Here is a 44,478-nt window from a genome sequence, read left to right as displayed (position 1 = left end):
GAAGCCCAAAAAATACAAAATAAACAAAAATTCAACTTGTATAGCTCAGACAGAAATAACAAATTTGTGTGTATAGTCAATTCAAAATTAAATCAATAACATGTATAGCTATATACGGATAAGACATTAAATGACTACAGGTCATATAGAGTCATACCATACTCATAGGAGAGTCATACAAGACTCATACAAGTCATAACCCTAGACCGCATTAAAAACTAACTATCAGACAATTACAACCTACTTACTGATTAATGCACGGAAAGGAGCAGCAGGTAAACCTGCATTATTGTATAAATTCCCAATTTTATAATTGTTAAAACAATAGCGTACTTCTACCGGCTCTTTAACCTGCTCGCACCACACTTTAACACGGTCTGAACCATTGAGTATTAATGCTTCAGCATTCTTAAAAACACCATCTTTACCGGCGATTTCAAATCCAGTAATTTTTTCATTTTCGGGGTTTAGCCCATCCTTCCCGAAATCAAATGCCAGTTCTACAACAGTATCTTTCAAACTGGCAGATTTAAATATGGGTCCGGAATACTGAAAGCCTTCCTTGCCGTATGTTTTCGCCAATGCCCAGTAAGCCAACCGCTGTCCTACTTCAATTTTATGAGGTGGATGAATAAAAATCTCACTTCCCAGATCAGCGGTTATTGCCATTCCCACATTTGGAATTTCATTCATCAGCTCAAGTTGTGCCTGTCTGAAATATGCCCAATCCATCAAATCTTTTCCGCCCGATTGCCAGGGTGCTAGCTGAACGTAGTAAAATGGCATTTCAGGAGCCTCAAAAAATGTCCTCCATTGCTTTGTCATTGCAGTGAACAATTCTTTATACAAGCCCGGATTACCAGTATTGGCTTCCCCCTGGTACCAGATCACCCCTTTAACCGGAAATCCTTTCCATGGATTTACCATAGCATTCCATAAAAGCGTAGGTGTTCCTGCGGGCCATTCAAATTCCTTTTGATTGATATCCGGAAATTTTATCCCTCCTGTGTTTACCAGGCTTTCCTTATCCATCCAGGTTTCAATTTTCGACATACTCCAGGAGCAGTTGACCAGACCAATCGGGCTACCGAGCGATTGCTCCAACATATCTCCGAAAAAATAGGCAGTTGCAGAAAACTCAGCTACGTCTTTTGAGGATAGCTCTTTCCATTCTCCCACAATCCCTTCCGCCTGTGGCATGGTGTTCCAGGCATGTTTTACCGTATATAGCCTTATCTTTCTGTTAGGATTTGCTGTTACAATATGTTTTAAAGTACCAAAAACCGGCTGACCGCGAAAACCTTTTACCGGCATTTCCATATTCGATTGTCCGGAACAAAACCATACTTCCCCGATAAGTACATTTTTTAACAGTAATTCCTCCCCATCATTAAAACTAATCTCATATGGTTTTGCAACAGATTCAGGGGTCTGCACCGTAATCTCAAAATATCCAGATGCATTGGCTACCACCGTATACTTTTTTGTATTCCAGCCAACCCTAACTTTTACACGTTTATTTGCATTGGTATATCCCTTAAAAGTCACGTTTGCCTGTTGTTGCAAAACCATATGATTTCCAAATACAGTACTCAGCTTAATTTTTGCTTTCAGCGGCGTAACAACACTGCATAACAGTACTATAATGAAAAGATTAGTTATTTTATTCATTGATTAAATTAGCTTATTTTTTTATACTATTCAGATAATTGTCAATCCCTGTTTTTAAGGCTGCAAAGTAATTATACCTTTTAACATGGACCATGTCAAAAATGAAATAACCGTCGCCTGCATTTATTGCTGCATCAACAGTTTTGGTCACCGCAGCATCCATACCACCATTTCCCCAACCATCCCCATTTCCAACATCAGGTCCACCCGAAACTTTTGTATCTCCTTGCATTAAGGTTTTGGCATTTTTGCAGAAACCTTCTACAGTCCACTCACCCGAACCATAAATACGATCGCTAGGGGCATAAGCACCAATTAATACAAAGTCCATATGATCGGCATAGCCGAAATCTTTATAACCAGGACTTGCCCAGGCCGGATAAAACTGCGCGGTATTGTATTTAGGACTGGCCCAATTTACCCCTACATCATAATAGGTAGAATACCATCCCCCTACGTATACGCCAAATTGTATTTTATCATTTGTCAACTTTACACGCTCCCTTGCCTTTACCATAAAATCATGGATCGTCTTTACCCTGAACTCCATCCATTTCTTAAAATGCTTGGGCATAGTAGCTGGCAAAGGGTAAGAGGGTGTCCCCGGAACAATGATATCATTTGGAAAATTTGTAACTGTTTCACCAATGTATTGTTCAAACTTTTGTTTTGTTACGGCAGAAAAATCACAGACAAAATCATTGTATCTGCAACGATCTAATATCAGCCCATCAATATTATACTTGGCAAGGTCGCCGATAATGTTGAGCATATACTGTTGTACATCATCGTTCGCAGGGTTGATAAACTTGGTTCCATAACTGTTATTAGGATCCTGGGCAGTGGTAATATCCATTACATTTACCAATCCTCCCGGCAGGTTTAAAGTTGTTGCCCATTCTTTTTTAGTCCCTTCTCTGAACAGCATCCCCTGCTGCCCCAATCCATATGCATAATTGTTTCCAGCAACAAACGTATTTATTGCTGCATGGATTTTAAGCCCTAAAGCATGTCCTTCATCAATAAACGCCTGCAGATAATCCCATGTTGCTGTACGTTCCACAAATCCGTATGAGCCCGACGACCACACATCTAATTTTTTCACTTGTTGTACCTGCGAAGAGTTGAAAAGCACATCCCCCATACTTGGGCGTACATCAACCACAACATCAGTAATCCCTGCATCGGCCAGTTTCCCCAGATCTCTTTTAATATTTTCCTTACTGTTCGCATAATCTGGAAAATTTGCCGCAGCATCAATCCAGATATATCTCGGTTTTACAGATTGATCCGGGTCGTTTTTTTTATCCCAGATCCATTCTATAGCCTTACTATCTTCTTTACAGGACGAGGTAACCCCAAAAAGGCCCAGACCAGCTGCAGCCATCAAGAAATTCTTCCTATTCATATTCGGTTAGTTTTATACTTTGAATAATTTCACAAAAGCAGTGGCATGGAAAGGATTATAGATTGTTTTTTACACAATTAGTCCCTTTCCATATCCACCATTATTTATTTTACGTCAACACAATTAAATTCATAACAAGCCAGATTGCCTGCATTAAAATCAATGGTAAAGACCTGCATTTTATAGCCATCGGTACTTGGGGCAATTAGCACATCGCCACTAGCCGAGACTGCATTTCCTACAACACCATATTTAGCTGAAAACACCAAAGCACTGGTTTTATCTACATTGCCTTTAAAGTTGCCCATTGAAGAAACATCATAAATGTATAACTCCGAAGAAATGCCCCATCCAGGGAAATGACTTGGACAGTAGAAAGCCAGATATTTAGCATTATTGAATTCTTTGGCATCGGCTAAACTGTTGTTAATGCCCCATCCGTTACCGGAAGCCTGATCGGTAAGGTTCAATGCTTTTGTGTTATTTCCATCCAGATAGTAAAGGTTATTTACACCACCATCGTAAAAACCAACAAAAGATCCATCGGCAACATTAGCACTTCTTGAAGTTACTTTAGTACCGTTTACGCCTGCTCCCCAGAAAGGAATACCACCAGCAGTAACGACTTCAGCACTTCCTACCACTCCATTTGTAATTATCCACCTCACAAATCTGTTCGACCCAGAAGCGGAAGTACCGTCGCAGGTAGCAATAAGAATTGCCTTTTCGTTCAGATTTCCATAAACAGACATTTTACTTCCTACAGGGAAACCGGAGGTGTTTGTCCAGCTGATTAAGGCTTGAGGCGCAGTTGTTACCGCATTGGTTTTGTATATTTTTAAGGTTTCACCAGCATTGGTATAATCTGCCACAATGATATTTCCGGCACCATCACTGGCAACAGAACCATTGCCCTTTGCAGCGCCTAAATTCATCAGCCCAACATACTTACCCGTACTTCTGTTATAATATTTAGGAGCCTGTCCATTGGCCGTAGAAACTACCAGGAAGTTACCCGATGCGGCTAAACTTGGCTTACTTCCATCAGTATATCCTAAAGTACCCAGGTTAAGGTTGAAGCTTAAATTTTCAGAACCACTTCTAAAACCATAGGTAATTTTAGCCGGAGCCGTTTTCATAATGGAATAAGTCGTTTTAGTTACCCCATCATGCGCAATTACGGTAAGTTGAGTCGGGGCATTCAGATTCATACCTTCCAGAGAACGGTCTAAAGTTGCATGTGCCGACATAGAAACCTCTACATTCACAGCTGATAAATCTTCAACTGTAATTAAGGAAATTGTTTTCTTATCCTGATCAATCAAGCCAGTTACCCCTACCGATTCAATGTTGAAGAAAGTAATACTTGATTTTTTAGATTTGGTACGCTCTCCCCTGATGGAAATCCGTTTCTGATTTCCAAGCTGATCTGTAAAAGTAAAGAAGTTCTCCTTAGTCAGGTCTAATATGCCCAGTTTTGGCTCAATTTTGCAATTGTTGGCAAGATTAGCTTCAATCTTCATTGCCTTCATGTACGGAGTGGTTTCATGATCGCTATCTTCCGGGAAAAACCAGGGTACAGGGATCACAAACTCAGTTTCAGTTCCTATTATATCAAACTTAACGGCTTCCATTTCTTTCAGGTCACCACTAGCAAACTTAGCTACCAGGCTATTAATTCCCCTGGCATCGTTTGTTGGCTGTACATGCACCGCTTTTTTACAGCTTGTGAGGATAACTACAGCCACTATAATTATATTGAATATGTGCTTTCTCATATTTATATTTCTTAATCATGCATTAATTCCACTCAGGAAATTGTTTCACTGCAGTGTTGTTCGTGATTTCAGCTGTTGGCAACGGAATACGGTACATCTTGGCCGGAAAATTACGGTCCTGTTTATCACAATCTACATAAGTATACTTAAATCCGGCTCCTACTTTTTCTATCTTCAATCCATGTACACGCTTTCCTGTAAATGCACTTTCGGCCAGCTTCCAGCGTTTCATATCCCAGTAATAGAATCCTTCAAACGCCAGCTCAACTTTTCTTTCCTGCATAATGGCAGCCATCAGATCTGAACCACTTTTATCCTGATAAGGAAGTCCTACTCTGGCCCTAACCTTACGCACTGCCGCATTCGCATCTGTAGTAGCATTAGAACGGTAACAGGCTTCTGCATAATTCAGCAATACTTCAGCTAAACGAAATGATGTCCAGGGCTGTGTAGATCCATCTTTACTCAGGTCAATATTTTCATCCAGCATCTTTCTTAAAAAATAACCGGTCACAGTACGTCCAGCCGGTACAGCATCATCCTTCCAGCTTGCCCAGCCATCTGTTCCATCAATAAAAGGTTCTATTTTACGTCCTTTCCAACTTGCGCCATTGTATAAGATACTGGCCTGGAAACGAGGTTCTAAATCGGCATAAGGTGGTTCATCATTAGTACCAGAGGTATTGTGCCAGGCAGTCCAGTCGGGGAAGCCACCAATTGTTTTCAGCTCATAAGACTCCACCATTTCCTGTGTAGGCGTTCCCATAGCCCCTGCTCCCTTACGATCGCCACCCGGTGCATAATTGGCATCAAAACTATGTGTAAATGATGCCTTATTATAACTGTACTGCATAATAGCTTCTGTACTTCCAGCTTTAAATGCATCAGCATAATTGCCAGTTAGCTCATAGCCAATTTCCAATACTTTAGCACCTGCAATCTTTGCTGCTTCCCAGCGTTCGGCATATAACATTGCTCTTGATAACAAGGCATAAGCTGCTCCAACGGTTACCCTGCCATTCGGATTTTTACTGTTCAGCAAATGTTGTGTAGCAAAATTTAAATCAGCCTGTACAAAATCCCAGCCCTGGGCTTCAGTACTTAATGCTGTATTTTTAGTGATTTTTGAAAGGTCCTCATCGTAAATGATTACTTCTTTATAACGTTTGACCAAATCAAAGTAAAGCTGAGCACGGAAAAATCTGATTTCAGCCTCCAGACGATTGCGATCTGCATCTGTAAAAGTCCCGTACTTTTTAAGATTTGACAAAGCCTCGTTAACACGTCTCACCTGCTCATAAACTGTTGCCCAGTTGCCCAGGTAAACAGACACATAGTTTGGTGTGAGCACACTACCCCCGTATGCAATTTCATTAGGAATATACATAAAGGCATTATAGGTCATCGATGAGTATTTAAATGCATCTGTAAAACCATCTGTCATACCTGCAATAGATTGCCCTGTGCTGAAATTACCAAAGTAATTCAGGTCGTGATAAAAGCTGTTGATGGCCAACTCGGCATATTCTACCTTGCTCCATACCAGTTTATCAGAAGCGGCAGAAGTAGGTGTCATGTCCAGATACTTTTTACAGGAAGAAAAACTTAAAGCGGCCAGAACAATCAGAGCTGCTTTGTATATAAATTTTTTCATTTTAATCAAGATTTAAGGTTTAAAAAGAGAGTGTTGCACCGCCCATGAATATTCGCTGCTGCGGATAATAACCATTATTTACACCAGGCGACTCAGGATCAACACCTTTTGGCAATCCCGATATAGTAAAAATGTTAGATCCCTCAACAAAAAAGCGCAGTGTACCAAGCCCCATTTTATCCATAATTTTCTTAGGTATAGAATAGCCGATCTGCGCCGACTTTAAGCGGATATATTTTCCATCCCTGAACCAGAAAGTTGAAGCCAGGCCATTATCACCACCATGTGTGGTAGAGCTTAAAGTCATTCTTGGAAACGTTCCGTTAGGATTATCTATACTATAGGCATTCTCCACCAAAAATAGAGGAGAGTTTGCTCCCTCTTTAAAAGTTTGTGTCCAGATCGTGTTGTCATCGTAATAATTGTAATAAGTACCCGTTAATGACACATCAAAAAACATCCCTCCTGTTAGCTGAGCATTGATGTCGAACCCGTTCCACTCGGCAGCCAAGTTCAAGCCATAAGTAAGTTCCGGTCTGTTTGGCCTTCCGATCAGACCTCTGTCCTGATAATCAATTTTACCATCGCCATTCTGGTCCACATATTTAACATCACCCAAATTTGGACGACTACCATACCAAGCTGCATTATCAATTTCCTCTTCCGAGCGGAACAGTCCATCAGCAATCCACCCGGAAACTATTCCTGTTCTTTTCCCGGTAACTTTTTGAATTTCAGGAGCATTTTCACTATCCGGATATTTTATCCAGCGATTTCTGGCAAAAGTAACATTAGGAGATATGCGATATTTAAATGCTTTTCCTCCAAGGTTGAAACTATTGCTGTGTTTCAACAACAATTCAAAACCTTTGGCATCCGTTGCGCTAAAGTTTTCATAAGAAAAATAATAACCGCCCATTGATGGAGGATATCCGGCCGACATCCCCGTCAGGATATCATAGGTATAAGTATAAAAAGCATCAAACTCTAGCCCCAGCAGCCCTTTCCACATCGTCATATCAACCCCCACATTATAGGAAAGTGTTTTTTCCCAGGAAAGGTTCGGATTGGCAATCACGCTGGTATACAATGAGTTTTGTAAAGCACCATTCATTGGCAATTTACTACCAAAGGAATAAGTACTCAGGAAAGCAAAATCGGGCACACCGTCATTTCCCAGCAACCCTGCGGAAGCACGGATTTTTAAATCATCAATACTGGTCTGGTTGCTCATAAAATCCTCTTTTGACACCCTCCAGGCCAATGATGCTGAAGGGAAGAAGCCCCATCTTTTACCTTGAACGTTGCCTGCAAATTTATAAGAGCCATCATACCTGCCTGTAAACTCAGCAAGGTACTTTTCGTTGTAGTCGTATTTTAAACGGAACACATACCCCAGGCTTCTCGATCCTGCACTAAATCCCCCGATCGGATTATCAGCAGGAGTATTCAAGCCCAATTCCGGCAATTCAGGAAAGGCAACATCTTTGGCGTAAGCTGATAAAGAGTTTGATTTATTGTCGCGAATTTCCACCAATGCCAGCACATCAAAATTATGTTCAGCAAAAGTGTTTTTGTAGCTCACACTACCCTGCCCTACCAATTGTTTACTTTGAGATTGGCCTTCGCCAAGGAAATTGAACGACCTTCCTCTTGGGTCCAGCATTTTATTAAAACCCAGTTTACTAGTCGCATCTGTTAACCTCACTGCATTTACCGAATAATAAGTATCCAGGTTTTTATTGTGTGAAGTGCTATAATCATAAGATCCTGTAGCCTTAAAGCTTAATCCTTTTAACCAGGGAGATTTGTACTCAAGAGATAAATTGGTTTGCAGGTCTACAGCATTAGTTTTTTTATAACCCGATTCATTTATTGCAGCAAGCGGGCTATTCGGAGCCCCCGAATTGTTTCTTGGCGTAATACCTGTATAAAGGCCGTTGTATTTGATAGGCAGATAAGGATGCATACCAATAGTTTGTTTCGCAATTGAAAACCAACCCTGTTCACCTAAACTTGGGCTACTGTCTGTGCCGCCCGACAGAAAACCAGGTGTTTGTCTATACCCTGTGTTACCCGCTATGCCAAACTCCAGATTCAGATTTTGTGCCACCCGCGTGTTTATATTACTGCGCAGGTTATAACGGTCATATTCAAAGTTTTTGATATTTCCCTTATTGCCCAGATAGCCCAGCGATACGAAATAATTGGTATTGTCTTTTCCACCCTGTACAGAAAGATTGTGTTTAGTTGTATGTCCGGTTCCAAATACCTCATCAATATAGTTTACATTGTCCCAGCCGTCGTTAGGGTCACCGTTCAACATTGCATCCACATCCGCTTTCAGGAAAATCGGTGTATATTCATTTCTATTCTTGATGGTACCATTTGCCAGCTTATCCATCATATCGGCCATATTGTAATAATGGGCAAACTGTGGCCCATCCATAAATTTTGGGAAATTGGCATTTAGCGAAACACCTGTCGCACCACTATAATTTAAAGTTGGTTTTCCCGAAAGTCCTTTTTTTGTTGTGATGATCACTACTCCGCCGGCAGCTTTCAAACCATAAACTGAAGCCGCAGCACCATCTTTCAATACCGATACACTCTCCACATCATTTGGATCCAGATCATTAATAGACCTTGGCATTCCGTCAACAATATAAGTAACCGCATAATTAGAACCACGTATTCTCAATGACGCCTGGTCAACGCCCGGCTCGCCCGATTCCTGTACCGATGATATACCCGGAAGTCGGCCGCCCAATAAACTAGATATGTTTGTAGATGGTCCTTTCAGCAATTCCTCACCCTTAATAGATGATATAGCACCAGATAGGGAAGATTTCTTCTGTGTTCCATACCCAACTACAACCACCTCACTCAAAGCAGTCATATCAACTTTTAATACAAGGCTGATTGTTTTTTCGGCCTTTATTTCTCTGGTTTCATAGCCCATATAAGTAACCACAAGTATGGCATTTTCATCTACCCCTGCGATAAAGAATTCCCCCTTTTCATTTGTCCTGACCACCCTACCGGTTCCCTTAACCGTAATGGAAGCCCCAACAAGGTTATTTCCTGTCTCCGTCAGGATCTTTCCCCGTACATCAATTGCCTGTAAACCTGAAATAAGGTTATCCAGAAAGTTTTTTTCTTTTTTCCTGATCAGCACAGTTTTTTCATCAATGGTATATTTCAAAGGCTGCCCTTCAAATATTTTCTGTAAAACAACATCAATTTCAGCATCCTTGACATTGATACTTACACTTTTCGCGTCTTTCAGTATAGTCGAGGTAAATAAGAAATCATAACCGCTCTGGACCCTAATCTGATCAAAGACCTTCCTTAACGGAGCGTTCTTTTCAGATAGGGTTATTTTTTGCGCATAAGAACTTGCGCTAACCTGTAAAATGGCGGTGATTAGAATTAGCAGGGTAAACCTCATAATCAGCAAAATTCTTGAGATACAGTCTGGTGGCTGTACCATTTTCTTTGAGTAAAAATTGTACATTTGATAAGTTTGGTTAGGCGATTTACCTTTTCATTTTGCAAGATGGCGAAGGTAATCGCAGTTAGTTGATATGTAATTTAATGTATTGACAATCCAGACTTAGTCAGGATTCCGATTGCCGTCGGTTTCCTGGCTTATCAAGGACTATCGTTCTGCTCAGTTATTGATTACGACAATCCTCCTTCCTTCTATTTTAAAGTGAACTACTCCGGTCGACTCCAGCATTTTAAGCATCTGGCTGATGTTCTTTTTGCGCGAGAGTGCACCATTAAATCTTTCTCTGGAAACATCGCCCTCGAATTCCACCTCCACATTATACCAGCGCGAAATCTTACGCATCACGCTTTGGATATCCTCATTGTCAAAATCAAAGGTTCCATTTTTCCAGGCAATAGCCTGTGCAATGTTTACTTCTTTTACCAAAAACGCCTCAGGCCTGCTCAAAGCCTGTTGCCCAGGCTTTAAAACCGACGAATGCTTTATAGCCCCAAGGCTTGCCACCTTCACCACTCCCTCTACTAAAGTTGTTTTTGTATCCAGCTCATCGACATAACTATTCACATTAAACTGCGTTCCCAGCACTTCTACCTGCTGCCTATCTGTTTCTACAATAAAAGGTTTCCGTTTCCCTCCAACACTGTTTGCTGTACGTTCGGTCCTCATCATCGCTTTTGCCACCTCGAAATAAGCCTCTCCCTGAAGTTTCACTTTTCGCTCATTAACCAAATTTATATTGGTTGGGTAGGTTAAACTAGAAGCGGCGTTAAGTACCACCAGTGAACCGTCAGGTAAACGGATCTGGAAAGTTTCTCCATTGGCTGTAGAAAGTGTGTTGTAAGTTGCTGCGCCTGATGAAGAAGCTTTTGTTACATTATAAATAATTTGTCCGTCGGCAGTCTTAGAAATTACCACGCCCGACTCGCTGGCCAGCTCTCCTTTATCTGCATCAGATAAAACAATCTTTTTTCCATTTGCCAGCGTAAGCGTCGCTGAGTTTCTCCCCGGCAATACATCTTCATGACTGAGGTTGGCAAGCTGACGGTTGCCAACTGGCCAGTAATCTGCTTTAAAGAAATAAATAAAGCCAAGCATCAATGCAATAGCCGCAGCAATACGAGGCCAGTAGCTGAATTTCCTGATTTTCACAACAGGTCCAGGCAACTGACTAAACACTTCTGCCTTTATTTCCGCAATTCTTTCAGCAGATAAATCAGCAGATGTATCGAATTCAAAAAGCCATTTTTCAACTGCGGCCTTTTCGGCTTCAGTACATTTGCCTTCATTGTATTTTATAAGTAATTCTCTCTCTTGTTCTGACATAGCTAAAAGCGGATAATTCCCGTATTTAAAGACATGACGGGAAAGTGCCTGCTATACGTGCAGAAAAAAATGAAAATATTTTAAATTAAATTTTTATTAAGATCATCAGAAAGGCAAAAAGCCCAAATTTGGTCCTCAGACGTAGTAATGCATTCGACATCTGGCGGTGTACTGTTTTTTCAGAGATAGACAATTCACCAGCTATTTCTTTATAAGTATAATTAGATTTCCGGCTCAATTCAAAGATCTTTCGCATTTTAGCAGGCAATGCCTCTATCTCTTTATCGATGTAAGCCATCAATTGTTTTTCCCTTACCAGATGATCTGTATTGGCTTCCTCCTGTTCTGTAGGAAAAGAAATGAAATCCCTATACTTATCGGTTACTCTTTTATGCAGAAAAATATCTATAATCCTGTTATTAACAGCAGTAAAACAATAGGCTGAAATAGATGAATTAAAATTCAGCGTATCGCGTTTAACCCAGAGCACAGTAAAAAAATCCTGTACCACATCTTTTGCTTCGGCTTCATCTCTAAGGCGTTTAAATGCATATACAAAAAGTAACTGAAAATAGCGGTCGTACAGCTGGGCATAGGCCATGTGATCGCCTTCCTTTAAAAGCGTAATTATTTGTTGATCTGTATAGCTACTATAATCTATCATCCGCTTTATTTCCCGAAAAAAATACTTAGAAATTATTCAATGATAAATAAATTTCCGGATATATCAATTTATCCATTCTTCTAAATTGAAAATTCTGAATTCTTAGTAATAACTAATTGAAATATCATCTGAATACCATGATGTATAGGAATTTACAGATATTTTACTCCAATGACTTGAATTATTTGCTTTTCCAGCCTCAGCAGTATTCGCACACTGCCATAAGCTATAATTTGAATTATTATAAATGTATACAGAATCCCATTTTGCATTCAGGATATATGAACCATTATTTAGATTTTGAACATTTTGTGCAAGAGTGGTCTCACGGGTTAAGGTCAAAATGTCAAAATTCCCATTAACTGGTTTAGAGTTACTTACAACCTCTCTTGAATCTACAGTACAGCTTGTAATTGTAGACCAGTTGGCAGGATTAATAACAATCAATTCAAAATAATCATACTGAGAACCTGGACTACTGACTTTATAACTGATGTAGGGATTTGTAATATCGATAGCTGCTCCGTATTTCCATACTTGTTTATACGCACTTATACTGGTATCCCAAATCAATACATTAATAAATGCATGCCACTTTTCATCCTCTTTTAAATATACCAACCCTGCATCGGAACTTAAACTTCCTGTTGTTGTGTATGCACCAAAATACATATAAGGTCTATCATTAGTTGAATGTACACTGACTGTTGGTAATGTAATAAATCCTGTAGCTTGATTATAACCAGTATTTGATTTTACATACCAATGAGCACCGGTATTTTCACTCCAATTGAGATATTGTAAATTACACTCTTGTAGAGAACTACTTGAGGATATTTTATTTGTTGAAAAATTAGATTTTAAAGGGTTTTTACTCAAAAAATTTTTCTCCTCCTTTACCTTCTTAAACGTATTTATTAAGTTTTTACCTTCTAATTTATCCAGCTTATTATTACTAATTATATTAATCAGTGATATGGAATCCATATTAATATTCTCATCCAAAAGCAGCTTTGAATTTTGTTCAAGCTTATTCTGATTCTGCTCATTTTTTTTTGAACAATTAGAAAAAGCAAATGCCAATAACAGCATATAAAATTTAAAAATGATTGGTTTCATAATAAAGGAGAAAGCCCTGCTTGATTAATATAATAAATGAATATAAATTATATTTTAATAAGATCAAAAATGTTTTTAATATTTTTAATTAATCAACTTAACATAACGCCCTTCATATTGAACTTTTTCACTACGATCCATTAGTGTCAGACAGACCAATTCATGGTCATGCAATATTTTCCAGATACTGGATTACCTCTTCTTTCTTTCTGCTCGAAACTGGAACAAGTTCTTTATTCTCCATTACTAAATAACCTTCACGGTAGTACTTTTTAACAAAATGAAAATTTACCAGATAAGATTGATGGCACCTCAAAAACCCAAATGGTGTGAGTAAATTTTCGTATTCCTTTAGACCTTTTGAAACAAGTATTTCTTTTCCGTCTTTTAAATAAAAAGTAGTATACCCTTTATCACTCTTACAAAATACAATCTCGTCCATGGTAACAACTTCAATGCATTCAATACTCTTTAAAGCAATACGCCTGGCGGCCCCTACACCTTGTGCAAGGTAATGAGCTTTGGCAATGGCCAATTGTTGTTGATTGAAAGCCTCTTGCTCCTTATGGTGAAAACATTTATTTAAAACAGTACTTAATGAAATTTCATCAATAGGTTTAAGTAAGTAACCAAAAGCACCCAAATTCAGTGCTTGAATAGCATATTGGTCATAAGCTGTAAGAAAAACAACCTGAAAGTCGCTCATCCCGATTTCATCAAAAAGATGAAAGCTATCACCATCCTTTAAACGGATATCTGCCAGAATAATATCCGGTGCTAAGGCAGGTATCTCAACTGCAGCTACCGAAATTTGATCTGAAGTACCTACTACTTCGATAAAGTTTATTTTTTTTAAAATCTGCAAAATATGCTGCATAATTCGCACTTCATCTTCAAGGATATATAGTCTCATTTTCTTTTTTTTATTCTTCAATCAGAGGTATGATGATTTCAGCAATTACACCTTGTCCTCCCCCTTGTTTTTTATCATTTACAGTAAATTTTGCGGTTTGCCCGCTTGATACAAATAATAAGGCTAATCGCTCTTTCAGAATAACCTGGGCTAAGGATTGCTTCTTTTGTTTATTTACCTCATTATTATTGATTCCGCTGCCATTATCATCCACCCTTATGACCAGCATCTCGTTTTCCTTATTAAAAGAAATCTCCAAATCTCCTTTGTAATTGATATGCCTAAAGCCGTGTTCTATGGCATTCTCTACAAAAGGTTGTATCAGCATAGGCGGGATGAGTGTATGTTCAAGGCTTAAATTTTCATCTACAATAATCTTATAGTTAAACACACCATCATAACGCATTTGCTGCAACCGGATGTAGTCATTTAAAGAATTTAATTCTTCTCCAAGCTCTATAAAATCCTTCCGGTTTTGCTCCAAAATGCCTCTTAACAAGCCTGAAAATGAGTTAAGATAGGAAACCGATTCATCAACATGGCCTGAGGCAATTAAACTCTGCAGGTTGGCGATGGCATTAAAAATAAAATGCGGATTCAATTGAGTTTGCAATAACTTTTGCTCAATTTTCAGCCTTTGGTTTTCAGATTTCAATAAGGTGTTTTTTCCTTTTAGACGCTGTTGACGGTAAAGGAAATAAAAGAAAAAGAGCCCCCCTAAAAAAATCAATGTGAACAAAACGAGTGTCCACCTTTGCTGCGTTATAAGGGTTTCATTTAACTTGTTTCGTTCATTCAGTTCTACAATACTCCGGTCTTTTTTTTCAGTTTCGTATTTCTCTTGGATTTCTGCAATCTTAACCGCCTCAATTTCATTATGATTCCTGAATCCTATGGTATAGGAAGAGTCCGCAGCCTCCAATGCCCTTACAAAATCGCCCTTTAGTATATAGGCATCTTTTAGTCCATTGTAATGCAATTCTTTTTGCCTATTGAACTTATTCTTTTTTTCCAACTCAATCCCCTCTAAATAATATTTGATGGCTGAGTCAGGTTGCTTATTTCGGATAAACGATGTTGCTAAATTGTTATAAGCAATGTCATACAGTTGGTTATTTTCTTTAAGATAATTGAAATATATCTTACTATACTCCAGCGCTTTTGCATTCTGATTTTGCTGCGCATAAATTTGCGATTCATTATTGTAGGTACGGGCAATGGCAAGACTATCTCCAATTTTAACAGCTAGTTCACGGGCTTTACCATTATAAAACTTCATTTTTTGATAATCTCCCAATCGCGATGCCAACAGAAAAGAAATATCGTAATATCTTTGTTTAACCACTGCATGCGTCTTGTATGGGTGGTTTTCATAATACAATGCTGTGTATTTGAGCGATTTTTCCACATTGCCATTTTGAAAATAGGCTTTAGCCAGCAAATCATAAAATCGGTAAGTAATGCGACTATGCACTTTTTCAGCGGTCTCCATAGCAGCAAGTATCCTCCCCATTAATTTTGATTCGACCATTAGCCCATCTCCAAAACTCAGACTTAGAACACCGTGAGTTTTCAATAGTTCTAAATCATCATCCGGTGCTTCACCTTTCATCTTTTGAAAAACTGCCAATGCACTATCCTGCTTTTTTTCCAACAAATACTTTCTTGCTGTAAAAAAATGAAAATAGGAATCGGTGGGGCGGTTATAAACTTTGAAATGACTGATTTCCCTTTCAATTACACTTTTGAAGACTTCAGCCGATAATGTGTCCAGGGCAATAATAGTCGCCAGATAATCTTTTTCTGACTTGATTATTTGACTATCTGTTTCTGTTTTAGAAGAGCTTTCTTTATTTCTGCATGCACCAGATATCAAAACAGCACAAAACAAAAAACGGACAAAAGTGGTTGATATACGATTCATTTTTTTTAAAGGTCATTAATTTTACAAATCCTAAAGCGCTTACTCAGTCTGGTACCTTAAAAGTTTTCTGATCTGATAGAAAAACCTTTCAATTAATCTTAAATCCTGTGTTACAATTTCGGCATTACCACTCAGCTCTTTGTCAAAAATAAGATGCTTATTATGCGAAGTTTTTAATCCATTTGGAAGAATAACGTCCACATAATAATTTCCTTTTTCATCGGGAGTCAAAGATATGTTTTGTACCCTTCCTTCCACAATACCATATTCTTGATAAGGGTAGTTGTCTAATTTGATGAGCACCTTTCTCCCCTGAGAAATTTTTCCAGAATTGGTTGCAGAAACAGACATTTTCCCTATCAGCGTTTTCGTATTGTTAGGCAAAATGGATAAAATGGCATCTCCCCTTTTCAGGAACTGGTTTTCTCCCCAAAATTGCTGAAAACTTGCGATACCATCAATAGAAGAAACGATCAGATAACTTTGTTCCCATTGTTTTAATGCCTTTCTTAATTGCTCAAATAGCTGTAATGTTTGAGAAGCAAAATTAATCTTGTCCTTTTCGGCACTAATTGCTGAACCGCTTTTTGTTTTTTTAAGATTGGAAATACCTTCTTCTGTTTGCGATAATGAAATCTTGATATTTTCTAAACTTTGCTGAGCTTGTAAAAATTTAATTCTTTCGTTTTCCAATTCTATTGTAGAAATTACATTTTTACTAAAAAGCTGCTGTGAACGTTGATAATTTTTCTTTATCAGGTCGTATTTTGCAAGCTCCAAATCTTTTTGTTGTTTTAGCATTGCTCTTCTGCCTATATATTCTGATATATTTTTGTCCGTTGCTATATTTTCTGGTACATAAGGACGAAGTCTCGTAAACAGCTTTTCATCTTGAAATGCTTTTGCAAAAGCATTGTAATCACTTTGAATCTCTCCTAATTTAAACTCAGAAATTTTATCAACAGGAAATGAAAATAATTGATTAGAAGAAGTGGTGTCCATTATTTTTTTGAGCTCCAGAAGGTCATTATAGCTTGCTGTAGATTGTAAAACCATTAAGACCATATCTTTATTCACTTTTTGATGGTCTTTGATGAATATCTTTTCGATCTTGGAATCTGTTCTTGCCTCTAGCTTCTCTGGTGGGTTTTGTGAGCTTACTACAATGGCAGCAGCCACGAATTCTGGATACCTAATGAAATAGCTCATAGTTAGAACCATCAGAATTGCAGCAAAAATGATCACATTTCCCCAACGAAACATCCAATGTGGCGGTTCTGCCAAAACATCCTGAACACTTTCAGAACGTAATTCTATTTGATCTAATATATCTTTCTTAGTTTCCAAGTTCCAGTTGATTTTTTATTAATCTGTAATACTCCCCTTTTTTTGACACCAATTGGGCGTGACTGCCTTCTTCCACTACACACCCTTTGTCTAATACAATGATCTTATCGGCATGTTTTACGGTAGACAACCTATGGGCAATAACAATCGCCGTTTTCCCTTTGAAGAACTGTTCCAGATTCTCAATGATAATCCTTTCATTATTGGCATCTAATGCACTTGTTGCTTCATCAAAGAAAATATAGTCTGGCGATTTATAAACCGCCCTTGCAATAAACAATCGTTGTTTTTGTCCGCCACTTACACCCAATCCCTCATTTCCGATTTTGGTATTGTAACTCAAAGGTAAACTTTCGACAAAATCTTGTATGTTGGCAATCTCGATGGCTTTTCTCAATTTTTGTTTATCAATATGATCCTCCCCAATAGCTATATTATTGGCAATAGAATCGTTAAATACATAACTTTCTTGCATAACCACTCCGCAATGGGCCCGCCAAAATCTGGCTGAGATATTCTTCAGATTAGTATTCCCGATTTTTATTTCACCATTTTCAGGTTCATAAAACTTCGTTAGTAACTTTAACAATGTAGTTTTCCCGCTGCCACTTGCACCAACTATAGCAGTCGTTTTTTGGTAAGGGATAGTCAGATTTAAATTCTGAAAAACAAAGGAATCGGAACCGATATATCTAAATGAAAGATTGTTGAGTTCGATATCTTTTTGCGGAATCTCATCGATATATTCTTCCTCTATGTTCTCTTCGTCTGCTTTATCATGAATCTCAGCCAACCTTTCCAAAGAGATTTTGGCGTCCTGGGTTTGCTTAATGAAATCTATCAGCTGCACCAAGGGACTATTAAGCTGTCCGATAATATATTGAACTGACAGCATCATACCTAAAGTAAGATCACCGCTTAAAACCAACTTTGCGGCAAGAAAACTGACCAGGATATCTTTCATTTTATTGATAAAGTTTCCGCCGACAGACTGCCATTGTTCTAACGAAAGCGCTTTTATACTGATTTTAAATAGTTTTACTTGTAAAAATTCCCAGCCCCAACGTTTTTGTTTTTCGGCATTATGCATTTTTATTTCCTGCATCCCATTAATCAGTTCAATCACCTTGCTTTGTTCCTGAGAAATCTGAGAGAACTTTTTGTAATCCAATTCCTTCCTCCTTTTGAGGAAAAAGCTAATCCAAAGTATGTATAATATAGCCCCCACTATGTAAACTAAGAACAAGCGATAATCATAAAACAATAATATAATACTGAAAATGATCAAATTAACCAGCGAGAAGAGTGTATTTAGAGAAGAACTGGTTAGCAATTGTTCTATTCGATGATGATCATTGATCCGTTGCATGATATCTCCCGTCATCCTTGTATCAAAGAAGCTGATAGGAAGTTTCATCAACTTGATAAAAAAATCTGAGATGATGGATATGTTTATCCTGGTTGAAAGGTGCAAAAGAATCCAGCTCCGGATGATTTCAATCCCCATATTTCCTAAGAATAGCATGATTTGCGCCAGTAGAATAAGGTAAATAAAATTTAGATCCTGATTTTGTATCCCGACATCTACAATACTTTGAGTAAGAAAGGGAAAAATGAGCGACAATAAACTTCCCGCCAAAAGACCGATAGCCAATTGAACGACAAGAGATTTATATTTTAACAGGTATCTGGAGAGAAATGAGAAGCTTGTTTTATTCACTTCCTCATCAAACTCGTTTTTATAAAATGATGGGCTGGTTTCTAAAATAAGTGCAATACCTTCTTCGGTTTTTTCGCTTGCATTTTCGCCAATCCAATGTTGTATAAATTCTTCTTTTGTGTAAGTAATTAGTCCATAACTTGGGTCAGACACATAAACCTTATTTGATTTGTCTACCTCATAAACTACTACGTAATGATTTTTATTCCAATGCACAATGCAAGGGAGTGGAGCTTCTGAAACAAGCGTATCAAAGTCAATTTTAACACCTAAGGTTCTAAAGCCTAAATTTTCTGCAGCATTACTTAGCCCCAATAAGCCACTTCCCTCTCTGGTAGTTTCAGAAAGTGTCCTAATTTGCTGTAACGGAATACTTTTATTATAGTGTTTTGCTATAATACGTAAGCAAGTAGGGCCACAGTCTTTTGCATCTGGCTGTTTATAAAAGGGAAATTTTTTAAGCGCCATTATTCAATTGCATCCTATAATTTTGTATTGCTTTTTGTTTCAGCGGATTTTCAGTCCAGTCATCCCATTGGCTGGTATAGGGGTTATAACCACATTTTAGTGGTTTAGAAATATCCAGGCCCGCATCATTTGTGTAGTTTTGCTCCGTAAACGCCCTGCAATCTGTGCACACATTACGAAACTCGCAGTCTTTACATACTGCTACATGATTTTTTGTTAAGTTCCAATACTTTTTAAAATCCTTGTGCATCAACGCCTCTTCTAAAGTTGTATTATTTATGTTTCCAAAGCTTTGAGCCATTGCCGGACAGTTTTTGATATTACCGTTTATATCAATACCGATTTTTTTATGAAGGCAGGAGTTATGATTAATTGCCTCTAAAACCTTCATTATGTTGGTATCAAAATACTCGATACTTACTTTACCACAAGAGCTCACTGTTAAATATTGATGCGTAAAAGCAAGTTTAAATTGGAAAACATCGTTTACTTCAAATGGAGTCTTCTCGCACTTATGAAAGATCAAGCTGTAGATTCTAGTGCAGCTTTCACTCAGGTTTTGTATAAAACCTTCATCAACATCCGGATGATATAGTGAGAAAATCTCTATACTTTCTAAGCACGAGTCCTTGAAAGAATGATCTAAAGTCAAAAAGTCTATTAAAGGAGCCTCGTTTTCACAATAAATAACCAAATGTCTTATGCCTAGGTTTTCTATTGATTGTACCAGTTCTGGTGATAAAGCTAAATCAGCCGTTTCTATGAATAAGTTAGAAATCGTACTGGCATCATTAAATTTTAGTGATAGCGGTGGAAAATTTTTGTCCCAATTACCATTAGTAATAAAACCATACTCTTTTTCCAACAAAAAATCCAGATATTCCAGAAACATTTCTTTAGAATCGTCATCATAACAACTTAATACATCTTCAACAGAATTGATTTTCAATTCTTCGATAATATCGTACAGCTCCAATGCCTGCAATTCAGATTCATTTCTTTGTAAATCTGATATCAAAATTCTGTTGACACCTTTAGTTATAAAAATATCGCTAAACAAATTAAAATATTTCATAGCAGTCTAACTAAGGGTTTATGTGGCTTTACTTGCATTAAGAAATCTGTTTGATACTTTTTACATTCACCGTAAGGCACATCACTTCCCTTTTTATCAGATTTTTTTGATCTGTATTCGTCAACAAATTTGAATGTTAACGGCAGCTCGTGTTTCTCTTTAATTTCGTATCTCATAAATATTCGGCTATTGCTTTTTCTGCTGCATAGTTACAAATTGATGAAACCCCTAAAAATTGTCCGACAGTGTTTACTTCTAAGAAGTAAAACTTTTCATCACTTTTGATAAAGTCTATAGAACCACAGTTTACATCTAATAACTGCATCAGCTGATGCACTTTTTCTTCAACATAATTTGGTAGGTTATATCTGACATTTCGATTTGGTTTTTCAAGATTATATTTTCTAAAATCAGTTTTTGTTTGTTCATCGCTTTGAGAAATTATAGCTGTTGAGTAGAATTTCCCATTTAAATAGAAGCTCCTGATTTCAAAATCCTTTTCAATTTTCTCTTGAAAAAAAGAAATAAAAAAACGGTCTTGTTCTTTCTCTTCTATTATATTGGTGTACATAATGCTTTCAGAATAATCTTCATAAGCACTTATAGTTATATTTCCGGTAATCGGCTTTGTAATAGTTCTATTTAAAACTACGTCATCCGTATTTTCTGCCAGAAAATATTCAGGAACATCCAGTCCTACTTTCTTTGCCTGCTCTAATACTAATAACTTATTAACAGCACTGGTACTTTGCTTATTAATGTGCCTTTTAGATTCAATAGTTTTGATTACATAATCTTCTAACCAATGTTGATGCTCCTGCATATGACTATCTACAGAAGGGTTGTTATATTGGAATTTCTTAAATTTTATTCCACCTCTTCTATACCACACACTTTCTATTTCATCAAGAAAAAATCTATTTCGATAACTTTTTATATATACTCTCTTTTGAGCTACTTTAATTTCAAAAAACTCATCTTCATTGACACGAACAAATTTTTTACCCATAGCGATTAGCCATTTGATAACTTCATTGGTTGTCGTTTCTTGATTTTTAGATATAATCAATATCATATTTCTTATAATGGGGACTAAAAAGAAGAGTTTAAAAGCCCACTACTGTGGGACTTTTAAACTAAAATTTAGTGCGGGATTTATTGTACTTTTTTGGATTATAGCATTAAAATGCCCGACTTTTTGTGGGATACCTCTAACAACCAGTTACAGCTCTACCAAAATATGTCCCTGTACCATAGGGGCCAGTATAGTAATCATACTCTACACATCCCTCTCCAAAAGAAACATTAGATTTTATTCCATAAAGTCCATCCGCTGCTACTCCTCCATTAATAGATTTTAAATCCATTAATTTTTTGTTCTCCAAAGAAGAAATGCTCTTCTTGATTCCATTTAATTTTTTCATATTTTTTTGATTTAAATTGACAGAAAATCCATCAAGATGTTACCTTATTTTATCCCCAGTTAAAGCCAGTATCTCCACAATCTGAAGAATTATCCCAAATCCTGCCAGCAAATACCCCATACTGATCATAAGTATCCATATCTTGCTGACCTTGAGCATTCAAAAAGTTCGAATAAACTATTGAAGCACCAATAGAACGACGGCCACCTTGAACCATTTTCAAAGCCGTTTCTTCTAATTTTTTGTTTTCTAATGAAGAGAAGCTCCTCATTCCACTTAATTTTTTCATAATTAAATATAAATTTGATGATTTTATTAGCCATTACCTTACCCTGACCTAAGGGCTTTTATTGTAATTGCTATTAATTAGCTTAAAATTCGTTGTATACAGTTACCGATACAAGTGAAGACTGATATTCGATAGTTTTGAATGTATATCTGTAGGTTCTTTATAGATATTCGTTATATGATCCATCGTCCTCTGCAATTGCTGTTTCATTTGCCTTACCAAAATCCTTGGCCCTATCAATTGCAGACAATCTTGAAGAAAAACGAATTACCCTGATGGGTAGCGATGTTGATGAAGCGCCAATGGCCTACAAAGATTAGAACAATGCTGTATCCTCGTTCCGGGTATATAAAATGAAAGCCTTAGATTTTCATCTAAGGCTTTTTCAAACATGGTTATCGATTATTTATTTTTTGTAAACCCGGTCAATCCCAGCTTTAATGGCAGCCCATTGATTGTTATTGATAACATGCGATATTTCGAAAGCCATTACCCCCTCCGTGTTTTTAAGAGACAGATAAACTGCATCTGATACTTTACTTGCGGTTGTTCCATACGCATAAGATGCAAACGAGCCATATACCTTACAATCTCCCTTGGTAAATTTATCGTAGGTAGTAACAAAATTCTCCACCGACCATACCGAGCCAGGATTCTCTGATATAAAAATATTGTCTGTGTATGCGCCTAAAGAAAATACATCCAGCTGATCAGCAAAGCCAGTTTTGCTATAAGTATCTGTGTAAATACCGCTTGGTGTCGGTTTGTAATTTTTACTGGCCCAATTCTGTCCAACAGCATAACGGGAAGCCCAATCTGCAGAAGCCCAAAGATGAAGTTCCAGTTTCGGATTGATAGATTTTACTTTAGTACGGATATTGGTGATCAGATTTGTTACCGCCATCGAGCGAAACTCTATCCAGTCCTTATAAATTGGACCAATACCACCGGTTGCGGTGATGATGTCATTATTACTGTTCACAGTCTTTCCGCTGTAAGCCTTAAAAGCAGAAATTGTTGCATCTCCGAATCCATAATTTGCACTCCACCAGCGACAATAGTCCAGGGCGATTCCTTTAAGCTTTGGATATTTGGTGGCCACTTCAGCAATGACAGATGTCACGAAAGCCTGTACCTCGGGCAGACAAGGATTAAGCATGGCTCCATCCGCAGTCAGATCATTACGTATATCCGTTAACACTGTTGGCTTAGAAGCGTCGAGCATCCCAAGCTGGGTCTTACCATCCCAGGTCTGACTATCATAAACAAGACCTTCTTTGGTTTTAGTATACCCATAGCCCATTACCGATAAGCTGGCAATAACACTCATATTCAACCTTTCGGCTTCCTGGAGCCAGAACCCCAGGTAATCCCAATCCCTATTCACAGTAACATTATCCCATTTGGTAAGTTTAGGGAGGATATCACTGTTGTACAGGGCATAACCTATACCCGGTTTTACGTCTACATACACCTCTGTAAAACCCGTTGCCTTCATTTTTTCCATATAAGCGGTAATGTTGGCCTTATCGGCAAACAGACTAAAATTCGCATGGGCATCTATCCACATCTGAATTGGTTTGGCAGCTACACTAGCCCTGTCAATATCCAATGGGATCTCCTGCTCTATATATTCAGGATCGGGCATACTCTTGCTACAAGATATCAGTGAGATGAAAATGCTCACTAAAAGAAAGTACTTTTTCATTTTATCAAGATTTAAATGAATTAATTATATTTTTTCGTGTGATTCAGCCCTGTCTATTCCTTTTTTGATACTGTCCCACAGATTGAAATCTATAACCTGTACAATATCAAAAACCATCAGCCCTGCGCTTTTCTCCAGCGTTAGATAAACGGCATCTTCTATATTCTCCTTATGATTTAACGCATACAGCGAGCCATAAACCTTTGTGTCTTTGCCAATCACTTTATTGGCCCGGTCAAGAGCATATTCGATAGACTCGTTATTGTCCATGCCATACAGATCGCTTAAATAAGCCCCCACCATAAAGGCGTCAAGCTCATCTGCAAATCCTGCATTTTTGTAATTCTCAGTAGCCCATTCCGGATAAGATTTAGCAGCATCAAAATAACCCTCGCTCGCCCAGTTCTGTCCATTTATATAAGTACCATTGATCCAGGAAGCTGCCCAATAGGTTAGCTTCATATCCGGTTTTCTGGATTTAATTACCTGTTTGAGCTCCCGGACAATATCCCGAACGGTCATTGCCCGGAATTCCCACCACTCTTTATAATATTTTCCGGGGACACGCTCTTTCTTGCTGTTATAACTAAAGATATCCTCAGGGAACCTTTCTACCTTCTTGTTGATATATTTTTCGAAAGCAACGCGGGAAGAATCTGAAAAGTCGAAACGAACATCTGCGAAACGGCAATAATCAAGGGCAAAACTGTCGAAATCATAATTCGATACGATCTCATGAACGTAAGACTTTACCAGAGTTCTGACAGAGGAAAGATTGGGATTGAGGAAAACCCCTACGTAATCCATTTCCTTCATGTTTTTTAAACCATCCGGTGTATTTCCAATGGAAATTTTATCATCCCAATATTTACTCCTGTAGGCCGGACCGCTTTTCGTTTGCAGCAGCCCGACTGGCATAATACTGGCCGATACGGTGATTTTAAACGCTCTCTTGCGGGCCTCGTCGATAAAAAACTGCAAGTAATCCCAATCCCTTTTGTATTCATAACCATCTCCAAAACCTGTTAAAGGCTCGAGAATTTTACTTTTATAAAGGACATCTCCCTGCACTGGTCTAACGTCGACAACAATTTCATTGAATCCGGCCACTTTAGCCTTATCGAGATAATAGCGGATGCTGTCTTGAGAAGAAAACCGCTTAAAGTTAGCTTCCGAATCAAACCATAATATTTTCGGCTTTTCTTTACTGGTAGCTGCTGTGTTTTTTAAACCTTTGCAGGCCGCAAACAGGATTGGAATAAATAAATATACAAGGTATCTTGAAAAGTACATAGTAGTAATTGATTGGTGCTGATTATTCAAAACAGGTTAATTTATAAGTCTTCAATCCGTGGCGTCCAAACCATATAGCAACATGGGCCTCTTTGGCTACTTCATCATAATACCAATCGCCCCATGCTCCATAGCTCCAGGCCCTGTTCATTGATAATGCAATATTCAGGTTTTCATGCGCCAAGGTCTGCAAATCGCTGTTCAACACTGCAGCTGCATGCCAGAAAGAAGTACCACTGGTAACCAGCGCATAATTTTTGCCATTGACTACCATTCCCGATACAAAAGGAGATTTACCTCCGGTACGTGCGGTCGAAAATCCAGTACCTACCCACCAGGTCTGCAGAATATTCTGCCATAGACCAGGCATTACGCTCGTAGTCGACCCACTAAAGGTGTTCAGGTAAGCCTTAATACTATTTGCAGCGTTGGCAGTACCCTGGGTATCACCCACAATAAAGCTCGGCTCATCTGAAGCATTCGAAGGCGATATCATCTGGAAACCGGAACAATCTGTGCTGGAGTAACCCGTCTCGATCGTTGAATAATTTGAAGCGAGTTTTCCGCCAGACACTTTAATCCGGTAATGAGGGCCTTTAGCCGCACGGGGCGCCATTGCGGTGATCCAGGCGTTACCTGCAATATCACCAGCTACTTGAAAGTTACTGGAACCATCTGTTGTTGAGGCTGCATTTATTGCAATTTTCCCGATTGATGTTGGAGCATCTATAGGCTTTGCCCAATAGAAAAATTCTGTTTCTCCATTTTTAACTACCGTCCCAACACACCTGCCTTTGTAATCTGAAGAGATCATCATCAGATCTGCGATAGCAATTGGTCCTAAATTAAAAGTCCCTGCCGGTTGTAATGTCGTTTTATCAATTACTTTAATCCCATAAGGCGAATTCACATCACTGGAAACATATGCCCTTGAAAGTAGCACAATATAATCCCCACAATAAGCATGATACATATTCAAGTCACCATACAATTTTGAATCTGCCAGGTTAAAATTATTATATACGCCAGGATAACCTAACTCTACAAAATTTTTGGTGGTACCGATTTCCGCATAGCTAAAACCCTTACCATCTGGCAAATGGTCTGAAGTCCCCCAAGAAACCGTATACTCTTTTTTAGTTACCTTATCCTCGGCTGTAACCGTATATTTTACCCCGCCTTCCTGGGCAAAGTTCTGGGGTAAAGCCGGATCTGGAGATACGGTAGCCCCTTTTGAGAGATAGAATGTAGGCACCGCCGACTTCAGTACTTCTGTAGCATTAACATACGGTGACACCTTAATTGTAATGGTATTATCATTATTGATTGTTGCCTTAAAAAAAGCTTTATCCTTGCCAACAACTGAAAATGATGTAATAATAGAGGGCTCACTTACGACCTTCTCTTTCTTACATGCACCCAGACTGAATACGATCACCAATGCAAGTATGGTGTGTAATCTAAAATTTATAGTCTTCATAACTTAATGCTTTAAAATTTTATCCATACTATTCAAAATAACCTCTTATGCGGTATTGGCGTTTCGTTCTCTCCCCGGAAGTAACGGTAATGATTATCCCGTCCCCGGAGATATTATGCCGACCTGATAGCGAAGGCGTAATGAGCTCATCATAGGTAACAGTTGCTTTCAGGTAAATGCTGGTCAGGTCAATATCCTTTGCCAAAGTTGCCGAAATCGGGAACAGGATCAATCCATATCCTCCCTCCAGTTCCTCTTGTTTAGCACTAGCTTCCATTAATTTCCCCTCTTTATTAAATTCATAGATTTCTCCCTGAAACTCTCCACCCGAGTGGGAGGCCTTACAAGTCATCTGAGTTATCAGATTGGATTTATGGACGAAAATAAATTCCTCATTTTCCTTTGCACATCCTGCCAGCAATAATGTAATCAGCAGCCCGAGCAGATAGGGCTTGATTGTATATAATAATTTCATATTCAAATTTTAAGTTTACAATTACCAGGGTAGGTTGTTTTTAACCAGGTTGTTGTTTGCTGTTTCCGAGGTAGGTAAAGAGAGATAATAATATTTCTCAGGGAATATCCGTGTCGAACCTCCATCTACAGCTACAGTCTCATAAGTCAGCGTACCGTTACCGGCTTTTGTGATCTTTGTTCCATGAGCATTCTTACCGTCGATAACCGTCACAGCCCTTTTCCAACGTCGCAGATCCCAAAAACGGAAACCTTCGCCAGCCAGTTCAACTGCCCGCTCTTTACGGAGATACTCCATAAACACTTCCTTTGTAGGGGTATTAGCTATTGTTTTGGAAGGAAGGTTAACGCGGTTACGCACTTCGTTAAGAGCATCAAGTGCCTGAGTTTGGAACGTGTTGAAATCAAGCTCTGCATATGCTTCTGCTTTATTCAGTAATACCTCTGCATAGCGCAATACCGCGTCGTACTGGTGACTGCCATTGGTTACAAAGTTGGCATTTCCTTCCTGAAGATATTTGCGCAGGTAATAACCAGTACAAGTACGTCCTCCTGTAGATCCTGCCTGCGTAAAGGCCTGGAAACCATCTGTACCTCCAACAAAGGTTTCAATCGTACGGTTTTCCCATTTGGCACCATTATACAGTACGGTTGCCTGGAACCTGGGCTCCCTGTCGGTATAAGGATTGGAATGGTTGGCGGCGTAAGTACTCCATGAGAAGTCGGTCCCATCTTTAAATTCGTAAAGATCGGCCAATTCTGCAGTAGGTACATGCTCTGCATAAACATCGGTCGTATAAACCGCTCTATCCCCAAAAGGGCGGTTGTATCGATCATAACTATGGGTTACGCTGCCGCTGAGAAAGCTCAACTGAAACAAAATCTCCACTGAATTATCCTGTCCCCCATCCACTTTAAAAACTTTGGCATAATCCGGAGCCAGGCTAGCCCCCAGCTGTTTCACTTTCTCCGCTGCGTCAATGGCTATCTGCCACTTTTTCGCATACAATGCCATACGCGAGAGCAGACCATAGGCTGTTTTTTTGGTCGCCCTGCCTTGCGATGAGCCAGACCAAGATGGAGGCAGGTGTTCAGCACTCCACAACAACTCGCTCAAAACAAAATCCCAGCTTTCTTCTTCACTGGCACGGGCACGATGTATATCAGCGCTTACCGCACCATCATCAACCCCACCATTTGCGCCCGAAACATCTGTACGAAGGATAACACCACCATACACCCGTATTAGTCTATAGTAAGAGAATGCCCGACAAAGGCGGGCCTCTGCCCGACGAATGTTAGACCATTCTTCCCCAAATTTAGGAACACCATATCGTTTGATATCATCCAATAAAACGTTGGCTCTGCGAATTCGCTCGGTGTACACGTTAGACCAGCTATCCAAAGGCCCTGCACTTCCAGTAACAAAGCTGCTTGCCTGTAATAAGGCTTTATTATAGCCATGATTATACTGGTCCCATGAAGTCGACTTCATCAGGTCAGAATAGCTGTCAAAATATTGACCACGGCTATTTGCTACCTGCGATACATCCGTAAAAGTCTTGTAAGCCGCGGTAACATACATATCAGCGGCAGTCTGAGAACTCCATACGGCCAAATCTGAGAGATTCTGCGTATTTTCTATATCCAGCGCCTGCTTACATCCCTGCAGCGAACTTACCGTTACCGCAAGCATAAATATCATTAAAATCCTATTTTTCATCTTTTATCTCCTTAAAATGTTACGTTTAGACCGAAACTGTATGTCTTCTGCTGAGGATAATAACCGTTACTTACCGAAGGACTCTCGGGATCAACATACTTAAAATGACTAAATGTCAACAGGTTGGTTCCTGACACAAAAATATTTACCCTGCTAAAAGGCATTTTTCGCAGAAGATTAGCTGGTACATCATATCCGATATTCAGATTCTTTAAGCGCAGATACTCTCCATTTACTACCCACCATGTAGATTGCCAGGCATTATTACCGTTACTTACAGTAGATAATCTGGGGTACTGTGCATTTGTATTTTCAGGTGTCCAGGCCTGCTCAATCAGATAGGAAGGAGAATTGCCGTTTCCACCAAAGGGAGAAGTATACAGCGTAGCGGCCGTTACTCCCGAATCGAATACACCAGACAATTCATAGTCGACATTAGAGGCACCCTGCCACAATGTGGAAACATAAAAATTCTTATAAGAGAGATCTAAGTTCAGCGCGAAGTTAATTTCAGGTATCTGCCCATATCCTGTTTTCACGTAGTCAAACTCAGAGCTAATGATACCATCTCCGTTCACATCCCGATATTTCAGATCGCCCAGTCTCAGAAATCCCGAAGGTGCTGCCGGATAATTCTCAATTTCCGACTGCGATTGGAAGAGGCCCAGCGCCTCATAACCGTAGCGTGCACCCATTGACTCGCCAATAGCAGCTCGGTAATTAGGCCTGTTATCTACAATAATCCGCGACAATACCTTATTCCTTGCAAAGGCAAATGATCCTTTTACCGAGTAGTTCCAATCCTGGTTTATCCGGTTGGCATGCTTCAGAATTACCTCAAAACCTTTATTCTCTACCTTTCCGGAGTTCTTAAAACTTGGATAATATCCACCCAAAGAACTAGGATAGTTGCCTCCCTGAGACTCCAGAATGTCTTTTGTCAACTTATAAAATACATCTGCTTCGATGCCCAATTTCCCTTTCCACAGATCTATATCAAGGCCTATGTTATAATTATCGGTTGTGGACCATCTCAGATTGCGGTATAAATATGGACTAATCGAATAAAATTGAGATACAGCTTCACCGCCCAGCACCATACTATTGCTTGCAAGGGCAAATAAAGAGTTGTGCTGGAAAGGGCTTACGGCATCATTTCCAGATCTGCCAAAGCTCGCGCGCAATTTGAAAAGGTCTACAGCAGAAAAACTATTGGCAAAGAAATTCTCCTTTGATACCACCCATCCTAAGGATGCAGAGGGAAAGAATCCCCATTGATTGCCCGGTGCAAAAATATAGGAACCATCATAGCGGAAAGCAGCCTCTGCCAGATATTTATTATCATAACCATAATTCAGACGGCCAACATAAGAAGCCTGCCCGCCAGAGAAAACATGTGATCCAGTTACCGGTGTTGTCCCAAAAGTGGATCCCAGCGATAAATCCACAGGATCATCAGTTACATATCCACGCTTTGATCCTGTCATCGTTTCAGAGTAACTTTTCTTGGTTTCAAACAAGAACATCGCGCCTACGTAATGTTTGCCGAATTCGCGGGAATAATCCACCTGAGGACGCCATAGATAAGAATCGCCCCAGGAAGCTGATTTGGAAAAGGCATTATCAGGAGAAAAACCACTTGCACCTACAACCCCTTCGTCCAGATTGTTATTAAGGCTATACAATTCATAATATCTACTGTAATTTGCATCTATTGTATTGCTATAATTATATGCTCCGAACATCGATACTTTAAGGTTCTTCAGCACAGGCGAAAGATCTGAAAAATCGTACTCCAATTGGAAGTTGCTATCCATTGCCCACCTGGTCTGGTTGATAAATCCAGATTCCATTAATGCAGCATACCCGTTAACATTATAGGCTGAGCCCTGCCAGGCTGTAGGAAGTCCATTATATTCACTTTTGATAATAGGTATAGTAGATACTGCCTGACGGATAGGATCAAATTCAGTCTGGTTTCCAATAGGTACACCTGGCCACTTTCTATCCGAACGTAATCCTGCCAAACCAGCTACCAATCTTAAGTTCTTGGCTACCTGCATATCGAGGTTTGTACGGAGATTATATCGTTTAAAACCCGTATTGATCAAGGTACCTTCCTGATCCATCATACCCACACTGGCAAAATATTTTGTTTTATCAGTACCACCAGAAGCAGCAACATTATGCTGTTGGGTAACTCCCGTGCGGAAGATCATATTTAACCAATCCGTCTCCCCATAGATACTATTTGCATCATTGCTCAGTACCTTATTTTGTATAGCCGCGTTCCACATGGGTGTCAGCCCATCCAATTCCCGGGCTTTATTGTTCCAGTACATGTAATCTGTTGCGTTCAGATAATCCGGCATGGCCGTATTATGTGTCAATACGCCGGCGCCATTATAGAAAATTTTTGCTGTACCTGATTCTCCTTTTTTGGTAGTTATCAAAATCACCCCGTTTGCCCCTTGAACACCGTATATAGCAGCTGCCGCATCTTTCAGTACAGAGACCGATTCCACGTCATTTGGATTGATGTTATCAATAGAACGCGGAACGCCATCCACAAGGATCATGGGACCATTATTACCTGCAAAGGAATTGAGTCCGCGTACATACAAAGCAGTTCCATCAGCTCCAGGCTTTCCAGAGCTTTGAATACTCGTCAACCCAGGTAGTTTCCCGGTAAGCATGTTCGATAAATTCTGCATCGGTGCCCGGGTAAGTTCTTTTGCTGAAACCTGCGAAACAGCGCCTGTTAAATGGGCACGCTTTTGTTTGGCATAACCAACCACAACAAGCTCGTCCATTATCTCTTCACTTGCCTTGAGCATTACCTGAATAAATTTGCTTCCTTCTACCCGGTGCGCCTGTGTTATATAACCTACAAAAGAAAACTCCAGCACAACACCGTCCTCTACTCCTGTCAAATAAAAATTACCTTTCGCATCTGTAAGCACGACCTTCTTAGTCCCTTTCACCTTTACACTTACCCCCGGAATCGGACGATTATCTGCATCCACCACCTTGCCGGAAGCATCGATACCTTTCATTGTTGCCACTATCCTATCCAGAATAGAGCTCCCTTTTTCTTTCACAATAATAGATTTGTTCTCTATACTATAAGTGAAAGGCTGGTTGATAAAGCACAGATTTAATACTTCATCCAGTTCTTTATCTTTTACATTTAAACTAATAGGTTTCGCATCCTTAATCACCGGATTGGTGTACAAAAAATTATATCCTGTCTGCTTATTGATCTCCACAAACACATCTAAAATAGAGACATTGGTTTTAGAGATGGTTACCTTTTGCCCATAACCAGTTACTGCGCTGGCCTGCATTATGGTTGCGATTAGGATAATTATGATCAATTTCATAATAAGTAATATTTTAGGTGGTATCCACGGGCTTAGAATACCTAGGTTAAAAGTAAATTTATACATACTTTTGAGCTTAGTTTGGGTTAATACATAAAAGGTTCGCAATAACTATTTTACCGTCCTGATGAAGATCAGGTACCGGAGGGTTAACTCAAACTCTGCCGGATAGTGCTTCGACTCACTATCCGGTTTCTTTTTTTAGTTAACCATAAAGTTTAATACCATTATCGTATAGTTCTGTTCATTTTGGTTATTTGGTTCTTAAGTGGTTTATATTTTGGTTATTTAATTCTTTTTTCTGATTAGTACTTTTCTTCCTTCAACTTCAAAGTCGCAGGATGTGGTTTCCTCCAAAAGTTCCAGCACTTGAGAAAGTACTACCTTTCTGGAGATTACCCCTCCCATTCTGATTTCTCCGGCATTGCCCTGAAATATAACTTCCAGGTCATACCAGCGTGCTATCTTTTTCATCACACCTTCCAGGCTTTCATTTACAAAGTAAAAATTGCCATTTTTCCACGCTATCGCCATTTCAAGGTCTTTCACCTCCCTAACCTGTATTTCCAAAAGATGTTCCCGATCTACAACAGCTTGCTGACCAGGTTTAAGCACAACAGTCTTATTGCTATGATTGGCCACCTGTACAACACCTTCTAAAAGCGTCGTTTTGGTTACCGTTTCGTTTGGATAGCTGCTCAGGTTAAAGTTTGTACCTAGTACTGCTACTTCCTGGTCAGCCGATTTTACAATGAACGGATGTTTTTTGTCTTTTGATATTTCAAAATACGCTTCACCGGTCAAATTAACTTCACGTCTCCCACGCTTTGCAAAAGAAACTGGGTAAATTAATTTTGATTCAGCATTAAGCCAAACTCTGGAACCATCAGGTAAACGCAACTGATATTGGCCACCTTTCGGAGTTTCAATGGTATTCACCAAATCAGTATGATGTTGCGTATCACTACTGATCGAATATATAATCTGACCATCAGCAGTCTTAGTAATTTCCACACCTGCTTCTTTAGCCAATTGGCCACTGCCTGCATCATTTAAAGAAATTTTCTGCCCATTGGCAAGTGTTAAATAAGCTTTGTTAGCTCCCGGCTGGATTTCATTACCTGGGCGTCCAGAGTTGGTGAAATAGAAAAGGCCAGCACCAATAACCAAAAGTACGGCTGCTGCTACCGAAGCCAGACGAGGCCAGATGTTAATTTTTCGCCGTATCGGTTCTACTGCGATTGAATGATCAACAGGATAAATTCGTGCTTTAGCGCGGGCTAGTTCCGTGCTGGTATCGAAATTGCGATAACCCTGCAATAGCTCAGCGGTTTCCCCTTTAATTCCTCTCAGCTCCTCCAACAACTCCAGTTCCACGTGAGTCAAAGTCTTACCAACTGAATGGTCTTGCTCCAGTGCTTGCAGTAATTGGTCCCAATCTAAATTTTCCGCGTTTTTATCCATCTTACCTCATTGACAACACCTTAGTGATAATGGGTGACAAAAAATATGAAACAAACCAATAAAAATCATAACCAACTGATGATGAGCTAAAAATATTTAAGTAAGCAAGACAAAACCAAGATCGTAATGGCCTTTCCGCGCAGCGTTGAATAAGCTCTGCGGAGCTGTGTTTTCACTGTATTTACTGAAATGCCCAGGCGAGCTGCAATCTGTAGGTAACTCAAACCTTCTATAGCATGGAGTTCAAACACTTTTCTGCGGTCAGCGGGCAATTCATCCAGTAATTCAAGAATCCTCTTTAAACGGCGTACACGTTCTGGAAGTTCTTCTCCATCATCCTGTGTTTCATCTGATAAAGACTCCAGAACGGACTGAGAAACATTTACATAATATTTATCTTCTACAACCTGGTGCTTAAGATAATTCAGACAGCTGTTTTTCACAGAGCGATAAGCATAGGCCTCAAAATTCTTTGGTGCTAACTGGTCCTTCCTCTGCCAGTATTTAACAAAAAAATCCTGAACCAGATCTTTTGCTACAAAATCATCACGGACGATATTCGTAGCTACCATACACAGAAACTGATGATTTTTCATAAACAGGGAGTCAAAACCTGTAAAATCTGAAATTTCTGATTGCTTATTGCCCTGGACCATATATAAAATTAGCTTAACATGGACAATGATATATAAATATTTTCAAAATTAATCTACCTGATTCTTTTAGAATTTTGAGGTTATACTCAACTCCCCTTATAGAGAGGCTCAATTTTACGATAAACAATGTACTTGAAATTTCTTTCCAGAATCTAGCAATGTTTATTTGGTATAGCCTTGTGCGGGATGTCTTGCTACCTCTGGCAAATACAGATAGATCTATTTACAATGCTCAAGAATTCGTTCTTTTGCGTAATCTGCCCCAAGTTCAAGTGCTTTATTCCAATTTTCACAAGCCCTCTTTTTGTCTTTAAGGTTTAAATAGGTATTTCCTAAATTAAAATAGGTTTGCTGTTTATCTTCTATTTTTATGTTGTCAATTTGAAGTGCTGTTTCATAGTCTGCAATTGCTCCTTGATAATCTTCATACTCGTCTTTAAGCGCGCCTCTGTTTAATAATGCACTTGTAAACCTTGGAGCAATTTCAATCGCCTTGTCGTAATCCTTGAGTGCCGATTTCCATTTATAAAGTTCGTTTTTAACTATTGCTCTTGAATAATATGCATTGGGGTCTTTCGGGTCTATTGCTATAGTCAAACTCCAATTAAATATTGCTCCACTTAAATCACCTTTACTGTAACACTCCATTCCTTTGTTAAAGAAGGGGGCAGATTTTAATGTATCCAAGTCAAGATATTTGGGTGCTTTCGGATCATGTAGTCCACCATAAGCATCAAGAGTTGCATCAAATTCATAGCCTCTTTTATACATATCCAAAACCCAGTACATTAAATTATCTACTGTTATTGGCATTTCGTTGGTTTTTCCATTTATTTCCCAAATGCCCTCGAATTTTTCCACTTTTTGAACTGAATATGGATAATGTGTCTTAATAAATTCTCCAAGTTTTTCTAATTTTTCCTTTTTATCTGAAATAAAAGTGAAATCCATTTCTATCAAGAAGTAGTCTTTTAAACCGTTTTTGACCATGTTATTAAAAACATCTTCGGCAGTTACGATTTCTTTACTAAATCCATCAACGAAATTGTCCCAAGTGAAAAATTTATTTTCCATTTTCTTTTGTCCAAAAGCGGTTAATGTTGTTATAAAAAATATTAGTGTGATTATGCTGTTTCTCATATGAAATATCGGTCATTAAAATGTTTCTATTTATGCTGCCCTCACTAACGCGAAAGTCGTGTTAAGAGTAACATAATTACATATCCCCTACCACCTACCATGTCTCTCCTTAAAACTTGTCCTCAAATAACCAGCAGTACCTAAAACAGGCAAGACGATTATAATAATGATCCAAGTAATCTTAACTACAAGACTTAGGGACTTCTCTTTCAAAACCTGAACAATACCATAAATCACATAAGAAACTATAAGTAGAATAAGGACAGCGTAAAACATACTATTCTTTTATGATCCCATCTTCATCCACATCATCAATAGGTTGAACCACGCTATCAGCTGCTCCTTCTCTACCAAAATCAAAATTCAACCCCTTTGGATTTGGACCATATTCATTATCTCCAATGTCACCACTATAAAACAATAGTATCAGCCCATAAAATGGCAATAACTGCCACCAGCCAACATTCCCTCTGTCATGGCAGCGCTTAGCTCCTTGAGCTAGTATAAACCAACATAGAGATACAAATCCGAATAGAAGTGCGAATAAGAAAAATGGAGATTGTTGTTCACTCTTTAAAAAGAGAGATAATGGTATATATATTACTAAAAAAATCAAATTACTTAGCCCATATTCGAGCCTACGTATCCTACCATTAAAAGAAAAGGGATTTTTGAACATGCGTTAATTTATTATTGGGTTAGAGAGATATTTAAGTAAGCGCTTATTCCAAATTTTAGAAATTTAACTTAGAATAACAAGGGTAATTACATTTATTTTATGAGCGTGCTAAAGGAGCTTTCCCAAGCAAGAATTCGCGAACTTACTTTTTTCCCAATCTTGTTTTGACATTTCAAATTTCACTTCATTTTTGCCATGCATCCCGTTTCTTTTCCACCCTGATTTTTCATAAAACTTTTCCGCTCTAGTGTTTGGTGAAGTTCCAAGCCAGACAGATTCTTTCCCTGTTTCAAAATACCAGTTTAGCATTATTTCATGAAGTTTCTTGCCGATACCTTTTCCTTCAAATTCCGGAAGAAGAAAAAGAGCCCAAATATTATTATCTTGTAAATCGGCAATCGCAAAACCAACAATCTGATTTTCTATTTCACAAACCCAACCTTTACCTCGTTTAAACATAAACTCATTGCAATCTTGGTCGGTAACAAGTGCCGGATTTGATAAAGTATTCTCCTTTACAGAATTTCTAACAATTTGAATTTGATTAATATCCTCTATTGTTGCTTCACGAAATTTCATATTCAGTATATCTAAATTTGTTCTTTATATTTTGGGTCAAAATCTACCATCCATTCAATTCCGTATTTGTCTCTAAACATTCCGAAGTATGAACCCCAAGGGCTGTCAGCAATTGGAACTTCAATATTTCCACCTACTGAAAGTCCATTAAATAATTTATCAGCTTCTTCTTTGCTTTCAGCACTTATGGAAATTTTACTTCTGTTTTCATTTTCATTAACTCTTCCCATAAATTCCGGAACGTCATTACCCATTAGAATATTTTTGCCAATAGGCAAAGCAATATGCATTATTTTGTTTGCTTCATTTTCTGAAATTGGGACTTCAGGACTTGACATATCCTTGAAACGTATAATCATTGCAAACTCTCCGCCAAAAACTGATTTGTAAAAATTGAATGCTTCTTCGGCATTTCCGTTGAAGTTAATGTGAGGATTAATAAGTGCCATAATTTTGATTTTTAAATTGTTAACAAGAGCAATTCAACTGGCCGTTCCGTCAATAGTTGTTCCTTAACATGGAAGTTACGAATTTTCGCCTTTTATACAGTCCGATATTTTGGAAGGATTACAATACCAGGTATACTGTCTCGTGCCCATAGAGTTTATCATAAAAATGCCCCCAGAAAGTATCTAACTTTTTGGGGGCATTGCATTTACACCCTCTTTTCTATTTATTCCTTCAACATTATTATTCGTTTTTACAAAGCCTCAACTTTATCCAACAGATCCTGCGCTAACTTTTGAATTTTCGAAGTCTCCGCATCTGCCAGTGTTCTTGATTTTTTAGCCGCAGCTAATGCTTCAGGCTTCTTTTTCATCGCCAGACATACCCAGGCAAAAGTGGATTGAATACTGTATTCTTCAGGTTCAATTGCGACTGCGCGCTTAGCCATTAAGTACGCCTGCTTTTGAATGGCTACTGATATACCATCACTTCCACCTTTCCCTCCTGATGCTCTTCTTGCCAGAAAGCTAAGTTTCTCTGCATCATTCTTCAGTTCATTTTTTAACGCCTTGTTGGTTACTTTCACATAGTCTTTAGTCTTTCCAGTACTAAGGTAAAAATCTGCTTCCAACATTATACCTTGCTTTCTACGCTCAAGTTGATCAGAATTTTTAAAGTAAGGCAGTTTGTTCATAAAAGCTACTTCATCTTTAGTATTGATATAGCCATACATAGTGCTCGTTACCAAACGATCTTTTAACTTGTCTAACTGAGCCTGACTACCCCATTTTGTGTACGCACTTTCATTAGCGATAAAATGTTTACCCAATTTATCATTTTCAGTTCTTGCTAATGTCTCAATAACCTTCCAACCGAACTCAGTGTTTAATTCTTTTTCAGAGATAATATTAATAATATCCTTTCCGATTTTGTCTGACTTCATTCTATCTGATTTATTCAGAACCAAGTAGTAATCCAGTAAAAATGGCAAATCACGCGATCCTTCTTCATATTTCTTATTTAAATACGAAAGGTTCTTTTTTGGGTTCGCAGCCTTCTGTCCTTCTGCTAAAAATTCCTCAACAGACATCCTGGAACCTGTTCTATGTATTACTTCTCCTTTATCATTGATAAACAAGAATGTCGGGAAAGATTGCACATTATATTTTTTACGTAACTCTATTCCCTCACCCTTTTCCATATCAATTTTCGCATTGATAAAATTTTCGTTGTAGAAATTAGCTACAGCAGGTACGGTAAATACATTTTTATCCATCCATTTACAAGGTGCACACCATGAAGTATAGCAATCTAAAAAAATCAGTTTACTTTCGGCGGCAGCCTTTGCTTTAGTATCGTTCCAGGTAGTAGTCTGGTTAAATTTAATTGCCTCCTGGGCATTGGTAGTAATGGCTGCAATCAGCAGAAACAAAAAGATTAATGATCTCATAATTTGGTTTTAAAAATGCGAACCGAAGAATTTGAGTTCGTCGGTCCGCGATAAATTGATTAATACTAACGGTTGTAAACCGGAATGCCTGGGTTAAGTGCCAATACTTTCGGTGGTATTGGTAGGACATAACGTAAGTCGTTAGGTGCTAATGTGAACGTTGTCGTTTCAGTTTTATGTGTAACTGTTTTTGCAAAACGAGGATCTTTGTTCAAACGCTTAAGATCTACCAATCGGGTAGTACCTGAATAAGGCATTTCTCTTCTTCTTTCATTAAGAGCAATTTTCAATGCATCATCATTTGTAGCAGCAACTAACGGTACATTACCAACAATACGTGCATTACGTAATTTATCCAGGTATTTTAGCGCATTGTCTTTGCTTCCTACCCTAGCTTCACACTCCGCTGCGATTAAATACAATTCTGGTGTACTGAAACCTGTATTAAACTCTACGTAAGCACCCCATAATACTCTACCTTTAAAAGAAATAACTTTTGATCCAAAATTAGCTTCATCTTCTAGGAAAAACAATGAAAAACGTTTATCCACAGCTCCGTTAGGTAAATCTGCTTTATAGGTTGCTAACAAATCCTCACTTGCATAAACTTCAGTGAAAATATTTGAAGAGCTGGCGGCTGATGACCTTGCCAAGATATTTTCCTTATTATCTTTAAGTTTAGGGAATGCAACGGCAGCGTTATCTATTACCCTTCCCCAGGTAGTCCCCGTTTTTGTAGTATAGGTTCTATAATCAATTAAATCACCATTTAATTTCAGGGCCTCCTCAGCATTTTTTAGCGCTTCAGCGTAATTCCCCATATACAAATTTAATTTACTTAAGAAGGCATAACCCACACCCTTTGTTGGACGATATTTATGAGGAGCTGTTAAAGCTAAATTAGGTAATGCCTCTTCCAGATCTCTTTTTATCAACTCGTAAACCTCTGCAACAGTATTTCTTGTATACTTCGCGTTAATATTCTCAGTTAAAACTAATGGCACACCCAAGTCGGTGGCGGCTGTAGCCGGATCATAATGTACTGCGTATGCATTTACCAGATTAAAGTACTCAAATGCTCTATTAATTTGAGCCTCCGCTTTAAGCTGTTTACGTTTTGCCTCAGTACCATCCAGTACCTTTTCCACATTATTGATTACAGTATTGTAAACAAATATATGTGCATAAGCAGGCTCGTAAAATGAATCAGACTCCCCGTCATTATAAAGTGCACCATGTTGAAAATCATACATTTTCAACTTATAGGGTGCATAGTTTGAATAATCTGAGGCTAAATTTACATCTCCCGCCACCCCGGACTGAACATCATCAGTTAAAAAATTTGGATAGGCAGCAGACACATTATATAATGCTCCATCATTTAGAAGCTTGAAATAGTCATCATAAAATTCAGGAATGCTATAGCCCTTCGGTCTTATATCAAGGTATTTTTTACAGCCAGAAAGTGCGACTGCTGCGAATATTATAGCGATAAATATCTTTTTCATTAGAGTTCAATTAAAAGTTAGCAGATATGCCGAAAGAATAAGTTGTTGGAACTGCCATTCCCCTTGAAGGCGCAAAATATTGTCGCCTTTCATTATAGTAAGCTACAGACCATGATTCGGTATCCAGGTTTTGTCTATTTGCAGCCCATCTCCATGGATTTTGCACCTGGAAACTGAAACGCATGTTTTGGATATGATTTCTTTTTAAGAGCTCATTAGCCAAATTATAACTTAAAGTAACATCTCTCAACTTAATGTAATCACCCTTTTGAACAGACTGATGTCTGGCTTCCCAGATGTTGGCAATAGTTGGAGGTGCGGCACTTAAAAAGCCTGGTGCAATATCCGGAATGTTTTCGTCACCAGGTTTCTTCCAGTAATTCAAAGCAGCTCTGTCCATATTGCTGGTATAGTTTAATTCAGCAAACTTGCTTAGATATGGTGACTGCACCTCACGCATAACATGACCTCCGTAATAAATAAACATAAAGAACAAATCGAAATTCTTGTAGCTCATATTGTTCATCAATGAGGCAGCAAATGGAGGTGTTGTCGTACCTTCATAAATCAGGTCATCTACGGATAAGTCAGCTGTACTTTTAACTTCCCTGCCATCTTTAGTCAGCGCAATAGGACGACCTGCATTGTCCAATCCTTTATAACGAACGCTATACAAGGCATCCATAGGTTTACCTAACCTATTTTGTGCTTTATCCAGATATGAATACATGCTATTGTCAGTAACCTCCAACTTCGTTAATTTATTTTTATTGTAATTGAAATTCAAACCGCTACTCCAGGTAAAATCAGCAGTTGTCATGTTCTTACTTTTAAAAGTAAAATCAACTCCGCGATTTGTCATACTTCCATAATTTACTTTAACCTTACTCCATCCAATGGTAGGGTCAGAAGCCAAATCGCCTAAAAGGTCACTGGTAGATTTGTTATAAACCTCGATGGATCCTGTGAAACGGCTTTTCAAAAAGCTAAAATCAAGTCCCAGGTTTGTAACTTTTGTTTTTTCCCATCTTAAACCATCATTTGGTGGGCTATAGATATAAGCACGTGCTTCCTGCGTTTGAGGATTGGGACTTGTATAATCTTTTATAATCATATATGGCCCACTATCCTTTGGGATATTACCGTTGATGCCATAAGTAGTACGAACTACAAGACGGTCCAGCCAATCATTTTGATTCTCCGTCAATACATACATTACCCCGGTAGACCAAAGTGGTTTATATTGATACTTAGGATCTGTACCAAATAAATTTGATTGATCCATACGGATACTTCCGGTAAAAGTTAATTTACGATCGTAGGTATAAGAACCATTGGCATAAAAGGAAACATACCTGTTTTCAACATTAATGAAACCTTTTTCCTTTCTTTCATATATAAAATTTCCAAATAAAGACTCAGTCCCATCCACAGTTGTAGACAATATGCGTTCATCAATTGAACTATAGCTCAAGCTATTATCGTTATAACCATATTTATACAGGTTAGACGAAGTAGTCAATACACCACGCTGTTCAGCACCCGCAATTACATCGATTCTATGCTTATCTCCAAATAATTTATTGAAATTAACCTGTGCACGTAAGGTATGAGAATTCTGATCGGCGCGGGTTTCATCTACCTGTCCGCCTATTGGAATCAGGAAAGAATGACCACCAGCTGGCAACTTTTTAGTTGCATTGTTAATCATCGTTTTCACATCATAGGCATCTTTAGTCAGATACTGCTTAGTATAATTATCAGTTCTTTCTTTTTGATAAAGTACATTTACTGATAATCCGTCAATGATTTTAAAGTTTGCTGCGAAATTTAAGTTCAGGTAATTACTGGTATTGTTGTAGTGTTTTTTATTCATCTCATTCAGAGGTGAATAGTTTTCATCCTGCAAGCCTAAAGCATTCAGACGGTCAATTTCAAACTGAGATTTAGAATTATACCAATTTACATTTCTGCCATTTTGGTCTTTCAGCATGAAATACGACGCTTTGCCGGCATTCAACAAACTCATACCCAATATACCATTGTCATAGTCTTCATTTACCTTACTACTGATCACCCCAACGTCAACCTTCATCCATTTGGTAAAATTGAAAGTATTGTTCAGGTTAAAACCAATACGACTGGAACTTTGCTCACGCTCATAAGGATTGTTTAACATATAGTTACCACTTAAGTTATAAGTGTAAAAATCTGAACCACCTGAAAAGGAGATATTATGTGTCTGGTTAATGGCAGCTTTACGAAGCAGGTTATCAACTACCTGATCATACCTGTCGTTATTTCTATATGGTTCTAATGCAGATTGCAATTGAGCCTCGGTAATAACATTTTCCCTTGCATCGTAATACAATCTGTAAACATCATTCATAGCTTTACGTGGATCTATTCCGCTGTAAGATCCCGATCTGTAATTAAACATCTCTCTCTGGAAATCCACCAACTCTGAACTACTCATCTTGTTCGCGTAGTCACGGTCAGGTAAGGGCGTAAATTTAGCAATACCATTGTAAGCGATTCTTACCGGTCCTTTTTTACCACGACGGGTATTGATGACAATGACCCCGTTGGCCGAACGCGCTCCATAGATAGAAGCAGCCGTAGCATCCTTCAATACGGTGATCGTTTCAATATCGGCGGCATTGATAGATTGGATATCGCCTTCAAACGGAGAACCATCTACTACATATAATGGTTTCGTCTCCCCGGCCAATGTGGATACACCACGAATACGAATTAAATTTTGTGTGTTTCCATCTGATTTATAACTGGTCAAACCAGCCGACATCCCTTCAATCCTGTCTAAAATATTAGCCTGTAACTTACCTTTCAGATCTTTATCGGCATTAATTACCTCAATAGATCCTGCAGCACGTTCTTTCGGAATATTCTGATAACCGGTTGATACAACAGTAACCTCCGCCAGTTCAGCCGGATTAGGCTGTAAGCTAATCACCATTGGCGAGGCCTGACTTACCGGAATTTGTTTTGAAGTATAACCAACAAAGGAAATTACCAGGGTGGCTTTTTCATCTATACCTTTTAGCTCAAACTCTCCTTTTTCATTGGTAAGTACTGTTTTCGTAGAGTTTCTGATCTGTACAGTAGCACCTGGAAGTGGCAATCCATTTTCATCCACCACTTTACCTCTCACATCAATGGCATTCAGGAAACTGGCTACTTTATCCAGAATTCCAACTTCCTTCTTTTTAACCAATACTGTTTTTTCTATGATCTTGAAAGTAAGATCCTGGTTCTCGAAACAAGCTTTCAGCGCTTCTTCCAAAGATGCCTTTTCTAAATTAAGGCTAACCGGTCTCGCCCCCTTTAAAACATGACTGTTGTAAAGGAAAGTGTAATTTGTTTGGTTCCTGATTGTTTTAAGTACCTCATTAAGGTCTGCATTTTTTTTATGCAGGGTAACAGTCTGACCAAAACTACTGGCCGCAGCCTGCATTAAGGTCATGGTAATCAAAACAGCAATAAGATTAATTCGCATAATAATCCGTCTTCTCGTAACGGGATTCATAAGTGCGAAGCGCTTATAAATGCCCTTAAATAGTTTAAAATATGGCGCAAACCAAGGCTTGTCCATACCAATTGAAGTATTAATAAAATACATACATTTGTAAGGTTTGGTTGATAATTAAGAAGTTGTAACATGTTTTTCATCCTGATGTAAATCGGGATAAACTGAAATTGATTGACTGAACGCCGACAAGGACTGCAATCCGAGTCTATACCGGGCAAGGTGCTTCAACACTTTTCCCGGTTTTTTTATTCAGTTACCTTTGGGTTTCGCTACTTTGGTGGTAAGTTTATTTTCATTCGTTTTATTTAAGTTTAACTGATTAATTTCTGATCTATCTGGAAACAACAATTCGCCTTTTGTTTCCCCCAAGGCTTTCAATACTAAATTTCACATCCAGATATTTTAACATATCCAGAAAAGCAGCTGCATTTACGCTTCTGGATACTTCACCACTAAATCTGATTGCAGGTATTTTTCCTTCATACACCACATCAACATCATACCATCTTGAGGCCTGGCGCATAATACTGCTCAGTTCCGTATCGTTAAACTGGAACATTCCATTCTTCCAGCTCATTACCTCGCCAACATCCGCCTTTACAATATTTAGTCCCTGACTACCCAATACAGCTTGCTGACCCGGCTTCAATATA

33 protein-coding genes (1 of these 33 only partly in view) are annotated in these 44,478 nt (G+C 38.6%); all 33 read right to left on the bottom strand.

Going from position 1 to position 44,478, the window contains the following annotated elements; all coding sequences use genetic code 11:
- Positions 1 to 240: 240 nt before the first annotated feature.
- A complete protein-coding gene (locus WC623_RS15875) occupies positions 241 to 1,671 on the bottom strand; it encodes a sialate O-acetylesterase (RefSeq protein WP_372852798.1) in 1,431 nt (476 codons plus the stop codon).
- Positions 1,672 to 1,684: 13 nt separating this feature from the next.
- On the bottom strand, positions 1,685 to 3,079 hold the full coding sequence (locus tag WC623_RS15870) for an alpha amylase family protein (RefSeq protein WP_372852796.1): 1,395 nt from the start codon (positions 3,077 to 3,079) through the stop codon (positions 1,685 to 1,687).
- Between the two features lie 104 nt (positions 3,080 to 3,183).
- Complete coding sequence (locus WC623_RS15865) at positions 3,184 to 4,857, bottom strand: DUF5018 domain-containing protein (protein WP_372852794.1); 1,674 nt, start codon at positions 4,855 to 4,857, stop codon at positions 3,184 to 3,186.
- 22 nt (positions 4,858 to 4,879) lie between these two features.
- Entirely contained in the window at positions 4,880 to 6,511 is a 1,632-nt protein-coding gene (locus tag WC623_RS15860; protein ID WP_372852792.1) for a RagB/SusD family nutrient uptake outer membrane protein, read from the bottom strand.
- Between the two features lie 19 nt (positions 6,512 to 6,530).
- On the bottom strand, positions 6,531 to 9,962 hold the full coding sequence (locus WC623_RS15855; protein WP_372852790.1) for a TonB-dependent receptor: 3,432 nt from the start codon (positions 9,960 to 9,962) through the stop codon (positions 6,531 to 6,533).
- A gap of 222 nt (positions 9,963 to 10,184) precedes the next feature.
- The gene (locus WC623_RS15850; RefSeq protein WP_372852788.1) at positions 10,185 to 11,348 is read right to left on the bottom strand and encodes a FecR family protein; all 1,164 of its coding nucleotides are present in this window, start codon (positions 11,346 to 11,348) and stop codon (positions 10,185 to 10,187) included.
- Positions 11,349 to 11,433: 85 nt separating this feature from the next.
- Positions 11,434 to 12,012 (bottom strand): RNA polymerase sigma-70 factor, encoded by a 579-nt coding sequence (locus WC623_RS15845; RefSeq protein ID WP_372852786.1) that lies wholly within the window; start codon positions 12,010 to 12,012, stop codon positions 11,434 to 11,436.
- Positions 12,013 to 12,114: 102 nt separating this feature from the next.
- Positions 12,115 to 13,131: a hypothetical protein gene (locus WC623_RS15840; protein WP_372852784.1), complete on the bottom strand. Its 1,017-nt coding sequence runs from the start codon at positions 13,129 to 13,131 to the stop codon at positions 12,115 to 12,117.
- A gap of 166 nt (positions 13,132 to 13,297) precedes the next feature.
- Positions 13,298 to 14,044 (bottom strand): LytR/AlgR family response regulator transcription factor, encoded by a 747-nt coding sequence (locus tag WC623_RS15835; RefSeq protein ID WP_372852782.1) that lies wholly within the window; start codon positions 14,042 to 14,044, stop codon positions 13,298 to 13,300.
- Positions 14,045 to 14,054: 10 nt separating this feature from the next.
- A complete protein-coding gene (locus tag WC623_RS15830) occupies positions 14,055 to 15,968 on the bottom strand; it encodes a histidine kinase (RefSeq protein WP_372852780.1) in 1,914 nt (637 codons plus the stop codon).
- Positions 15,969 to 16,007: 39 nt separating this feature from the next.
- Positions 16,008 to 17,315: an HlyD family secretion protein gene (locus WC623_RS15825; RefSeq protein ID WP_372852778.1), complete on the bottom strand. Its 1,308-nt coding sequence runs from the start codon at positions 17,313 to 17,315 to the stop codon at positions 16,008 to 16,010.
- Positions 17,305 to 19,503 carry a peptidase domain-containing ABC transporter gene (locus WC623_RS15820; protein ID WP_372852776.1) on the bottom strand — a complete coding sequence of 733 codons (2,199 nt, stop codon included), beginning with the start codon at positions 19,501 to 19,503 and terminating at the stop codon, positions 17,305 to 17,307. Before WC623_RS15820 ends, WC623_RS15825 begins: the two co-directional genes overlap by 11 nt.
- On the bottom strand, positions 19,493 to 20,578 hold the full coding sequence (gene gwsS, locus WC623_RS15815; RefSeq protein WP_372852774.1) for a grasp-with-spasm system SPASM domain peptide maturase: 1,086 nt from the start codon (positions 20,576 to 20,578) through the stop codon (positions 19,493 to 19,495). Before gwsS ends, WC623_RS15820 begins: the two co-directional genes overlap by 11 nt.
- 172 nt (positions 20,579 to 20,750) lie before the next feature.
- Positions 20,751 to 21,653, bottom strand: a complete 903-nt coding sequence (gwsG, locus tag WC623_RS15810) for a grasp-with-spasm system ATP-grasp peptide maturase (protein WP_372852772.1) — start codon at positions 21,651 to 21,653, stop codon at positions 20,751 to 20,753.
- A gap of 136 nt (positions 21,654 to 21,789) precedes the next feature.
- A complete protein-coding gene (locus WC623_RS15805) occupies positions 21,790 to 22,002 on the bottom strand; it encodes a TIGR04139 family peptide modification target (protein WP_108203905.1) in 213 nt (70 codons plus the stop codon).
- A 49-nt stretch (positions 22,003 to 22,051) separates the two neighbouring features.
- Positions 22,052 to 22,291, bottom strand: a complete 240-nt coding sequence (locus WC623_RS15800) for a TIGR04139 family peptide modification target (protein WP_372852770.1) — start codon at positions 22,289 to 22,291, stop codon at positions 22,052 to 22,054.
- Between the two features lie 406 nt (positions 22,292 to 22,697).
- On the bottom strand, positions 22,698 to 23,999 hold the full coding sequence (locus WC623_RS15795; protein ID WP_372852768.1) for a family 10 glycosylhydrolase: 1,302 nt from the start codon (positions 23,997 to 23,999) through the stop codon (positions 22,698 to 22,700).
- A gap of 24 nt (positions 24,000 to 24,023) precedes the next feature.
- A complete protein-coding gene (locus WC623_RS15790; RefSeq protein WP_372852766.1) occupies positions 24,024 to 25,322 on the bottom strand; it encodes an alpha amylase family protein in 1,299 nt (432 codons plus the stop codon).
- On the bottom strand, positions 25,315 to 26,772 hold the full coding sequence (locus tag WC623_RS15785) for a DUF5018 domain-containing protein (RefSeq protein ID WP_372852764.1): 1,458 nt from the start codon (positions 26,770 to 26,772) through the stop codon (positions 25,315 to 25,317). The genes WC623_RS15790 and WC623_RS15785 overlap by 8 nt, the downstream gene beginning before the upstream one ends.
- A 28-nt stretch (positions 26,773 to 26,800) precedes the next feature.
- Positions 26,801 to 27,253: a hypothetical protein gene (locus tag WC623_RS15780; protein ID WP_372852762.1), complete on the bottom strand. Its 453-nt coding sequence runs from the start codon at positions 27,251 to 27,253 to the stop codon at positions 26,801 to 26,803.
- A gap of 15 nt (positions 27,254 to 27,268) precedes the next feature.
- A complete protein-coding gene (locus tag WC623_RS15775) occupies positions 27,269 to 28,969 on the bottom strand; it encodes a RagB/SusD family nutrient uptake outer membrane protein (RefSeq protein ID WP_372852760.1) in 1,701 nt (566 codons plus the stop codon).
- Between the two features lie 11 nt (positions 28,970 to 28,980).
- Positions 28,981 to 32,352: a TonB-dependent receptor gene (locus WC623_RS15770; RefSeq protein WP_372852758.1), complete on the bottom strand. Its 3,372-nt coding sequence runs from the start codon at positions 32,350 to 32,352 to the stop codon at positions 28,981 to 28,983.
- Positions 32,353 to 32,640: 288 nt separating this feature from the next.
- Positions 32,641 to 33,816 (bottom strand): FecR domain-containing protein, encoded by a 1,176-nt coding sequence (locus WC623_RS15765; RefSeq protein ID WP_372852756.1) that lies wholly within the window; start codon positions 33,814 to 33,816, stop codon positions 32,641 to 32,643.
- 86 nt (positions 33,817 to 33,902) lie between these two features.
- On the bottom strand, positions 33,903 to 34,472 hold the full coding sequence (locus WC623_RS15760) for an RNA polymerase sigma-70 factor (RefSeq protein WP_372852754.1): 570 nt from the start codon (positions 34,470 to 34,472) through the stop codon (positions 33,903 to 33,905).
- A gap of 13 nt (positions 34,473 to 34,485) precedes the next feature.
- Positions 34,486 to 34,695, bottom strand: a complete 210-nt coding sequence (locus WC623_RS15755; protein ID WP_372852810.1) for a hypothetical protein — start codon at positions 34,693 to 34,695, stop codon at positions 34,486 to 34,488.
- Entirely contained in the window at positions 34,692 to 35,612 is a 921-nt protein-coding gene (locus WC623_RS15750; protein ID WP_372852752.1) for a tetratricopeptide repeat protein, read from the bottom strand. The genes WC623_RS15755 and WC623_RS15750 overlap by 4 nt, the downstream gene beginning before the upstream one ends.
- A 277-nt stretch (positions 35,613 to 35,889) precedes the next feature.
- A complete protein-coding gene (locus WC623_RS15745) occupies positions 35,890 to 36,291 on the bottom strand; it encodes a DUF805 domain-containing protein (protein WP_372852750.1) in 402 nt (133 codons plus the stop codon).
- Positions 36,292 to 36,399: 108 nt separating this feature from the next.
- Positions 36,400 to 36,870, bottom strand: coding sequence for a GNAT family N-acetyltransferase (locus WC623_RS15740; protein WP_372852748.1), 471 nt, complete (start codon positions 36,868 to 36,870; stop codon positions 36,400 to 36,402).
- Between the two features lie 11 nt (positions 36,871 to 36,881).
- The gene (locus tag WC623_RS15735) at positions 36,882 to 37,319 is read right to left on the bottom strand and encodes a VOC family protein (RefSeq protein ID WP_372852746.1); all 438 of its coding nucleotides are present in this window, start codon (positions 37,317 to 37,319) and stop codon (positions 36,882 to 36,884) included.
- A gap of 251 nt (positions 37,320 to 37,570) precedes the next feature.
- Complete coding sequence (locus tag WC623_RS15730) at positions 37,571 to 38,767, bottom strand: thioredoxin family protein (protein ID WP_372852744.1); 1,197 nt, start codon at positions 38,765 to 38,767, stop codon at positions 37,571 to 37,573.
- A gap of 65 nt (positions 38,768 to 38,832) precedes the next feature.
- Positions 38,833 to 40,275, bottom strand: coding sequence for a RagB/SusD family nutrient uptake outer membrane protein (locus WC623_RS15725; protein WP_372852742.1), 1,443 nt, complete (start codon positions 40,273 to 40,275; stop codon positions 38,833 to 38,835).
- A 10-nt stretch (positions 40,276 to 40,285) separates the two neighbouring features.
- Positions 40,286 to 43,915, bottom strand: a complete 3,630-nt coding sequence (locus WC623_RS15720) for a SusC/RagA family TonB-linked outer membrane protein (protein WP_372852740.1) — start codon at positions 43,913 to 43,915, stop codon at positions 40,286 to 40,288.
- A 241-nt stretch (positions 43,916 to 44,156) separates the two neighbouring features.
- A protein-coding gene (locus WC623_RS15715) for a FecR family protein (RefSeq protein WP_372852738.1) crosses the window boundary here: on the bottom strand, positions 44,157 to 44,478 show its end. The gene runs 842 nt beyond the window's last position; only the last 322 of its 1,164 coding nucleotides appear in the window; its start codon lies beyond the right edge, outside the window — the gene reads right to left on this strand; it ends in the stop codon at positions 44,157 to 44,159.

Origin of the sequence: Pedobacter sp. (genome assembly GCF_041645105.1) — a bacterium.
Classification (GTDB): Bacteria; Bacteroidota; Bacteroidia; order Sphingobacteriales; family Sphingobacteriaceae; genus Pedobacter.
This window is presented reverse-complemented; position numbering and strand designations above follow the sequence as displayed.

Excerpts from the sequence above, each read along its gene's own strand:
- WC623_RS15805 (WP_108203905.1), bottom strand. The coding sequence starts at position 22,002 with ATGAAAAAATTAAATGGAATCAAGAAGAGCATTTCTTCTTTGGAGAAC.
- WC623_RS15735 (WP_372852746.1), bottom strand. The coding sequence starts at position 37,319 with ATGGCACTTATTAATCCTCACATTAACTTCAACGGAAATGCCGAAGAA.
- WC623_RS15720 (WP_372852740.1), bottom strand. The coding sequence starts at position 43,915 with ATGTATTTTATTAATACTTCAATTGGTATGGACAAGCCTTGGTTTGCG.
- WC623_RS15860 (WP_372852792.1), bottom strand. The coding sequence starts at position 6,511 with ATGAAAAAATTTATATACAAAGCAGCTCTGATTGTTCTGGCCGCTTTA.
- WC623_RS15840 (WP_372852784.1), bottom strand. The coding sequence starts at position 13,131 with ATGAAACCAATCATTTTTAAATTTTATATGCTGTTATTGGCATTTGCT.
- WC623_RS15785 (WP_372852764.1), bottom strand. The coding sequence starts at position 26,772 with ATGAAGACTATAAATTTTAGATTACACACCATACTTGCATTGGTGATC.
- WC623_RS15760 (WP_372852754.1), bottom strand. The coding sequence starts at position 34,472 with ATGGTCCAGGGCAATAAGCAATCAGAAATTTCAGATTTTACAGGTTTT.
- WC623_RS15725 (WP_372852742.1), bottom strand. The coding sequence starts at position 40,275 with ATGAAAAAGATATTTATCGCTATAATATTCGCAGCAGTCGCACTTTCT.
- gwsS (WP_372852774.1), bottom strand. The coding sequence starts at position 20,578 with ATGAAATATTTTAATTTGTTTAGCGATATTTTTATAACTAAAGGTGTC.
- WC623_RS15835 (WP_372852782.1), bottom strand. The coding sequence starts at position 14,044 with ATGAGACTATATATCCTTGAAGATGAAGTGCGAATTATGCAGCATATT.
- WC623_RS15765 (WP_372852756.1), bottom strand. The coding sequence starts at position 33,816 with ATGGATAAAAACGCGGAAAATTTAGATTGGGACCAATTACTGCAAGCA.
- WC623_RS15750 (WP_372852752.1), bottom strand. The coding sequence starts at position 35,612 with ATGAGAAACAGCATAATCACACTAATATTTTTTATAACAACATTAACC.
- WC623_RS15740 (WP_372852748.1), bottom strand. The coding sequence starts at position 36,870 with ATGAAATTTCGTGAAGCAACAATAGAGGATATTAATCAAATTCAAATT.
- WC623_RS15770 (WP_372852758.1), bottom strand. The coding sequence starts at position 32,352 with ATGAAATTGATCATAATTATCCTAATCGCAACCATAATGCAGGCCAGC.
- WC623_RS15850 (WP_372852788.1), bottom strand. The coding sequence starts at position 11,348 with ATGTCAGAACAAGAGAGAGAATTACTTATAAAATACAATGAAGGCAAA.
- WC623_RS15820 (WP_372852776.1), bottom strand. The coding sequence starts at position 19,503 with ATGGCGCTTAAAAAATTTCCCTTTTATAAACAGCCAGATGCAAAAGAC.
- WC623_RS15795 (WP_372852768.1), bottom strand. The coding sequence starts at position 23,999 with ATGAAAAAGTACTTTCTTTTAGTGAGCATTTTCATCTCACTGATATCT.
- WC623_RS15775 (WP_372852760.1), bottom strand. The coding sequence starts at position 28,969 with ATGAAAAATAGGATTTTAATGATATTTATGCTTGCGGTAACGGTAAGT.
- WC623_RS15830 (WP_372852780.1), bottom strand. The coding sequence starts at position 15,968 with ATGAATCGTATATCAACCACTTTTGTCCGTTTTTTGTTTTGTGCTGTT.
- WC623_RS15855 (WP_372852790.1), bottom strand. The coding sequence starts at position 9,962 with ATGAGGTTTACCCTGCTAATTCTAATCACCGCCATTTTACAGGTTAGC.
- WC623_RS15870 (WP_372852796.1), bottom strand. The coding sequence starts at position 3,079 with ATGAATAGGAAGAATTTCTTGATGGCTGCAGCTGGTCTGGGCCTTTTT.
- WC623_RS15800 (WP_372852770.1), bottom strand. The coding sequence starts at position 22,291 with ATGAAAAAATTAAGTGGAATGAGGAGCTTCTCTTCATTAGAAAACAAA.
- WC623_RS15745 (WP_372852750.1), bottom strand. The coding sequence starts at position 36,291 with ATGTTCAAAAATCCCTTTTCTTTTAATGGTAGGATACGTAGGCTCGAA.
- WC623_RS15845 (WP_372852786.1), bottom strand. The coding sequence starts at position 12,012 with ATGATAGATTATAGTAGCTATACAGATCAACAAATAATTACGCTTTTA.
- WC623_RS15875 (WP_372852798.1), bottom strand. The coding sequence starts at position 1,671 with ATGAATAAAATAACTAATCTTTTCATTATAGTACTGTTATGCAGTGTT.
- WC623_RS15730 (WP_372852744.1), bottom strand. The coding sequence starts at position 38,767 with ATGAGATCATTAATCTTTTTGTTTCTGCTGATTGCAGCCATTACTACC.
- WC623_RS15865 (WP_372852794.1), bottom strand. The coding sequence starts at position 4,857 with ATGAGAAAGCACATATTCAATATAATTATAGTGGCTGTAGTTATCCTC.
- gwsG (WP_372852772.1), bottom strand. The coding sequence starts at position 21,653 with ATGATATTGATTATATCTAAAAATCAAGAAACGACAACCAATGAAGTT.